This window comes from Streptomyces sp. NPDC020875 (genome assembly GCF_040641415.1).
In the GTDB taxonomy this organism is placed as follows: Bacteria; Actinomycetota; Actinomycetes; order Streptomycetales; family Streptomycetaceae; genus Streptomyces.
In genome coordinates this window covers 1-57,671 of sequence record NZ_JBFADP010000006.1, presented here as the reverse complement: position 1 = coordinate 57,671, position 57,671 = coordinate 1, and the positions used below count along the sequence as shown (strand labels likewise).

The window sequence follows — 57,671 nt, the reverse complement described above, 5'->3', positions numbered from 1 at the left end:
GGAGTCCGGGGACCGTACGCCCCCGCCCTGGCTGCTGACCGCCCGTACCAAGGAAGCGCTGCCCGCCCAGGCCGCCGCCCTCGTCGCCCACCTCGAAGCCCACCCCGGGCTCCCGGCCGACGCCGTCGGACACGCCCTCGCGCTCCGCGCCCCCCGGTTCGCGCACCGCGCCGCCGTCACCGGCGCCGACCGGGCCGAACTCCTCGACGCCCTCACCGCCGTCGCCGAAGGCCGGACGACCCCCAGGGCCGCCCTCGGCACCGTCCGGCCCGGCCGCGGCGACACCGCGTTCCTCTTCCCCGGACAGGGCGTCCAGCGCCCCGGCATGGGCCGCGACCTGTACGCCGCCCACCCGGTCTTCGCCCATGCCCTCGACGAGGTCTGCGCCCTCTTCGACGACCACCTCGACCGGCCCCTCAAGGAGGTCATGTTCGCGGCCGAGGGCACCGTACTCGCCCAGCTCCTCGACCAGACCACCTTCACCCAGGCCGCCGTCTTCACCTTCGGCGTCTCCCTCTTCCGGCTGCTGGAGTCCTGGGGCCAGCGCCCCGAGTTCGTCATCGGCCACTCCGTCGGCGAGATCGCCGCCGCGTACGCCGCCGGGGTCTTCTCCCTCGCCGACGCCGTCACCCTGGTCGCCAACCGGGGCCAGCTGATGCACGAACTCCCCGACGGCGCGATGATCGCCGTCGACGCCCACGAGGAGGACGTCCTGCCGCTCCTCACCGACGGCGTCGGGATCGCCGCGATCAACGGGCCCCGGCTCGTGGTGCTCTCCGGCGAGGAGGACGAGGTCGGCGCCGTCGCCGCCGCCTGCAAGAAGCAGGGCAGGGGCGCCATGCGGCTGGCCGTACGGCACGCCTCCCACTCGCCCCTGATGGACGAGATGACCGACGACCTCCTCGACATCGCCGAGGAGCTCTCCTACGAGGCGCCCCGCTACCGGTTCGTCTCCACCGTCACCGGCCGCGAGGCCGACGCCGACGAGCTGGCCGACCCGGAGTACTGGGTCGCCAACTGCCGCCGGACCGTACGATTCCTCGACGCGGTACGCGCCGCCGAGGCCGCGGGCGTCGACCGGTTCGTCGAACTCGGCCCCGACAGCACCCTCGCCGGGATGGTCCAGCTCTGCGTCGTCCGGCCCGCCGACGAGATCTCCGTCGTCCCCGTCCAGCGGTACGGCCACCCCGAGGTCCGGGCCGCCTACCTCGCCGCCGGACAGATGGTCGCCGACGGCTACGACCTCGACCCCGTACGCCTCTTCCCCGGCGCGACCGCCGGGACCGGCGCCGGGCGCCCCGTACCCCTGCCGCCGTACGCCTTCCACCGCAAGCGGTACTGGCCCGACGTCGACATGGGCGCCCTCCGCGACAGCGGCGCCGGCGGACTCAGCAGCGGCGGCGTCCACCCGCTGCTCGGCGACCCCGTCGCCGTCGCCGAATCCGACCTCGTCGTCCGCGGCGGCAAGATCTCCCTCACCACCCACCCCTGGCTCGCCGACCACGCCCTCGGCGACACGGCCCTGCTGCCCGGCGCCGCGTTCGTCGAGATCGCCCTCCAGCTCGGCGCCGCCACCGGCTGCGACCGGATCGCCGACCTCACCATCGGCGCCCCGCTCGTCCTCGCCCGCCGGGGCCGGACCGAACTCCAGGCCGTCGCCGGGACACCCGGCGACGACGGCGGCCGGTCCGTCACCGTCTACAGCCGCCCCGACGGCGCCGACACCTGGACCCGGCACGCCACCGGACGCCTGCTGCCCGGCGCCGCGCCCGAACCCGACGGCCTCACCGCCTGGCCGCCCCCCGGAGCCGAGACCATCGACATCGACGGCCTCTACGAAGGCTTCGAGGAGGCCGGGATCGTCTACGGCCCCGCCTTCCGCGCCCTGCGCGCCGCCTGGCGGCTCGGCACCGAGGTCTACGCCGAGGTCCGCCTCGACCGGCTCACCGCCCAGCAGGCCGACCTGTTCGGCCTCCACCCGGCCGCCCTCGACGCCGCCCTGCACGCCGTCGGACTCGCCGAAAGCATCGAGGTCGCGGGCGGACTGCCGTTCTCCTGGACCGGGGTCGACCTCTACGCCACCGGCGCCGGCACCCTGCGGGTCCGGGTCACCCCCACCGCGGGCGACACCGTCGCCCTGCTGATCGCCGACCCCTCCGGCGCGCCCGTCGCGGCCGTCGAGTCCCTGGTGATCCGCGCCGCCGACTACGAGGGCGCCGCGAGCGCCGGGCACGGCGCCCGGGGCCGCCACGACTCCCTCTACGGCTTCGCCTGGACCCAGGTCCCCGTCGGCACCCCCGACCTGGCCACCCGCTGGGCCGTCGTCGGCCAGGACCCGGCGGTCGCGGCGACCGCCCTGCGCTCCACCGGGCTCGCCGTCGACACCTACGCCGATCTCGCGGCGCTCGTCGCGAGCGGGGACCGGCCCGGGGCCGTACTGCTCGACCGTACGAATCCGGCCGGTGCCGACGACGCCGATGACCCGGCCGCCGCCGTACACCGCGCCACCGCGTCCGCCCTCGCCGACCTCCGCGACTGGCTGGGCGCCGGAGCCGGCCGTACGGCCCCGCTCGTCCTGCTCACCCGGGGCGCCGCCGCCCTCGACGGCGAGGACGTCACCGACCTCCCCGGCGCCGCCGCCCGGGGACTGCTGCGGTCCGCCCAGTCCGAGAACCCCGACCGGGTCGTCCTGGTCGACGTGGACGACCACCCCGCGTCGCTCCGGCTGCTGCCCGCCGTCCTCGCGGGCGGCGAACCGCAGACCGTACTCCGCGAAGGCGAGGCGTACGGCGGACGGCTCGTCAAGGCCCCCGCCGCGGCGGTCGGCGACAGCGGTCCCGCGGCGGTCTTCGGCCCCGAAGGCACCACCCTGGTCACCGGCGCCACCGGCGCCATCGGCCGACTCCTGACCCGGCACCTCGTCACCCACCACGGCGTACGACGGCTCCTGCTGCTCTCCCGCGGCGGCGAGGCCCCCGGCCTGGCCGAGGAGCTGACCGGGCTCGGCGCCACCGAAGTCGCCCTGCTCGCCTGCGACACCGCCGACCGCGACGCGCTCGCCGCCGCCCTGGCGACCGTGCCCGACGACCACCCGCTGACGGCGGTCGTCCACCTCGCGGCCGTCGTCGACGACGCCACCGTCGCCACCCTCACCGAGGAACGACTCAACGCCGTCCTGGCCCCCAAGGCCGACGCGGCCTGGCATCTGCACGAACTCACCCGCGAACTGGACCTCGGCGCGTTCGTCACCTTCTCCTCCGTCGCCGGAATCATGGGCAACCCAGGCCAGGGCAACTACGCCGCCGCCAACGCCTTCCTCGACGGCCTCGCCGCCCACCGGCGCGCCCACGGGCTCCCCGGCCAGTCCCTGGCCTGGGGCCTGTGGTCCGCCGCCGGAGCCGCCACCGCGAAGGTCACCGACACCGACCGGGCCCGGATGGCCCGCGAGGGCATGGCACCCCTCTCCGACGACGAGGGCACCGCCCTCTTCGACGCGGCCACCGCCAGGCCCGAGGCCCTGCTCGTCCCCATGCGGATCACCGGCGGCAAGCAGGCCGGAGCCGACGCGTACGTCCCGCACGTCTTCCGCGCCCTGGTCGCCCCGGCCCGCCGGGCCGCTTCCCGGGTCGCGTCGACGGCGGGCGACGCGGCCGGACTGCGCGGGCGGCTCGCCGGACTCGCCCCCGAACCGCTCGAGAAGGCGCTGGTCGCCCTGGTCCTGGAGCACGCGGGGGCACTCCTCGGCTACAGCGACGACGAGACCATCGACACCCACCGCACCTTCCTCGAATCCGGGTTCGACTCGCTGACCGCCGTCGAGCTGCGGAACCGGCTCAACAGCGTCACCGGCCTCAATCTGGCCGCCACCGCCGTCTTCGAGTACGGCAGCCCGGCGGGGCTGGCGGGCCATCTCGCGACGGTCCTCCAGGAAGCGGCGCCCGACACCGACGCCACCGGCCCCGCGGAGACCGGCCCGGCGGGCCCGGACGAGAACGCGGACTCCGTCCCGGCCCTCTTCCGCGAGGCGGTACGCGCCGGACGGGTCCAGGACGGCCTCGGACTGCTCCACTGGGTCGCCAACCTCCGGCCCGGATTCACCTCCGCCGAGGACGCCGGACGGATCCCGGAGGCCGTCCGCCTCACCGACGACACCGAACGCCCCGGGGTGATCGCGCTCTGCACGCCCGCCGCGATGGGCGGCCCCTACCAGTTCGCCCGGCTCGGCGCGTCCTTCCGGGGCGTACGGGGCCTCGCGGCCCTGCCCGTACCCGGCTTCGGCGCCGACGAGGGCCTGCCCGAGACGGCGGACGCGGTCGTCGACGTACTCGCCGAGTCCGTCCGCCGCGCCACCACCCCGGACCGCCCGCCGGTTTTGCTCGGCTACTCCTCGTCCGGCGTCCTCGCCTACGCGGTCGCCGACCGGCTGGAGCGCGCCGGGACCCCGGTCCGCGCGGTCGTCCTGCTCGACACCTACCCCGTCACCGACACCGGCGACACCGCCGCCGACGACGAGGCGAACCGGGCCGACTTCGCGGCGGACGTCGCGATCGGCGCCCTCACCCGGGAGGAGTGGTACGGCCAGGCCGGTACGAACACCACGCTCACCGCGATGGCCCGCTACATGAGCCTGCTGCCCGACTTCCCCGCACCCGAGATCACCACCCCGACCCTGCTGGTCCGCGCGGCCGACCGGTTCGTCCCGGCCGCCGACGAGACCACCGCCCCGGCCCGCGACGCCGGTGACGACACCCGGTGGGAGACCACCTGGCGCCGCGCCGACGCCGAGAAGACCGTCCCCGGCGACCACTTCAGCATGGTCGAGGGCGACGCGGCGACGACCGCGTCGGCGGTGGAGGAGTGGCTGGACTCGCTCGACTGACCGGACGGGCGGCCGGGTTCACCACCCCCGGCCGCCCATCCGGCGCCGCCGGGTGCCGTAACGGTCACCCACCCGGGGTATCCCCGGAACAGCAAACGCTTTCTACGCACGTCGCGCGTAACTCCCGCTCAGTCCCCGCCCCTTGATCAGACGGCGGTACGGACACCCCAGGCTCCCGCACCCGGCGACCGCCGGGCCCGGGCAACACCTGCTCCCCGAAAGGACTCTCCCCATGCGTCGCACCCTCTCGGCGACCCTCGCCACCGCGGCATCGGCCGCACTGACGGCCACGATCCTCGCGACCCCCGCCAGTGCCGCCCCCGCGGACAAGCCGCGGGTCCTCTCCAGCTGGACCCAGACCAGCGCCAGCAGCTACAACGCCTGGGCGGCGGCCAACCGCAACCAGGGCGCCTGGGCCGCGTACGGCTTCAACTGGACCACGGACTACTGCTCCAGCTCACCCGACAACCCCTTCGGCTTCCCCTTCGCGTCCTCCTGCGCCCGCCACGACTTCGGCTACCGCAACTACAAGGCCGCCGGCTCCTTCAGCGCCAACAAGGCCCGCCTCGACAGCGCGTTCTACGAGGACCTGAAGCGCGCCTGCAACGGCTACACGGGCGCGACGAAGACGGCCTGCAACAGCACGGCCTGGACCTACTACCAGGCGGTCCGCGCCCTCGGCTGACGGCCCCGCCCCCCTCGACTGGCGCGCCCCGGAACCTCCGCGTGTGTTCCGGGGCGCGCTGTCGTGTCTCCGGCGCGCGGGATCGCGGGGTGTCCGGCGCCTCCGCCCGGCGCCTCGGCCCGCTCGGGGCGGGTGATCCGTTCATGACGCTGGGCCGACCGGCCGCATAATCCCAGGTGAGCGGGTGCCGCGAGGGGATCCCGCAAAGCGGGGCATCCGGCTCATCGGAGGCGGAAGTGCCTGCGGAGGGGCCGGTTCGGATGCCGGTCTCCGCCGACTGAGGGGGAACGCGTGATCGAGACTGTTTTCCGGAGTGAGGACGTGCCCGCGGAGGACCGGTTCGAATCCTGGCGCGAGCTGGTGCAGCGGGCACACGCGCCGGTGGAACTGGACAGCGAGCACCGGGACGACTTCCGGGCGACCCTGCGGCTGCTGGAGTTCGGCGGATTGACCGTCTGGCCGTCCCGGTACCAGCCGGCCCGCTTCGTACGGACCGCCAGGCTCGTCAGACAGTCGGACCCCGAACGGATCAACATCTCGATACCCATCCACGGGTCACTGAACGTCACCCAAGGCGACCACCAGGCGTCGTGCGCCCCCTACAACATCTGCTTCATCGACAGCTCACGGCCCATGGACGTGAGAGTCGACGGTACGCAGGAGGGCATCGCGTTCGACGTCCCGAGGGATCTCATCCCGCTGCCGACGGACAAGCTCCGCCGCGTGCGCGGACACTCCGCCCAGGAAGGGTTCGGCGCGCTGCTGACGGCATTCCTCACCCGGCTCACCGCCGACACGCACTCCTTCCGGCCGTCGGACGGCCCGAGGCTGGCCACCGTCGCCATCGACCTGGTGGCCGCGCTGTTCGCGAGCGCGCTGGACGCAGAAGGCTCACTGCCCCCGGAGTCCAGGACGCACGCCCTGACGCTGCGGATCCAGGCGTTCATCCGCGCCCACCTCCACGACCCGGCTCTGACGCCGACGGCGGTGGCCTCGGCACACCACATCTCGCTCAGATTCCTTCACCGGCTGTTCCGCGACCAGGACGCCACGGTCGCCGCGACGATCCGGCGCCTCCGGCTGGAGGCCGCCTGCCGCGACCTCGCGGACCCGGCACTCGTCGGCACACCCATCGGCGACATCGCACTCCGGTGGGGGTTCGGCTCCCCTGCCGCGTTCACCCGCAGCTTCCACCACGCGTACGGCCTGGCACCTCGCGAGTACCGCCACCACGCGATCGCCGCCGCGGCAACCGGGGAAGGCGCCGCGCCGCTGCTCTCAGGCCCCAGGCCGGTCCGAGGCCCGGACCCGCAATAGTCGGTGTGGTGCCGTCATGCCCGTGGGCCGCGGCGATCGCGTGAAAAGGCGTTGGCGGAGCCACGGGCCCACTGCTACGTTCCCGGAGGCCGTGCAGCAGAGCGAGGAGGTGGTACCCGTGAACGTATCGACATGGGTACTCCTCTCCGGGGTCGCGGTCGGGCGATAGATCGTCCGGGAGTGCCGTTCCGTGACACTCCCGAAAGGCACGATCATGCGGTTCACCTCTGAACGGCTTCTCGACGGCGCTTTCCTGGAGCGTGAGTTCGTTCTCGGCGAGATCCCCGGCATCCTGTGGACGCCCGGATCCGCGTCCGCGCCCGTCTTCGCGCCGCTGCCGCTGCCGCTCATTCTGCTCAGCCCGCCTCCTCTCGGACTGCGCCAGATGTACCCCCGCCTGGTGGCCCGCGCCCGACAGGCCGCGGCGGACGGCTTCGCCACGGCGACCATCGAACTTCCCGGAAGCGGACAGCGACCTCGTCTGCCCGGCACCGAACAGGCCGTCACCGACCTACGCCGCGCACTGGCGGCCGGAGAGGCGGTCGGCGACGAGATCATCGACGCCCTCGTCCTCCCCTTGGTCGACAGGGCCGTTCCGGAATGGCAGGAGGCCCTTGACGCCCTTCTGTGCCTGCCCGAGACCGGCGGCCCGGTCGGCTACTCGGGTGGGGTGATCTCGATCGGCGTCCGGCTCGCGGTGGTCGAGCCGCGTATCGCGGCGGCTGTTCTCTTCGCCGGGAGTTACGTCCCCCGCGCCATGTTCGAGGAGGCCCGCCGGGTCACCATTCCGCTCCACGTTTTGTTGCAGTGGGACGACGAGGGAAACGACCGCCAGGCGGCCCTGAACCTGTTCGACGCCTTCGGCTCGAAGGAGAAGACGCTGCACGCCAATACGGGCGGCCACACCGGCGTCCCGCAGTTCGCGGGGGAGGCGGCGGCGCGGTTCTTCACCCGACACCTGAGGTGACGCCGGGCTGTCGGAGACACTGTGCGGGTCCCGGGGCGCGCCGTCGGTCCGGCCTCGTAGGATCGCGGAGTGGGTGATGGCCGCTGTCTCAACTGTCGTGAGATTGGGCGGATTTCATGGATTCTGAGGCTTTCGCCGGAGTCGGCGGAAGTAATGTAAAACGGTGCCGATGCCAGGAGAAGTAGCAGGTCAGGAAGTCTGCTCCCCGCGCACGCGGGGATGGTCCCTGCCCGCCATCGGGGTCGAGGACAAGCAGCCCCTGCTCCCCGCGCACGCGGGGATGGTCCCGACTTGGCGGTCTCCGGCTCGCAGATCCGTTCCTGCTCCCCGCGCACGCGGGGATGGTCCTCGGCGACCTCATGCCGTCGCCCGATAACAAGGCTGCTCCCCGCGCACGCGGGGATGGTCCCACCCGACCCGCTACGCGACCGGATCGCCGAAGCTGCTCCCCGCGCACGCGGGGATGGTCCCCGCCGGATGATCACGGGCCTTCTGGCTCTGCTCTGCTCCCCGCGCACGCGGGGATGAATCCGCCCCCTCCGGAGCGGTCCCTAGGCAGCCATCTCCAGCATCTTGGCGCTGTTGGGTTGATCGATTCGCAACCACGCCCGAGTTAGTCGGTGGTCGTCGGTGAAGTCCTCGGCGTGGAGCCGATTGGTGAGGTCGTTTGCCCAGTTCAGGGCCCAGGCTTGCCGCTGTCTGTTCGGGGGAGTTCGGGGAATGAGCCTTCCCATACGTCTCTGATCGGGCGGCTGACCAATGTGCGCAGCACGGGCCACTGCTCGACGAGCAGGTCCCGATTCAGGTAGTCGATCAGGTCCTGGCTCTGGCCCTCGGCCAGGACAGTCCGGTACAGGCCCATCCGGGATCGCGGCTGATCCAGCCCGTAGGAGCGGCGGCCCGACCAGGCCACGTGCAGCGGAAGATCGATCGTTCCGTGCGCGCAACCGGCCAGATCTTCGAGCCGCGCCGGGAGTCGTCTGGCGTACCGCGTACACAGCAACTCATACGCAGTTGATAACGGAGGGGGCTGCACGGTCATCCCCTTAGTGTTGCCCGGCTGACCACAGGGTTGCTACGGGACGCCCTAGGTTTCGTTGTTCCGGGGATGCTGGCGCCAACCGGTCGTACGGCGCCTTCCGTCGCGTGTGATGAAGAACGCCCCGGCCCGTGACGGGGAGCACGGGCCGGGGCGGGTTCATCGGGTGCCCGGGGTGGTGTCAGGCGGGTGGTTTCGGTGGGGCGCACTGTGGGTGGATCCACATCGGGGGGCGGCAGCCCGAGGCGCTGTCGTCCCACCAGATGCGGTTCTCGTCGGTGGCCTCGACCGGGTCGCCGCAGCGTTGGCAGAGCTGGGGGCCGGGAGCGGGGGAGGGGCTAGTCACGGTCGGGCCCGCCGTCCTGGGGCGCTGCGGTGTGCGGTCCCAGCAGTGCCGTACGGATTCGGGCGATGGTCGCCTCGACCGTTCGGGTCATCGGTACCTCCACGATCGGGCCCGGTGGTGTCTCCGGACAGGCCGGGCCACCGCAGCGGCAACGGCGCCAGGCCGCTTCCGGTGCGGCGGGCGGGGCCGGGTCCGGGGCCGTCGCGGGGTGGTGTGGCGGGGCGCTGCCCCTGGGGTTTCGGTCGTCTGTACGCTTCGGCATGGCGATGCCCTTCGAATGGGTTGGTCGTCCGTGCCCCCGGGCCGCTCCACCGGCTGCGGGGGCTTTTCGCGTGATGTTCCCTACCGCGGTCTACCGCGGTTAACCGCACTGTACTGCGGTCGCGCGGTAGACCGCGGCTATCTAGGTTCGATGGAATGAAGCACGACCTCGACCGCACCCGCCCCGTCTGGCGGCAGATCGCCCAGCTCGTCATGGAGCGGATCGATGACGGGACGTACCCGGTCGGAAGTCGCGTACCGTCCGTCGTCGAACTGTCCACGGAGTTCGGGGTGGCCGCGTCGACGGCGCAGAAGGTGCTGGCGCATCTGAAGGCCGAGCGCGTCGTCCGGGCCGAGATCGGTATCGGGACGTTCGTGGTCGATCCGCCCGAGCCGGGTGCGGATCAGTCGTAGGAGCCCGGCGGCGGATCGGGGGAGTCGAGAACCGACGTGTCCGGTGGCGGGTCTTCGGTCAGTTCGCCCTGGACGATGACCGTCAGGAAGGCGAGCCCGGCCAGGACCGCGCCGCTGAGGACAGCCGCCGCGCCGACCCCTTCGCCCCCGCTCACCGGTCGCCCCGGCCCGCGATGACGTACGACGCCAGTGTCTCGGTCAGCCGGGAGAGCCGGACCAGGGTGGCCACGCCGTCGTCCCCGCGTAACGCCACGATCCGGCGCGCGTACCGGACGGTGTCCCGGACCACCTCCCCGGGCCGGCCCGGCAGATCGCGGCCGTACTCCTCCGACGGCGCCGCCAGCGCCGTGATGTGTTCCCGCATCCGGCTGCGCAGCAGGTCGAAGGCGGGGTCCTCCGGGTCGCCGTCCCACGCGAGCCGCAGGCCCCGTTCCACATCCCGCGCGATGCCCACCAGGTCGAGCCGGTAGGCGTTCGGGCAGGATTCGAGGTGCTTGCGGACCGGGGCGTACACCTCGCGCAGATAGCCGCTCAGCCGTTCGACCGGAGCCCAGACGACTCCGTCGATCTCGGCCGGGGCGGCCACCCGGGGCGTGGGGTCCGTACCACCGGCGACCGCGCACGCGATGTACGCGATCCGGCGCCCGGACACGGGGTGGGTCCGCTGCCCGACGCACTCGCCCGCCGTGACGCAGACCCCGGTCTCCTCGCGTGTCTCCCGTACGGCCGCGCGGGCGGCGGTCTCACCGGTCTCGATCCACCCGCCGGGGAGCGCCCAACCGGGCGGCCGGGCCCGACGGCGCACCAGCAGGACGGCACCGTCGCGGGCGACGACCGCGGCGGCGACGGTCGGCGCGGCTTCCGTGGGGTGGGTCAACCGGACCACCTCCGTGGGTTCCGCTTCGTTTGGTTCGTCATGCGCCATACCTTCGCCCTCGCCGGGAATGCTGAGGAGGGGATTCGCGTGCCCAGCCGTGCCCCGACTGTTACCGGCTGTGCCCTTGTGTCCGCCGGAGGCGCGATCGGCCTTCACATACGCCGCGCGGTGGGCATGCTGAGGAAGTGAGCATCGAAGAGCATCCGTTGGCCTATCTGCTGCACCGTCAGGGCTGGTCGGCCACGAAGTATTTGGCCCGGTTGGGGGCGGTGCATCAGCGGCTCGGTTACGGGCCGATCGCCCGAGACCGCAAGAGGGTGACGCGGTGGACGCGGGGTGGAGTCGTACCGGAGATGACGGCGCAGCGGGCGATGGCGGTGCTGCACGGTGTTCCGGAGGAGGAGATCACGGCCCGGCCGTGGCCCGAATGGCTGAAGCTGGCATGCGTCCACGACCGGGCGGCTCTCGACGCCGAATGGGTCGCCACCACCACGATCGACCTACTGGACCGCCTCGCCGCGGGAGGACCGATGGATCGCAGGGGATTTCTCGTCGTCACGGGCATAGCCCCGGTGCTGGCCGGAGCCGCCGGTGCCGAACCCGCCATCGCGGTGGCGAACGGCCGCCGGATCGGGGCGAGTACACCCGCCCTGTTCGAACAGTCCCTCGCGCTCCTGCGGCGCCAGGACGACCAACTCGGCTCGGGCCAGGTCCACGCCTCGGCCAGGGCGCAGCTCCGGCTGATCACCACAACGCTCAAGACGACCGCCTACCCGGCGGACATCGGCCGCCGGTTGTACGGCGCCGCGGCCGAGGCCGCCCGGATCTGCGGATGGACCGCCTACGACTCGGGACAGCAGGCCCTCGCCGAAGAGTTCTACCTGGCCGCGCTCCGGGCGGCGGCGACCGCCGACGATCATGTGGTGGCCGCCAACACCCAGGCGTTCTGGGCCATCGCGCGCTATTCCGGCAGCGACCCGCGCGGCGCGATCGCACTCGTCACCGACGCGCTGAGCCGCACCCGGAACCTCGGCTCGCCCCGGATGGAGGCGATGCTGTACGCCCGCCTGGCGCGCGCCCACGCCCGCGCGGGCGAGGAACGAGCCTCCGAGCGGGCCCTCGACGCCGCGTTCGGCGCGTACGACGCTGCCCGGGACCGGAAGCCCGAGGACGACCAGGACTGTGTCTACTGGGTCAACCTCGGCGAGCTGTACAGCTGGGCGGCCAGCAACGCGACCGACCTCCGCAACCCGGGCGAGGCGCTGACCCGGTACGAGGCGATCCCCGGGGCGCACCGGGCGGAGGCGTACGACGGCCAGGCATATCCCCGGGCGGTCGCCCTGCGGCTGACGCGCACCGCCGGGGCGTACATCGCGACCGGCGACCTCGACGGGGCCGTAGACACGGCCGGTCGTGCCGTCGAGTACATGGGCGGTGTCTCGTCCGCTCGCGGTACGTCCGGTCTGACCGACCTCCGGGCCAAGCTAGCCGACCACGGTTCAGCGCCGCTGGTAAGGGACTTCCTCGCCCAGACGGCGTGACCCGGCGCCGGGCGGATGCGGGTGTTACCGGCTGTGCCCTTGTGGCCGCCGATTGGCCCGTCCGGCTTCACATGCGCCGTGCGGCGGGCATGCTGAGGAAGTGAGCATCGACGAGCACCCGTTGGCCTACCTGTTACACCGTCAGGGCTGGTCGGCCACGGACTATCTGACTCGCTTAGGGGCGGTGCATCAGCGCCTCGGGTACGGGCCGATCGCCCGGGACCGCAAGCGGGTCACACGCTGGACCCGGGGTGGTGTCGTACCGGAGATGTCCGCGCAGCGGGCGATGGCGGTGCTGCACGGTGTTCCGGAGGAGGAGATCACGGCCCGGCCCTGGCCCGAATGGCTGCGCCTCGCGTGTATGGGAGATCGACAACTGCTGAACGCCGGGTGGAACCCGGCCGCCACGATCGAACTGCTCGACTACGTCGCCACTGCTGGAGGATCCATGGATCGCAGGGGATTTCTCGTCGTCACCGGGGTAACCCCGGTACTCGCCGGGGTCGCTACCGCCGAACCGGCGGTAGCCCAGTCGCACGGGCGCCGCATCGGTACGGCCACACCGGCATTGTTCGAACAGTCCCTGTCGACCCTGCGGCGACAGGACGACCAACTCGGCTCCGGCCAGGTCCACGCGTCGGCTCGCGCCCAGCTTCAGCTCATCGTCACGATGCTGAAGACCACCACGTTCGATGAACCGATCGGCCGACGCCTCTACAGCAACGCGGCAGAGGCGGGGCGGATCTGCGCCTGGACCGCGTACGACTCCGGACGTCACGGCCTGGCCGAGGAGTACTACGTGGCCGCCCTGCGCGCCGCGGCCTCCTCGGGGGACCCGGTGGTCACCGCGAACACCATGGCCTTCTGGGCGATCTTGCGCTACAACACCGGCGACCCCCGAGGCGCCGCGGACCTCGTGACCACCGCCCTCGGTCACGCCGACCGGCTCGGATCGCCGACCATGAAGGCCATGCTGTACGCGCGGCTCGCACGGGCCCATGCCCGCGCGGGGGAGCAGCGCGCTTCCGAACGCGCCCTCAGCGCGGCGTTCGACGCGTACGACAGTGCCCGCGACCGGGCTCCGGGCGACGAGCCCGAATGCCTGTACTGGGTCAACCTCGGCGAAATGTATATGCACGCCGGCTCCTGCGCGCTCAACCTCGGTCGGCCTGCCGACGCCCTCACGCACTACGCGGCGGCGACAGAGGAATGGACATCCACCCACCACGCCGAGGAGGTTCCGCGCGATACGGCCATTTACCTTGTCCGGGAGGGCCAGGCCAGGGTCAGCCTGGGGGATCTGGACGGCGCCGTGGACGCCGGGCAGCGGGCCGTCGAGTACATGGGCGGTGTCTCGTCCGCTCGTGGTACGTCCAGTCTGACCGAGCTCCGAACCCAGCTCGCCGACCACCGGGGCGTACCGCTCGTACGGGACTTCCTCGCACAGACGGCGTGACGCCTCCGCCATCCGCTTGGAGGACCCCGTGAAACGCAGGCACTTCCTCGCCGCCGGGTCGGTGGGAGCGGTGGTCGCCGCCGGTGGGCCCGCTGTTGCCGGAGGGCGGTGGGTCGATCCGCAGCATGTCGCCTACTTCACCCGGCAACTCGCCGGGCACACAGCCGCCGATATGTTTCTCGACCCCCGGGATCTGATCAGGACCGTCGCCGAGCAGTACCGGCTCGTCACCGGGCTCGCCCGGGGGGCCGACAGCCCGGTCCGGGACGACCTCACGCGGGTCGGTGCCGCCTACGCCGTGCTCGCCGGGTGGCTGCACCAGGACGTGGGGGAGTGGGGTGAGGCGCGGGCCTGGCACTCCGCCGCGCTGGCCGAAGCGCAGACCGTCGCCGATCCCGATCTTCAGACCTACGTCCTGGCCAATCTGTCGTATCTGCATGTGGAGGCCGGGGACGGCCGGGCCGCCGTCGGGCTCTGTGAGCGGGGGCTCGCTCTGCCGGGTGCTCCGGCTGTCGCGCGGATGCAGTTGATCTACCAGCAGGCGCACGGCTATTCGGTGGTCGGCAATCGGGCCGCCGTGGACAGGCTGCTCGATGCCGCCGAGGCGACCGCCCGGAGCGGACCCGAGCAGCCGCCCGCGCCGTGGAGCCGGACCGCCGCGAGCACGAACCCCCTGTTCTTCGATATCCAGCGGGCCACTTGTTACGGGCGGCTCGGGCTGCACGCCCGGGCCCGGCCGTTGTGGGAGCGGGTTGTCGCGGGGGTGCCCGGTGGTGCGCGGCGGCGGGTCGGGGTGTATCTGGCCCGGCAGGCCATCGGGTACGCCGTCCTGGGCGAGCCGGATCATGCCGTCGAGCTGGCGGCGGAGTCCGCGCGGATCGCCACCGAGACGGGGTCGGTACGGCACCGGCGGGAGCTGGAGGTGTTGCGGCGGACCATGGAGCCGTGGGCCACCGGATCCCGGGCCGAGGAACTTGTCCATGCGTTGTCGCCGATCTCGGGGCGGTAGTAGTCGAGTTGTTCCGCGCGTGGGCGGACTCGTGGGATCGTGGTGTGGTGAGCGATCAGATTTGCGATTTGGGGTTCTTCGGGGTTTTTGCCGGAGTCGGCGGAAGTGATGCGAAACGGCGCCGACGCCGGGAAAAGTAGCAGGTCAGGAAGTGTGCTCCCCGCGCACGCGGGGATGGTCCCTCATCCGGCGCGACCAGCTCGACGAGCACGGCGTGCTCCCCGCGCACGCGGGGATGGTCCCTCGCCCACGTCGGGGCGTTGTCCGTACGATCAGTGCTCCCCGCGCACGCGGGGATGGTCCCGGCACGGTCGCCGCCACCCAGAGGATGACGTCGTGCTCCCCGCGCACGCGGGGATGGTCCCTCCGACTGTCGAAAGGTCAAGCCCCGATGCCGGTGCTCCCCGCGCACGCGGGGATGGTCCCTCGCCTAGGAGGAGACGTGCCGCAGTACACGCGTGCTCCCCGCGCACGCGGGGATGGTCCCTGGCGGCGACAATCACCGGCGTCGTGGTTCCGGTGCTCCCCGCGCACGCGGGGATGGTCCCGTTCCGTCCTCGTCTTCGACGCGGTAGCGGATGTGCTCCCCGCGCACGCGGGGATGGTCCCGTTCCGTGGAGACCTGAACCGGATGAACTACGGTGCTCCCCGCGCACGCGGGGATGGTCCCAACCGCGGCGGGATCGGGAAATCCGATGTCGCGTGCTCCCCGCGCACGCGGGGATGGTCCCCGTCTGCGCGGGCCAGATCGATGTCTCCGGCGGTGCTCCCCGCGCACGCGGGGATGGTCCCCACGACAAGAGGTTGTCGGAGGTCAGCCGGTGGTGCTCCCCGCGCACGCGGGGATGGTCCCGTTCCGTCCTCGTCTTCGACGCGGTAGCGGATGTGCTCCCCGCGCACGCGGGGATGGATGGTCCCCCGTACCGCTTCACCACCGCAGCGGGGAAGACGTGCTCCCCGCGCACGCGGGGATGGTCCCAACTCGCCACCGGCAGCCCCGCCGACCAGGCCGTGCTCCCCGCGCACGCGGGGATGGTCCCAGGTAGTACGGCGACCGGGTCTGCTTGGGCCAGTGCTCCCCGCGCACGCGGGGATGGTCCCCTGAATGCAGACGCGCCCGGTCCGGTTCGTCCGTGCTCCCCGCGCACGCGGGGATGGTCCCACCGGAACGGTCCGTACGGTTCCGGGATTCCTGTGCTCCCCGCGCACGCGGGGATGGTCCCGACTGGAGGCGGGCCAGTTCCCGGATGCCCAGGTGCTCCCCGCGCACGCGGGGATGGTCCCAACGAGAGCCAGAAGATGGAGGTGGGAAAGACGTGCTCCCCGCGCGCGCGGGGATGGTCCCATCTGGTCCCACGTCCAGTCCCGGCCGTACGGGTGCTCCCCGCGCACGCGGGGATGGTCCCCAGCTCCACCAGGCGCTCACCGAGCTGCACGAGTGCTCCCCGCGCACGCGGGTTGTCGCGGGGGTGCCCGGTGGTGCGCGGCGGCGGGTCGGGGTGTATCTGGCGCGGCAGGCCATCGGGTACGCCGCCCTGGGCGAGCCGGATCATGCCGTCGAGCCGGCGGCGGAGTCCGCGCGGATCGCCGCCGAGACGGGGTCGGTCCGGCACCGGCGGGAGCTGGCGGTGTTGCGGCGGGCCATGGGGCCATGGGCGTCCGGGGGCCGGGGTGAGCGGCTGGTGGACGCGTTGTCGGTGGTGCCGGGGTAGGGCCCGGCACCGGGGGCCGGGCGCGGGCCCCTTCGCCCGGCCGGTGTCTCAGTCCTGCCGCGCCGGGTCCGGCTCAGGGGCGGGCAGTGGTGCGGGGGCGCGGCGGCGGAGGAGGAAGCCGCCGAGGAGGACCGCCGCCAGGGTGAGGTAGACGATGATCGTGAACGGTGTGGAGACCAGGGTCGTGATGTCGCCGCCCGCGATGTCGAGCGCTCGGCGGAGTTGGACCTCGGCGAGGGGGCCGAGGATCGCGCCGACGATCATGGGGGAGACCGGGAAGCCGAACCGGCGCATCAGATATCCGGCGAAGCCGAAGAAGAGCAGGACTCCCACGTCGAACGCGCTGCCGTTGACGGCGTACGTGCCGAGCAGGGCGAACATCATGATTCCGGCGAAGAGATAGGGCTTGGGGATCTTGAGGATCTTCACCCAGAGGCCGATGAGCGGCAGGTTGAGGCCGAGCAGGATGACGTTGGCGACGAGCAGGCTGGCGATCAGGCCCCAGACGAGGGCCGACTGGTCGTCCAGGAGTCGCGGGCCGGGCTGGATGCCGTACTGCTGGAAGGCGACGAGGATGACGGCGGCCGTGGCGGAGGTGGGGATGCCGAGGGTCAGCAGGGGGACCAGGGTGCCCGCGGCGTTGGCGTTGTTCGCGGCTTCCGGGCCCGCGACGCCCTCGATGGCACCCCGGCCGAACTCCTTGGGTTTCTTGGAGAGTTTCCGTTCCAGGGTGTACGAGAGGAAGGTGGGGATCTCGGAGCCGCCCGCGGGGATCACTCCCAGGGGGAAGCCGATGCCGGTGCCGCGCAGCCAGGGCCGCCAGGTGCGGCGCCAGTCGTCGCGGGTCATCCAGCGGCTGCCCTTGCCGACGCTCATCACGTCGAAGCGGCTGGATCTCTGGTGGGCCGCCACGTACAGCACCTCGCCCATGGCGAAGAGGGCGACGATGAGGACGACGGTGTCGATGCCGTCGAGCAGGGAGACCTGTCCGAAGGTCAGGCGCTGCTGGCCGCTCTGGAAGTCGATGCCGACGATGCCGACCACGAGGCCGAGGGTCATCGACACGAGTCCGCGCAGCGGGGAGCCGCCGACCAGGGCGCTGACGGTGAGGAAGGCGACGACCATCAGGGCGAAGTAGTCGGGGGCGCCGAGCTTGACCGCGACCTGGACCATCCACGGGGCGAAGAAGGCCAGCAGGAGCGTGGCGATGGTGCCCGCGACGAACGAGCCGATGGCGGCGGTGGCGAGCGCGGCGGCGCCACGGCCCTGGCGGGCCATCTTGTTGCCGTCGATGGCGGTGATCACGGAGCCGGACTCGCCGGGGGTCTTCAGCAGGATGGACGTGGTGGAGCCGCCGTACATGGCGCCGTAGTAGATACCGGCGAACATGATGAAGGCCCCGGCCGGTTCCAGGCCGTAGGTCATCGGCAGGAGCAGGGCGATGGTGAGGGCCGGGCCGATGCCCGGGAGGACGCCGACGAGGGTTCCGACGACCGTGCCGATCAGGGCGAAGAGCAGATTCTCGGGGGTGAGGGCGAGCGACAGCCCGTGCAGCAGTCCGTCCCAGCCGCCCATCAGAGGACCCCTGCCAGGACGCCGGGGGCGAGCGCGATGCCCAGGGCCCGGGTGAAGACGAGATAGACCGCGAGGGACAGGCCGATCGCGATGGCCGCCGACACCAGGTGGTTACGGGCCCCGACGGCCCAGGCGGTGAGCCAGAACGCGATGGCGGAGACGACGACGTAGCCGAGGCTGTCGACGCCCGCTATGAAGATCAGGGCGGCGGCGGTGCAGACGGCGAGCGGTACCCACCGGGTGGTGCGGACGTCGATATCGCCCTCGGCGGCGTCGGGCTCGCCGCGGCGGCCCCGGGCGATCTGGACGCCGAGCGCCACGGAGAGCACGAGGAGCAGGGTGCCGACCACCGTGGGCAGGAATCCGGCGCCGACGCCCGACGCGGAGGTCGGGGCCGCCTGTCCGAGGCCGTCGAGCAGGGTGACCACCCCGATGACGAGGAGTCCGGCGGTCACCGCCCATTCGCCGACGGCGAGGCCGCCCCGGGCTTCGCCGGGCGGGGCGGTGGGTGGCTCGGGCGGGGTCGGTGGGGTGCTCATGGAGGTGCCTTTCTCACGCCGGGGTCCGGGTGCCCGCGTCGGCGGACACCCGGGAAGGAACTCGGATCACTTCTTGGACAGACCCAGCTCGTCGAGGACGTCCCGGACCCGGACGTTCTCCTCCTTGAGCCAGGTCGCGAACTCGTCACCGGCGATGAAGCTGTCGTTCCAGGAGTTCTTGGCCAGGGCGTCCTTCCAGCCCTGCGAGGCGTGCAGTCGGGTGAGGGTGTCGACGTACTGCTTCTGCAGCCCGGCGTCCAGGCCGCCCGGCGCCATCATCGACCGCCAGTTCTGGAAGGCGAGGCTCTTGTCGAGATCGGCGGCGGTCTGCGTGAAGGGGACCCCTTCGACGGGGGCGGTGGAGGAGACGAGGAGGCCCTTCATGGTGCCCTCCTTGATCTGGGCGGCGAACTCGTTGAGTCCCGAGACGCCCGCCTGGACCTTGCCGCCGAGGATCGCCGTGGTCGCCTCGCCGCCGCCGCTGTAGGGGACGTAGTTCACATCGGCGGGCTTGACGCCGAAGTGCTTGGCGAGGAGTCCGATGAAGATGTGGTCGGCGCTGCCGGCGGAGCCTCCGGCGATCGCCACCGACTTGGGGTCCTTCTTGATCTGGTCGAAGAGCTTCTCGACCGAGTCGTACGGCGAGTTCTTGGGCACGACGATGACCTCGTACTCGCCCATCAGCCGGGCGAGGGGGGTGAGGTCGTCGAGGCCGACGCCGGTGCCGTTGCTGATGACGCCGCTCATCATGGCCAGCCCGGAGGCGATCCAGAGGTTCTTCTTGCCCTTCTGGGGCGCCACCTGGGCGAGGGCGACGGTTCCGGACGCCCCGGGGACATTCTTGACCTCCGGTCCCTTCGAGAGTCCGGCGGAGCGCAGCGAGTCCTGGACCGCCCGGGACGCCTGGTCCCAGCCGCTGCCCGGCGCCGCGGGGGCGATGATCTCGAGCCGGTCGAGCGACCGGGTCTGTCCGCCGGAACCCTTCGTACCGCCCGGGGACTCGTCATTGGCGCCGCACGCGCTGAGGGCGAGAACGGCGGCCGCCACCGCGGCGGCGATACGGGTGATCTTCATGGAGACGTCCCTGTCTCTCCGAGGAGTGCTTGAGGGCTCGGAATGTATACACGGGTGGGGTGCTCCACAAGGGTCTGTCCCGATATTTTGCTCGGCTCGTGACCTGTGGCGAGGTCTGTGTATACACTCCGGGCCATGCCGATCTCTTCCCCCACCGCCGCCGAACGCGCCTACGCGCAGATGCGGTCAGAGATTCTCGACGGTCTGCTGGTCCCCGGAGCCGCCCTGCTGGAGGTCGAGCAGTCGGAGCGCCTCGGCGTCTCCCGGACCCCGGTACGGGAGGCCCTGCGCCGGCTGGTCGCCGAGGGCCTGGCCGAGCCGTCGGGACGCCGCGGCCTCGTGGTCACCCAGGTCGACGACCGCGATGTGCGGAGCCTGTTCGAACTGCGGGCCTGTCTGGAGGCCCAGGCGGCCCAACTCGCCGCCGAACGCGGCGATCCTGAGGTCTTCGCCGAGTTCGCGGACGCCTTCACCCGCTGGTACGAACTCTTCGGCGGGCCCGCGGTCTCCGGCGAGCGGGTGAGCGAGTACTTCGCCCTCATCCGGAGCTTCGACGAGGCCACCGGCGCGGCCACCGAGAACTCGTTCCTCGTCGACACGATGGAGAACCTGCGGACCCATATCGCCCGGGTACGCCGGATGGCCGGGCACTCCCAGGGCCGGCTCGCGGCCTCCGCGTCCGAACACGCCCTGATCGCCCGGGCTATCGCCCGCCGCGACGCCGCCCTCGCCCTGCACGCCACCCATGTCCATCTGCACAACAGCCATGAGCACTTCCGCCGCTCCTGGCGCCCCGCCGGGCAGAGCGAGCCCCGGGGACGGCGGAACACCGGAGCAACGGAGAAGCCTCGATGAAGAACCATCCGGTCCGATCCCACCGCAGTGCGGAGCACCTCCCCCGCGAGGAGCAACTGGCCTGGAAACTGGCGGAGGTCGCCGCCGACCCGGTCGAAGTCGGCGACGCCGCCGTCGAGATGATCGTCAACCGATTCATCGACAACGCCGCCGTCGCCGCCGCCTCCATCGGCCGCCCGGCCCCGACCTCGGCCCGGGCCCAGGCGCTGTCCCACCCGCCGAGCCGCGGGGGCGCGGGCGCGACGGTGTTCGGCGCCGCGCCGGACGTCCGGACCGGCCCCGAGTGGGCGGCCTGGGCCAACGGGGTCGCCGTCCGTGAACTCGACTACCACGACACCTTCCTGGCCGCCGACTACTCGCACCCCGGCGACAACATCCCGCCGCTGCTCGCCGTCGCCCAGCACACGGCCCGCGACGGACACGCGCTGGTCCGCGCCGTCGCGACCGGCTACGAGGTGCAGATAGACCTCGTCCGGTCCATCAGCCTGCACCGGCACAAGATCGACCACATCGCGCACCTCGGCCCGTCGGCCGCCGCGGGCCTCGGGACCCTGCTCGGCCTGCCCACCGGCGTGATCTACCAGGCGATCGGGCAGGCGCTGCACACCACGACGACGACCCGGCAGTCCCGCAAGGGCGAGATCTCCTCCTGGAAGGCGTACGCACCCGCCTTCGCGGGGAAGCTCGCGGTCGAGGCCGTGGACCGGGCGATCCGCGGCGAGACCAGCCCGGCCCCCGTCTACGAGGGCGAGGACGGAGTGATCGCCCGGCTGCTGGACGGCCCCGAGGGGCGCTACGAGGTACCGCTGCCCGGCCCCGGCGAGCCCAAGGAGGCCATTCTGCTCAGCTATACGAAGGAGCACTCGGCCGAATACCAGGCCCAGGCATGGATCGACCTGGCGCGGAAACTGCTCCGCGAGCACCCCGAGGCGGCCGACCCCGACCGGGTCCGGAGCATCGTGGTGCACACCTCGCACCACACCCACCACGTCATCGGCTCCGGCGCCGACGACCCGCAGAAGTACGATCCCCGCGCCTCACGCGAGACCCTCGACCACTCGCTGCCCTATATCCTCGCCGTCGCCCTCCAGGACGGCCGCTGGCACCATGTCGACTCCTACGCCGCCGAACGGGCCGCCCGCCCCGACACCGTCGCCCTGTGGCGGAAGATCACCACGGTCGAGGACCCGGTGTGGACCGAGCGCTACCACGCGGACGGCGACCGGCAGTCCTACGGCGGCCGGATCGTCGTCACCCTGGCGGACGGCCGGACCGTCGAGGACGAGATCGCCGTCGCCGACGCGCACCCCGCCGGAGCCCGCCCCTTCGCCCGTGACGACTACATCGGGAAGTTCCGTACCCTCGCCGTTCCCGTCCTGGGCGAGGCCGAGGCGGACCGCTTCCTCGGCCTGGCGCTGCGCCTGCCCGAACTGGGCCCGGACGAGGTACGGGACCTCACCTTCGTCGCCCGGCCGGGACAGCTCCCCGCGGGCCGCCCCGGAATCTTCTGAGGAGCCGGAGATGCTGTACACCACACGCACCGACGCGGAGAAGCGCCGGTCCTTCAGGAAACGGCTCGCCTCGGGCGAACTGCTCAGACTGCCCGGCGCCTTCAACCCGCTCTCGGCGCGGCTGATCGAACGCCGCGGCTTCGACGGCGTCTATGTCTCGGGCGCGGTGCTCAGCGCCGACCTCGGGCTGCCGGACATCGGTCTGACGACGCTCACCGAGGTCGCCGGGCGGACCCGGCAGATCACCCGCGTCACCGACCTCCCCACCCTCGCCGACGCCGACACCGGCTTCGGGGAGCCGATGAACGTGGCCCGGACCGTCCAGGAACTGGAGGACTCCGGCCTCGCGGGGCTGCATATCGAGGACCAGGTCAACCCCAAGCGCTGCGGCCACCTCGACGGCAAACAGGTCGTCGACGCCGGGACGGCCGCCCAGCGGATCCGCGCGGCCGTCGACGCCCGCCGCGACCCCGACTTCCTCGTCGTCGCCCGGACCGACATCCGCGCGGTCGAGGGTCTCGACGCGACCGTCGAACGCGCCCGGCGGATGGTCGACGCGGGGGCCGACGCCGTCTTCCCGGAGGCGCTGCGCACCCTGGACGAGTTCGAGCGGGTCCGCGCCGCGATCGACGTACCGCTGCTGGCGAATATGACCGAGTTCGGCAAGAGCGACCTGTTCAGCGTCGACCAGCTCAGGGACGTCGGGGTCAATATCGTCATCTGGCCGGTCTCCCTGCTGCGGATGGCGATGGGCGCCGCCGGGCGGGGCCTGGACACCCTGCTGGAACAGGGGTCGCTGACGGACCGGCTCGACGAGATGCAGCACCGCCGGGACCTGTACGACCTCGTGGACTACGAGGGGTACGACCGCTTCGACTCCTCGGTCTTCGACTTCCGGCTGGAGGCGGACTGAACACCGTGCCCCACGCCCCCTGTTCTGGGGGCCCGCCCCCCGAATAGGGGTGAACGCGCCCGCCCTCCGGCGTGTTGGCTGGTGACCAACGACGCAGAACCGAGGAGAGGCAGATGCGCGTACTCGTCACCGCCGCGACCGCCCCGTATCTGTACCATCTCGCGCCCCTCGCCTGGGCCCTGCGCACCGCCGGGCACGAGGTGCGGGCCGCCGTGCCCGACGAGGTGGTGGAGGCCGCGCGGGGCAGCGGCCTGGCCGCCGTCGGCACCGGGGACGGCCAGGACATCGGGGGGCTCGTCCGGGCCGCCCGGGAATGGCCCGCCGAACTCGTCGTATGGGATCAGCACAGCGTCGGCGGCGGGATCGCCGCCCGCGTGGCGGGCGCCGCGCACGTACGGGTGCTGTCGGGGGCGCATCAGGCGCCCGACGCGGCGGGTACGGCGCGGCTGGCCGATCTCGCCGGGGCGCACGGGGTCGCCTGCACCGACGATCTGGTGTTCGGCGAGCTGACCGTGGATCCGCTGGTGGACGGCGTCGGCGGCGACCGGGGCGCGCGGCGGGTCGCCGTACGGCCCGTGCCGTACGACGGGCCCGCCGCCGTGCCCGCGTTCCTCCAGAAGAAGGCCCGGCGGCCCCGGGTCCTGGTGACCGGGCGGGCGCTGGCCGACGTCGGTGAGCTGGACGCCGAGGTGGTGGCCGTGGTGGATTCCGCCCGGCTGCCCGCCGGGACCCGGATGCCGCGCCATGTGCGGCTGCTGGAGCCGATGCCCGTACACGGCCTGCTGTCGTTCTGCTCCGCCGTCGTCCACGACGGCGATCCGCTGATCCAGGCCGCCGCCGCCGTACGGGGCGTACCGCAGCAGACCACCGGGGAGCGGGCCGACCGGCTGCTCGACGATCCGGCGGTACGCGCCGAGGCGGAGCGGGTCCGGGCGGAGCTGGCCGAGCGGCCGAGCCCCGGCGGGCTCGTGCCCCGACTGGAAGGGCTGGTCCGATGACCCGGCACCAAGTCGACCCCAGGGCGCTGTCCGAGGGGGACCTCGCCCGGCATCTGCTGACCGTACGCGGGGTGCAGTGGATGAACGGCGACCGGGGCGCCCCGCTCGCCCTGCTGCTGCGCGACCACGCCGTCGACCGGAGCGCCGTACACGCCGGGCTGCGGACCGGGGCGCCGCTGCGGCAGACCGATCTCGACGTCTGGGTGACCGGTGCGCACGCCACCGCCGCCGCGGTACTCGCCGAACCGGGGCTCACGGTCCGGGACGCCCGCGCCGCGCGCCGACGGCGGCGGGTCTACACCCTGGGCGCCGGGGCCACCGTCAAACACGTCATCGCCGTCGACGACACCGTGTTCGGGCTGGAGGCCGAGGAGATCGCCCGGGTCGCGGCCCTGGTCCGGCCGCTGGTCGCCGGGGCCGACCCGGCGGCCGTCGGGGCCGGATACCGGCGGCTCGCGGCCGTCCCCGACGGGCCGTTCGACCTGATCACCGACTTCGCCCGGCCCGGTACGGCCGCCGCGCTCGCCGCCCTGTTCGGGCTGCCCGAGGACGTACGGACCCGGTACGCGGCCCTGGTCGGCGACACCGTACCCGTACTGGACGCCCTGCTCTGCCCGCCGACCCTGGCCGCCACCCGCGCCCTGACCACGGCGTACGACGGCATCGCCGAGGACGTCGACCGGCTCGTCAAGGACGGCGACACCCCCTTCGGGGCGGGCGCGTCCGCCGGGGACGCCCGGGCCGGATATCTGCTGCCCCTGGTCGCCGGTGCCCAGCTCGCCGTACGCCTGGTCCACGGCACCGTGACCGCCCTGCTCGCCGAACCCGGCGCCTGGGCCGCCGTACACGAGGATCCGGCGCTCGTCCCGGCCGCCGTGGACGAGACCCTGCGCCACGATCCGCCGCTGCGGATCGTCAGCCGGATCGCCTCGGCCGACACCGAGGTCGCCGGACTGCCGGTCGCCGCGGGCGACCAGATCGCCGTACTGCTGGACGCGGCCGGCCGCGACCCGGCCGTCTTCACCGAACCCGACCGCTTCCGGCCGGGCCGCACCGACCGGGCCGAACCACCGGCGCTCGCCGACCCCGCGTTCCGGCTGCTGACGCCCCTGCTGCGGCTGCTCGCCTACGAGGCGGTCACCGCCCTCGCCGCCCGCACCCCCCGGCTCGCCCCCGCCGGGCCCGCCGTCCGGCCGCCGCGGACCCCGGTCACGGGTGCCGTCGTCCGCTGCCCCGTGACCACCGGCTAGGCCGTCTCTTTCGGATCTTGCTGGGGTTCGCGTGCCCTGGCACCGCGCCTCGCCGCGTTGTCGTCAATCACCAATGCTCCGCAGTGGCTCATTCCTCCGCCTTGCGATCCACGGCACCAGACCCCGCTCACTCACCCAGCCTGATCCGAAAGAAACGACCTGGCCCCCGGGGCCGTCGGGCCGTCGAGAACAGAAGGATCGAAAATGCGCGTACTCTTCACCGTCTTCGCCTCCAAGGCCCATCTGTTCAACCTGGTCACCCTCGGCTGGGCGCTGCGCGCCCAGGGGCACGAGGTGTGCGTCGCCAGCCACCCCGATCTGACGGAGACCATCACCAGGACCGGGCTGACCGCCGTCACCGTCGGCGACCGGCTGGACATGGGCGGCACCGCCCAGGCCAAGGGGTCCTCCAACCAGGAGGTCCTCAGCCGGGGGCTCAGCTCCCCCTACGAGGAGCAGCGCGCGGGCGGCTGGGACCACGCCCTGGCCGAGTTCACCCTCGCCTGCGGGGTCCGCTACGAATACCTCGCCGACCAGAAGTTCACCGACGACCTGGTGTCCTTCTGCGACGGCTGGCGGCCCGACCTGGTGATCTGGGACGCCCTCACGTTCGCCGGGGCGATCGCCGCCCGCTCCTGCGGGGCCGCGCACGCCCGGATGCTGTTCGGACTCGATCTGATCAACCGGCTCCACGACGACTACCGCACGCTGCGGGCCGAACTGCCGCCCGAGGCGCGGGAGGACCCGCTGGGGGAGTGGTTCACCGGGCGCCTCGACCGGATCGGGCAGACGTACCACCCCGGACTCGAACGGGAACTCGTCACCGGGCAGTGGACCATCGACCCGATGCCGCCGTGGATGCGGCTGCCGAACGAACCGGCCACGGTGCCCGTGCGGTACGTGCCCTACAACGGGCCGACCGGGGTACCGGACTGGCTCTCCCGGCCGCCGGAGCGGCCCCGGATCTGTCTCACCCTCGGTCTGTCGATGCGGGAGGACGTCGGGGACTCCACGGTCTCCGTCACCGATCTGCTCGGCGGCTTCGAAGGGCTCGACATGGAGGTCGTCGCCACACTGACGGCCGATCAGGTCGGCTCCGCCGCCGTACCGGACAATGTCACCCTGGTGGACTTCGTACCGCTCAACGATCTGCTGCCGAGCTGTGCGGGCATCGTCCACCAGGCCGGGCTGGGGACCCACAGCAACGCGCTGGTCCACGGGGTGCCGGACATCATCGTGCCCGACCCGTTCTGGGACGAGCTGGAGCGGGGGCTGATGGCCGAGAAACGCGGCTCCGCGATCGTCGTACCGCCGGGCGAACTGACGCCGGAGCGGCTGCGTGAGGCGGTGGTACGGATCGTGGAGGAGCCGTCGTACCGGGCCGCGGCGCTCGACATCAAGCGGGAGCTGATGGACGTGCCGTCGCCGCGCGACGTCGTACCCGTACTGGAGGAGATGACCGCCCGCCACCGGTGACGGGCGTGAGGAAACGGGCGGTGCCCCCCGGTCAGGGGGGCACCGCCCGTTCGTATGCGCGGGGGCTACGACGCGCGGCGGACCGCCGCCGTCACCGCGTCGCCCGCCGCCACCAGACGCGCGGTGAGGGCGCACACCCGGTCGACCTCGTCGAGCGTCACCCCCGTACCCGTCGGCAGCATCAGGACCCGCGCGCCCAGTGCCTCCGTGCGGGGCAGCGGCAGCGGCGCGTGACGGCCGGGGTCGCGGACATACGGCTCCGTACGGTGGCAGCCCGGGTCGAAGTGGGTCCGGACCAGCACATTCTCCGCCGTGAGGGCCGCCGCGAGGACGTCCCGGGAGATCCCGGCCGCCGCCTCGTCGACCTCGGCGACGATGTACTGGTGGTTGACGTCGTTCTCCGGGCCCGGCCTCCGCAGGCTGAGGCCGGGGATGCCCGCGAGCCCGGCCGCGTACCGCTCGTACCGCTCCCGGTTGACCTCGATCAGATAGTCCAGGTTCTCCAGCGATGTGATCCCCATCGCCGCCGCGACCTCGGTCATCTTGGCGTTGGTACCGATCGAGGAGACGATCTCGCCCTCGCCCCGGCCGTAGTTGTGCATCGACCGGACCCGCTCGGCGAGCGCGTCGTCGTCGGTGACGACCGCGCCGCCCTCGAAGGAGTTGATGAACTTCGTCGCGTGGAAGCTGAACACCTCGGCATGGCCGAAGCCGCCGACGGCCCGGCCGCCGCGGGCGCTGCCGATGGCGTGCGCGCTGTCGTAGAAGAGCCGCAGACCGAACTCCTCCGCCAGGTCGTCCAGCTCCTTCGTGGGTGCCGGATGGCCCCACAGATGGACGCCCATGATGCCGATGGTGCGGTCGGTGATCAGCCGCCGGGCGTGCTCGGGGTCGATATTGCCGGTCTCCTCGTCGATATCGCAGAAGACCGGGGTGACGCCCTCCCAGAGCAGGGTGTGGGCGGTGGCGATGAAGGTGAACGACGGCAGGATCACCTCGCCCTTCAGCCCGGCGGCCCGGATCAGCACCTGGAGCGCGACGGACGCGTTGCACATGGCGATACAGTGCTTGACGCCCGCGGCGGCGGCCACGTCCCGCTCGAACCGCTTCACCAGCGGGCCGAACGCGGTCAGCCAGCGGCGGTCGATGGCCTGCTGGATCAGCTCCATCGCCCGGGGGCCGTCGGGGATGTTGGGCCGGCCGACGTGCAGCGGCTCGGCGAAGGCGGGCGGGCCGCCGAGGACGGCGGGTTCAGCGGGCACGGTGGGCCCCCCGGTCGGTGACGAAGCTCCGGATGGACTCGATCATGTAATCCGTCATCTCGGTGGTGATCCCGGGGTAGACCCCGATCCAGAACGTACGGTCGGTGACGGCGTCGCTGTTGGTCAGCTCGCCGGAGACCCGGAAGTCCCGCCCCAGATAGGCCGGATGGCGGGTCAGGTTCCCGGCGAACAGCAGCCGGGTGCCGATCCGCCGTGCCTCCAGGAAGTCCACCAGCTCCGCCCGGGTGAAGGGGGCGTCCTCGGCGACGGTGAGGACGAAGCCGAACCAGCTCGGGTCACTGCCGGGGGTCGGCTCCGGCAGCAGCAGCCCCGGTACCCCGTCCAGGCCCTCCCGCAGCCGGGCCCAGTTGGCGCGCCGCGCCGTACCGAAGTCGTCCAGCTTGGCGAGCTGCGTCAGGGCGAGGGCGGCCTGGACGTCGGTCGCCTTCAGGTTGTAGCCGACGTGGGAGAAGATGTACTTGTGGTCGTAGCCGAACGGCAGCGTCCCCAGCTGGTACGAGAACCGCTTGTGGCAGGTGTCGTTCTCGCCCGGCTCGCACCAGCAGTCCCGGCCCCAGTCGCGCAGCGACTCCACGATCCGGGCCAGCGCCAGATTGTCCGTCAGGACACAGCCGCCCTCGCCCGCGGTGATGTGGTGCGCCGGGTAGAAGCTGACCGTGCTGAGGTCGCCGAAGGTGCCGGTGAGCCGTCCGCCGTAGGTGGTGCCCACCGCGTCGCAGTTGTCCTCGACGAAGAAGAGTCCGCGCTCCTCGGCCAGCTCCGCCATCTCCCGCGCCGGGAACGGATTGCCCAGCGCGTGGGCGATCATCACGGCCCGGGTCTTCGGCCCGATCGCCGCCTCGACCCGCTCCACGGTGGTGTTGTACGTGCCCAGCTCGATATCGACGAAGACCGGGGTCAGCTGGTTCTGCACGATCGGGTTGACCGTCGTCGGGAAGCCCGCGGCGACCGTCACCACCTCGTCGCCCGGCTTCAGCCGGTCGTCGCCCAGGGTCGGCGAGCAGAGCGCCCCCAGGGCCAGCAGATTCGCCGACGAACCGGAGTTCGTCAGATGCGCCTTGCGCAGCCCCAGCTTGCGGGCGAAGAGCCGCTCGAACTTCCGGGAGGACACCCCGGCCGCGATCCGCATACTCAGCGCCGCCTCGACCAGGGCCGCCCGGTCGTCCTCGTCGAGGACCGCGCCCGACGGCAGGATCGGGGTGATCCCGGGCCGGAACGCGGTGTCCGGCGCGACCTCCCGGTCGTACTTCCGCACCATCTCCAGGATCGCGCGCTTCATCTCGGTCGCCGTCTCCGGCATGATCACTCCCGTCGTCGGTTCGCGGCCCGCACGGCGTCCATCAGCGCCGCGCCGCGTACCGCGGTCTCCAGATGCTCGGCGAGCGGCTCGCCGTCGCGGACCGCCGTGGCGAAGCGGTCGATGGTGGTCAGGAACTGGTGACCGGGCGCGAGCGTCAGCTCCTCCACCCGGTCCTGCCGCTCGATCCGGATCACCGGCTGCCAGCTCGGCGGCGGGGTGAACGCCCGGGCCAGCACCAGCCGGCCCCGGCTGCCCCACAGCTCGTACCCGGCGCGATAGCCGTGGTCGAAGCCGAAGGTGAGATGGGCGGTGACACCGTTCGCGTCGCGCAGCAGTACGTCACCCCTGATGTCGACGCCGCCCCGCTCCGGGTCCTCGTGGAGATGGGCGCCGACGACCTCCAGCGGGCCGGTCAGCAGCATCAGCGCCGCGTGCAGTGGATAGAAACCGGCGTCCAGGAGGGCGCCGCCGCCGAGGTCGGGCCGGTAGCGGACGTCGTCGGCGGGCAGCGGCGGGAACGCCATCGCCGCCGTCAGCACCCGCGGCTCGCCGATCGCGCCCTCCGCCACCAGCCGCCGCACCTCGGCGTGCTGGGCGTGGTGGACGAACATCCGGTTCTCCATCAGCACCCGCCCGGTCCGGCGGGCCAGCGCCACCAGCGTCTCCGCCTCGGCGGCCGAGACCGCGAGCGGCTTCTCCGCGAGGACGTGCTTGCCCGCCTCCAGGGCGCGGGCGCACCAGTGGGCGTGCAGCCCGGTCGGCAGCGGTACGTAGACCGCCTCCACGTCCGGGCGGGCCAGCAGTTCGTCGTAGCCGGTGATCGCGTCCCCGCCGAACCGGGCCGCGAACCTGGCCGCCTTCGCCGCGTCCCGGCTGGCGACCGCGACGACCTCCGCCCGGGCCGACTCGGCGAAGGCGGGCAGGGTACGGCGCCAGGCGACGGAGGCACAGCCGAGGACACCGATCCGGACCGGCGGTACGGCGGCGGGCGCGGGCCCGACGGGCGCGGGGGCGGGAGTGGGAGCTGCGGCGGGCGCCGGGGCGGTCGGGAGGGTCGGCGCCCCGGCTCGGGTCATGGTTCCGGTTCCCGTTCCGCTTCCGGTCAGGGGGGCGGCGGGCGCGGTCGTCGCCGCCGGGGTGGCGGGCGGTGCGGACGCCGTGGTCCGCCGCGCCGTACGGGCGCTCAACTCAGCCCCAGGGTCAGCCGCATCGCGCTCACCAGCGTCCGCGCCTGCACATTCACATAGTTGCGGTGCGCCAGCAGCCCCGTCAGCTGGGAGAGCGTGAGCCACCGGTAGTCCTCGGGCAGCTCGCCCGGCACACCCGGGTCGTTCTCGTCGATCTCCAGGACGGCGTACCGGTTCTCCGCGTTGAGGAACCGGCCGCCCTCCTCGGAGAGCACGGTGTCGTACAGGAAGCGGTGGGCCGGGGCGCGCGCCACGACGTCCGCGAACGGCGGCGCGCCCGTCGGATAGCTCGACGGCTGGTACTGCACCGTCGGACCGATCTCCACCACGTCCACGAACCCCGGTTCGGCCCGGGCGTGCGCCAGGACCTGCACCTCGCCCGCCACCCGGCGGAGCAGAAACGCCACCACCCCGATCCCGCACGGCTGGAACAGCGGCTGCGTCCAGCGGTGCACCTCCCGGGTCGCCGCCTCCACCGATACCGCGACCACCTTGAAGTGGTGGCCCGCCTCGTGCCGGATCTCGTCCGGGCCCCGCTCCCAGCGGTCGACCTCCGCCAGCGGAATGCTCTCCGTGGCCACACTGTGCGAGGCGCAGATCTCGGTGAACCAGCTGTGCAGCTCGGTATCCGTACCCGGTCCGGCGGCGCGCAGGGCGGGGACCGTCGGCTCGAACCCGGGCGCCAGGGGCAGCGGCAGACACGACAGCACCGTCCGCGCGTCCATGTTCACCAGGTTGTCGATCCGCAGCAGCGCGCCGATCTGCTCCGCCGTCAGCCAGTGGAAGTTCGCCCCGACCGGGACGTCCTCCTCCACCTCGACCACCATGTTCCGGTTCCGCTTCCGCAGGAACCAGGAGCCGTGCTCGGACTGGAGGACGTCGACCAGCACCCGGCCGGGCCGGGGCTGTACGAAGTAGTCGAGATACGCCACATGGCCGCCGCGATGCGCCCGGGTGTAGTTGCTCCGGGTCGCCTGCACCGTCGGCGACAGCTGGAGGACATTGACGTTCCCCGGCTCCATCTTGCACTGGAGCAGATAGTGCGGCACCCCGTGGAACCGCTTCACCAGGATGCCGAGGATCCCGATCTCCGGCTGGTTGATGATCGGCTGCGACCAGGACGACACCGGGCCGCGTTCGGAGCGCACCCGCAGCCCCTCGACGGTGAAGAACCGCCCCGAGTCGTGGCGGATGTCCCCGGACGCCGGATCGACGCTCCAGTGGGTGAACTCGTCGAACGGGATCCGGCTCACGGTGAACCGGTGCGCCTCGTTCCGCTCCCGCCACCAGGAGTGGAAGCCGTCGAGGCCCACCTCGGGACCGGACAGCGTCTCGGACGTCTTTGACATCACATCACCTCGTGCGGTCCGCGCGGAGCCGGACCCGGCCGGGCCCGGCCGTCGGCTCCGTACCGGCGGCCGGCCGCCGTCGAGGGCGGCCGTCACCCGGTACGGGCGTCGGGGCTGGTGGATTGGGTGCGTGCCGACCCGCCCGGGCGGGTGGCTGTGGATGAGGAATCGGGCGACGACGCCTGCGCGGCCTCGTGGCGGTGATCGTCGCCGAGGCTAGGCGCGCGGTGCGGCCCGGCCAACCCCTAACCGGCCGGGCCGGGGCCGCCGCCCCCGCCGCCCCGACCCGGCTCCGCCGTCGCCGGGACGGCCCCCGGCTACCCCTAGCGCACCGCCCCTAGGGGCGGTTTCGGCCGCCCGGCGGGATAGCGTCGGAAACCCCCCGCCTCCGCTCCGCGACCGGGTCACCCACCGGCCGGCGGAACCGCTCGCCGTACCCTGGAAAGGGGCCACCATGAGAGTTCTGCTCGTCACCCCGTCCGCACCGGACCGGCTGCACGCCCTCATGCCGCTCGCCTGGGCCCTGCGTACCGCCGGGCACGAGACCCAGATCGCGGGCCGCCCCGGCTTCATGGAGACCGTCACCATGACCGGATTCGTCGCGGTACCCGTCGGCTCCGACGGCCCGGCGGCCGGACCCGGTGCCGGTGCGGATGCCTCGGGCGCCGCGTCCGGCGTCGGGTCCGGCGGAAGCGCCGCCGCCGCGCGCGCCGGGCGTACGGAGCCGTACGCCACCGAGGGGACCCGGAACCCCACCGACGGGACCGGCGACGGCTACGACGGCACGGCCGCCGGACCGTACGCCGACCGGCCCGGGACGGCGGACGGCCCGGGGGGCGGATCGGCGTACGACCCGGGGAGCGGCGGACGGTACGGCCCCGGTGGCACCGCCGGGTACCCGGCCCGGAACGGTGCCGTACTCGACGACCACGCCGATGTCGAAGGACTGCTGGCCCACGCCGCCCTGTGGCGGCCCGACCTGCTGCTGTGGGAGGGCGACGCGCCCGCCGGGGCCGAGGCGGCGGCCAAGGCGGGCCTGGTCAACGTCTGCGCCGCCGGGCCGTTCGACCCCGCCACGACCTCCGGCGCCGCGGCCGTACTCGACACCCTGCCGCCGTCGCTGCGCCGCCCCGAGCACACCGACCGGATCCCCGTCCGGCCCGTGTTCTACGGCGGCCCCGCACAACTGCCGTCCTGGCTGGGCCGGAAGGTCCGCCGCCCCCGGATCCTGGTCACCGGCGACCTCTCCGACGCCACGGTCGTCGCGGTACTGGAGGCCGCGGCGGGCGTCGACGCCGAACTCGTCTGCGATCTGGGCCCCGACGCCCAGAACCGGCTCCCGGCCGGGCTCCGGCTGCCCGCGCACACCCGGATCCTCGACACCGTTCCCGTCGCCGCCACCCTGCCGACCTGCGCGGCCGTGATCCACGACGGCGGCGCGGCGCTGACCGCGGCGGCGGTGGCGTACGGGCTGCCGCAGTACGTCACCGGAGCGGCGGGCGGCACCCGGGTGTCGTCGGTCGCCGAACGCGCCGCCGGGACCGGCGCGGCCCTCCCGCCCGGCACCCCCGACGCCCTGCGCGCCCTCCTCGCGGACGGGGGCCCGCGCGACCGGGCCCGCGCCCTGGCGGCCGAGACCGCCGCGATGCCGTCACCGCGCGAGGTGGTCCCGGTCCTGGAACGACTGGTCGCGGCGGCGGCCTGAGGACGTCGGAGCCCCGGGAGGCGCTGCGGGCCCGGCTCGGGGCCGTCCTCCGGCTCGGGCCGGGGCCGTAAGGAGCGGGCCGTGGCCCGGAGACCCCTGTGTTTCCGGGCGAGGGAAACGGGGGTGTGTCGGGCCGGGGAGCCGGACAGTATGGCGCCGTGGCCGATCTGCTGTGGGACGACGTGAGCTGTTTCTTCGACCCGGACTCGATGGGTTGGCTGCCGGACGTGCGTGTCCCGAACGCCTCCGTAGCGGACTGGCAGGCGCTCCTCGATCTCCTCTCGGAGAAGGGCTGGAAGTACCGGTACTCCGAGGGCGAGACGGTGCTTCCGCTGCCCGGGCGGCGGAAGCGCTGTCCCGCCCGGCGGATGCCGACTGCCCTGAGCTGCGGGTCCGGCCGACTGCCGATGTGCTGGCGATCTTCCGGTTCCTCGCGGACGACGAGATCGACTTCGATGTCGACCTGCGGGAGTCGCAGGGCCAGGAACGACTCGATGTGTTCTGCGGCTTCCTCCGGGAGATCGGGCTCCGGCTGGGCAAGCCGGTGCTGATGAGCGCGGAGGGCGACTACGGGCATCCGGTGCTCGGCTTCGACGCCGAGGCCGGTCGGGTCGTACTCGTCGCGGACCCCCGGGTCGGGTGAGTACGGCCGACGGCCGCGATTCGTAGCACGTTCCGTCGCGGAGCACCGCGAGAAAGGAGCGTCGGCCCGGGCCCGGCAGGCGGCGTACGGAGCGGGGTTCCGGCCGGGCGCGGTGGGCCCCTTCGTGCCGCCGGAGCGCGTCCGGGCGGGTACCCCACACCCGGGCCGTGGCCGCCCCGGGGCGCAGATTAGGGGTGGGTGACGTGCGGCGACGTCGGTAGCGTCCCAGGCGGCGCGTCGGTCGGGCGGAGGAACGCCGGGTCCGCGATCTCGCGACGGATCCGTTCCGCGTGCCGGGTTGCGATGCGGGTCTGACATCTGGGAAACGGGGCGCCGCGATGGCGAATGAGGAGAAGCTCCGCGCATATCTCAAGCGCGCGACCACCGAGTTGCAGCAGACGCGGCAGCGGTTGCGGGACGTCGAGGCGCGCGGGCACGAGCCGATCGCCGTGGTCGGGATGAGCTGCCGCTATCCCGGCGGCGCCGACACCCCCGACGCCCTGTGGCGGCTGGTCGCCGAGGAGCGGGACGCCATCGGCGGCTTCCCCGCCGACCGGGGCTGGGACACCGCGCGGCTCTACGACCCCGAGCCCGACAAGCCGGGGAAGACATATGTCCGCGAAGGCGGATTCCTCTACGACGCGGCCGAGTTCGACGCCGCGTTCTTCGGGATCTCCCCGCTGGAGGCCGCCCGGATGGACCCGCAGCAGCGGCTGCTGCTCCAGGCGTCCTGGGAGGCCGTCGAGCGGGCCGGGACCGCGCCCGAGACCCTGAAGGGCAGCGCCACCGGGGTCTTCGCGGGCGTCATGTACCACGACTATGTCGGCAACGCGCCCGGCGGCAGTCTGATCTCCGGTCAGGTCGCCTACAACCTGGGCCTGGAGGGTCCGGCGGTCTCCGTCGACACGGCCTGTTCGTCGTCGCTGGTCGCCCTGCACCTGGCGGTACGGTCGCTGCGCTCCGGCGAGTGCTCCCTCGCGCTCGCCGGGGGTGTCGCCGTGATGGGCACCCCGGAGATCTTCCTCGACTTCAGCCGGCGGCGCGGGCTCGCGCCCGACGGCCGCTGCAAGTCGTTCTCCGATGACGCCGACGGGACCGCCTGGGCCGAGGGTGTGGGCGTCCTCGTCCTGGAACGGCTCTCCGACGCGCGCCGCAACGGCCGCCGGATCCTCGCCGTCGTCCGGGGCACGGCCGTCAACCAGGACGGGGCCAGCAACGGGATGATGGCGCCCAACGGGCCGTCCCAGGTGAAGGTCGTCCAGCAGGCGCTCGCGGACGCCGGGCTGACCACCGCCGATGTGGACGCCGTCGAGGCGCACGGCACCGGCACGCCGCTGGGCGACCCGATCGAGGCACAGTCCCTGCTCGCCACCTACGGCGCGGGCAGGCCCGCCGAACGGCCCCTGCTGCTGGGCTCCATCAAGTCGAACATCGGCCATCCGCAGGCCGCCGCCGGGGTCGCCGGGATCATCAAGATGGTGCTCGCCATGCGGCACGGCACCCTGCCGAAGACCCTGCATCTCGCCGAGCCGTCCCGGCACGTCGACTGGTCGTCCGGCGCCGTCGAGCTGCTGACGTCCACCGTGCCGTGGCCCGAGACCGGCCGGGTCCGGCGCAGCGCCGTCTCCTCCTTCGGCTTCAGCGGCACCAACGCGCATATCGTGCTGGAGGCCGCCCCCGAGCCCGCCGAGCACGACGCCGAAGCCGCCGATCCCGACGCCGACACGGACGCCGATATCGAGGGTTTCGAAGCCGTCGCCGCGGGCGCCCTCGAATCCGGTGCGCCCGCCCCCGGTGACCCGGCCCCGCCGGGCGCCTTCGAACCGGACGATGCCGCGGCCGGTGCCCCCGGGCCGCGGATCGTCCCCGTGGTGGTGTCGGCCCGGACCGACAGCGCGCTACGAGCCGCCGCCGGGCGGCTCGCGGCCCGGGCCGACACCGCTTCCGGTGACGCCACCGCCACCGCCACCACGGCCGACACCGACATCACGGCCGCCGATATCGGGCTCTCCCTCGCCACCGGCCGCTCCACCTTCGAGCACCGGGCCGTCGTCCTCGGCACCGACCGGGCCGAACTCGCCGCCGGGCTGCGCGCCCTGGCCGCCGGGGAGACCGCGCCCGCCGTGATCACCGGTACGGGCGGCGGCACCGGCCCCCGGGGCCGTATCGTTTTCGTGTTTCCCGGCCAGGGCTCCCAGTGGCCCGGCATGGCCACCGAACTCCTCGCCGAATCACCGGTCTTCGCCCGCAGGCTCGCCGAGTGCGAGGCAGCCCTGGCGCCCTTCACCGACTGGACCGTACGGGACGTGCTGTACGGCGCCGAAGGCGCGCCGCCCGCCGAACGCGTCGACGTCGTCCAGCCGCTGCTCTGGGCCGTGATGGTCTCCCTCGCCGCCCTCTGGCGGGCCCACGGCGTCGAACCCGACGCCGTCATCGGCCACTCCCAGGGCGAGATCGCCGCCGCCTGCGTCGCCGGATCGCTCTCCCTCGCCGACGGCGCCCGGGTCGTCGCCCTGCGCAGCCGCGCCATCCGGGAGACCCTGGCGGGGAGCGGCGGCGGGATGCTCGCCGTCGGGCTGGCCGCCGAACGCGCCGACGAGTATCTGGAGCCGTACCGCGACCGGGTCTCCGTCGCCGCCGACAACGGCGCCGGATCCGCCGTACTCGCCGGGGACGGCGAGGCGCTGGACGCGCTCGCGGCCCGGTTCGCCGCCGACGGCGTACGGGTCAAGCGGGTCCCCGTCGACTACGCGTCCCACTCCGCCCATGTCGAGGCCCTGCGCGACCGGCTCCACCACGACCTGGCGCCCGTCGCGCCCGTCGCGGGCACCATCCCCATGATGTCCACGGTCACCGGCGACTGGGTCGACGGCACCGAACTCGACGCCGGGTACTGGTTCCGCAACCTCCGCGGCCGGGTCCGTTTCGCGCCCGTCGTCGCGGCGCTGGCCGAGAAGGGCCACACCACCTTCGTCGAGGCCAGCCCGCATCCGGTCCTCACCATGAGCGTCCAGGAGACCGCGGGCGCGCTCGGCACCGAAGCCGTCGTCGGCGGCACCCTCCGCCGGGACGAAGGCGGTACGCGGCGGTTCGCGCACTCCCTGGCCGAGCTGTACACGGCCGGGGCCGCCGCCCCCGACTGGACCCCCTTCTTCCCCGGCGCGCGCACCGTCGACCTCCCCACCTACCCGTTCGAGCGGACCCGCTACTGGGAGATCGGCGAGAACGCCTCGACCCCGGCCGCCGGGCCCGCCGGGGCCGAACCGGCGCCCGCCGCCGACGACTCCGCCCTCTGGCAGGACGTCGCCGCGGGCGACACGGACGCCGTGGCCCGGACCCTCGGACTGCCCGCCGACCGGCTCACCGCGGTCGTCCCCGCCCTCGCCGCCTGGCGGCGGGGCGCCGAACGCCGGGCCGTCCTGGACTCCTGGCGGTACCGGATCGACTGGGCGCCCCTCACCACCGGGCGGCCCCCGGCCCTCACCGGCACCTGGCTCGTGATCCCGCCGCCCCCGGCGGCCGTACCGCCGGATTCGGACACCGCCGATCCGGCCGCCGTACGGGCCGCCGCCCTCGCCAACGGGCTCGCGGGCCGGGGCGCCACCGTCGTCACCCTCGACACGGCGGGCACCGACGGCGGTCCGCCCGACCGGGCGACGCTCGCCGACCGGCTGCGGGCCGCCGCCGGGGACACCCCGCCCGCCGGAGTGCTCTCCCTGCTCGCCCTCGACCCGGGCGGCGAGGACACCCCCGGCCTGCCGCGCGCCACCGAACGCACCCTCACCCTCGTCCAGGCCCTGGCCGACGCCGCCGTCGACGCCCCGCTGTGGTGCGTCACCTCCGGTGCCGTCGCCGTCGACCCGTACGAGGACGCCGACCCGGCCGCCGCCACCCTGTGGGGCCTCGGCACCGTCCTCGGGCTCGACCTCCCCGCCGCCTCCTGGGGCGGACTGGTCGACCTCGCCCCCGACAGCGCCACCGGGCTCGGGGCCGGGTCCGATGACGGGCTGTACGGCGTCATCGGCGGCACCACCGGCCGGGGCGAGAACGCCGTCGCCCTCCGGCACGGCGGCGCCTTCGCCCGCCGGATGGTCCGCGCGCCCCTCGGCGGCACCGAACCCGAGCGGCCCCGGCGCCCCCACGGCACCGTCCTCGTCACCGGCGGCACCGGAGCCGTCGGCGCCCGGATCGCCCGATGGCTCGCCGACACCGGCGCCGAACACCTCGTCCTCGCCAGCCGCCGGGGCGCCGAAGCGCCCGGTGCCGCCGAACTCGCCGCCGAACTCACCGCCGCCGGGGCCCGGGTGACCGTCACCGCCTGCGACCTCGCCGACCCCGAAGCCGTCGGCCGGCTCGTCACCGGACTCCGTACCGCCACCGACCGACCCCCGCTGACCGCCGTCTACCACGCGGCGGGCGTCCTGCCCGACGAACCCCCGCTCGCCGAGACCGGCCCCGAACCCTTCGCCGCCGCCCTGCGTGGCAAGGCGCGCGGCGCCGCCCTCCTCGAAACGGCGCTCGAAGGACACCCCCTGGAGGCGTTCGTCCTGTTCGCCTCCGGCGCCGCCGTCTGGGGCACGTCCGGACGGCCCGCCTACGCCGCCGCCAACGCCTGGCTCGACGCCTTCGCCCAGCGCCGCCGCGCCCGCGGCCTGCCCGCCACCTCCGTCGCCTGGGGCTCCTGGGGCGCCGGAATGGCGGGCGCCGACAGCGGCGCCCACCTCAGCCGGATGGGCCTGCCCGAGATGGACCCCGGCCTGGCCGTCGACGCCCTCGGCACGGCACTCGACCACGGCGAGAGCCATCTCGTCGTCGCCGACATCGACTGGGACCGCTTCACCCCCGTCTACACCCTCGGCCGGGACCGGCCCCTGCTGCGCGATCTGCCCGACGCCCACCGCGCCGACCGCGCCGACGACACCGCCACCGTCCCCGGTACGGAGACCACCGCCGACGGCACCCCCGCCCTGGTCGCCGAACTCGCCGCCAGGCCCGAACCCGAACAGCGGCGGCGCCTGCTCGACCTCGTCACCGGTCATGTCGCCGTCGTCCTCGGCCACGAGAGCGCGGCGGCCGTCGAACCGGGCCGCGCGTTCAAGGAGACCGGCTTCGACTCGGTCTCCGCCGTCGACCTGCGCAACCGGCTCGCCACCGCCTGCGGCGTACCGCTCCCGGCGACCGTCGTCTTCGACCACGCCACCCCGGCGGCGCTCGGCGCGCATCTGTGGAGCCTGCTCTACGAGAACGGGACGCCCGGCGGCCCATCGGGCGGCGGCGCGGACGGCGACGTACCCGTGAGCGCCGTACTCGACCGGCTGGAGGCGCGGATCGACGCGCTCTCCCGGGAGGAGATCGAGGGCGCCCGGCTCGGGGCCCGGCTGGCGGCGCTCGCCAACCGGGTCACGGCGGCCCTGGGCGCCGAACCGGAGGCGGGCGGCGGACCGGCCGGGGCCGGGGTCGCCGACCGGATCGGCACGGCCACCGCCGACGACCTCTTCGACCTGATCGACAACGAACTCGGGGCGAGCTGACCGCACCGCCGGAACGGACATGAGGGCAGATGGCTAACGAAGACAAGCTCGTCGACTATCTCAAGCGGGTCACCGTCAACCTCCACCAGACGCGGGAGCGGCTGCGGGAGCTGGAGAACGCGGACCAGGAACCGATCGCCGTGGTGGCGATGGGCTGCCGCTTCCCCGGCGGGGTCGGATCCCCCGACGACCTGTGGCGGCTGGTCACCGAGGAGCGGGACGCCATCGGCCCCCTCCCCGCCGACCGGGGCTGGGACCCCGAGACGATCTTCAGCACGGGCGGCGGGGCGGACGGCTCCACGGACGGCGGCTCCGGTTCGGGACCGGAGGCCGGGGACGCGTACGCGCGCGGCGGATTCCTCTCCGGCGCGGGCGACTTCGACGCCGCCTTCTTCGGCATCTCGCCCCGCGAGGCCCTCGCCCTCGACCCCCAGCAGCGGCTCGCCCTCGAACTCGCCTGGGAGACCGTCGAACGCGCGGGCATCGCCCCGCACACCCTGCACGGCTCCCGCGTCGGCGTCTTCGTCGGCAGCGGCAGCCAGGACTACTACGACGGCGTCGCGCCCGACCGGATGGCCGAGGTCGCCGACGACTACCTCAGTACCGGTACCGCGGGCTCCGTGATCTCCGGCCGGATCGCCTACAGCCTCGGACTCCAGGGCCCGGCGCTCACCGTCGACACGGCCTGCTCGTCGTCGCTGGTCGCCCTGCACCTGGCCGTCCAGGCGCTGCGGCAGCGGGAGTGCGGACTCGCCCTCGCGGGCGGGGTGATGGTGATGTCGACACCGTCGCCGTTCCAGGCGTTCAGCCGCCAGGGCGGCCTCGCCCCCGACGGCCGCTGCAAGGCGTTCTCCGACGACGCCGACGGCACCGGCTGGTCCGAGGGCGCGGGCCTGGTCCTGCTGGAACGCCTCTCCGACGCCCGCCGCAACGGACACGAGATCCTGGCCGTCGTACGCGGCAGCGCCGTCAACTCCGACGGCGCGTCCAACGGGCTCACCGCGCCCAACGGACTCTCCCAGCAGCGCGTCATCCGGCAGGCCCTCACCGCCGCGCGGCTCTCCCCGAACGACGTCGACGCCGTCGAGGCCCACGGCACCGGTACGACCCTCGGCGACCCCATCGAGGCCCAGGCGCTGCTCGCCGTCTACGGCGCCGACCGCGCCGAGGACCGGCCGCTCTGGCTCGGCTCGGTGAAGTCCAACCTGGGCCACGCCCAGGCGGCGGCCGGGATCAGCGGCGTCATCAAAACGGTCCTGGCCCTGCGGCACGGGCTGCTCCCCAGGACCCTGCACATCAGCCGCCCCACGACGGCCGTCGACTGGACCCGGGGCGCGGTCCGCCTCCTGGAGACCGCCCGCCCCTGGCCCGCCGCCGACGACCGCCCGCGCCGCGCGGGCGTCTCGTCGTTCGGCGTCAGCGGCACCAACGCGCACATCATCCTGGAGGAGGCGCCGGACGCCTCCGGCGCGGCCGAGGGCCCGGAGACGGCCGCCACTTCCGGGGCCGGTGCGTCCGGCGGGCGTACGGGCGCGGACGCGACGAACCGGGTCTCCGCAGGGGCCGACGCGGACGAACCCGGGCGGTCCGGTGACGGGTCGGTGTCCGTCCACGGGAAGTCCACCGGCTCCACGGGCGGTTCCGATGGCGCGGGCCTCGCCGGGGCCGGTGCCTCCGGTGGCCGTACCGCCGTGGCCGCCGGTTCCGCCGGGAGCGACGAACTCGCCGGGACCGGTGCGTCGGCGGGCCTCGCCGGGGCCGGTGCCTCCGGTGGCCGTACCGCCGTCGGCTCCGCCGATACCGCTTCGGCTCGTACGGGCGCGGACGCGACGGCCCGGGTCTCCGGGCGGCCGGACGGCGGGCCGGTGCCCGGAGGCGCCGGGCCGGGCGGTGCGGAGGGCGTGTCCGCCCCCGCCGACGGTGCGGGCGCGGCTCCCGGTGCCGCCACGAGCGCCGCAGGGCCGTCGGGCGGCGGGCCGGTGCCCGTTGACGGCACGTCCGCCCCTTCCACGGGCCGTTCGGCCGCGACGACCGCCGGTGCGGACGGCGGGCGCGTCCCCGCCGACGGCGCCGTCAGCGCGCCGTGGCTCCCCGGCGTCCCCGTGCCCGTCGTCGTGTCGGGCGCCGAGCCCGCCGCCCTGCGCGCCCAGGGCCGCCGGATCGCCGGGCTGCTCGACGGGGAGGGCACCGGGCCGCTCGATCTCGGGTACTCCCTCGCCACCACCCGGTCCCCGCTGCGGCACCGGGCCGTGGTCCTCGCCGCCGACCCGGCGGGCGTACGGGCCGGGCTCACGGCCGTCGCCGACGGTGCCGAGTCCCCGGCGGCGACCACCGGGACCGCCCAGTCGGGGCCCGTCGCCTTCCTCTTCTCCGGGCAGGGCGCCCAGCGCGCCGCCATGGGCCGTGAGCTGTACGCCGCGTTCCCCGGCTTCGCCCGCGAACTCGACGCCGTGTGCGCCGTACTCGACCCGCTGCTCCCCGAGCCGCTGAAGCCCCTGCTGTTCGACGGGCCCGACGGGGCGCTCGACCGGACCGCCGTCACCCAGCCCGCCCTCTTCGCCCACGAAGTCGCCCTCCACCGGCTGCTGGTGTCCTGGGGCGTCGTCCCCGATCTGCTGATCGGCCACTCCGTGGGCGGGATCGCCGCCGCGCACGTCGCGGGGGTGTTCGGGCTCGAAGACGCCTGCGCCCTGGTCGCCGCCCGGGGGCGGCTGATGCAGGCCCTGCCGTCCGGCGGCGCGATGGCCGCCGTCGAGGCCACCGAGGACGAGGTACTGCCGCTGCTGACGGACGGCGTCGTCGTCGCCGTCCACAACGGCCCCCGGTCCCTGGTGGTCTCCGGACCGGAGGCCGGGGTCGAGGCAGTCACCGGGCGCCTGCGCGAGCAGGGCCGCAAGGTCCGCCCGCTCCGGGTCTCGCACGCCTTCCACTCACCGCTGATGGACGACATGCTCGACGGGTTCGCGGCCGTCGCCCGCTCCCTGACCTACGCCCCGCCGAAGCTGCCCGTCGTCTCCGACACCACCGGCCGGATCGCCGGGGCCGACGAACTGTGCGACCCCGAGTACTGGGTCCGGCACGTCCGCGAGGCCGTCCGCTTCCACGACGGCGTCGCCGCCCTCCGGGCCGCCGGGGTCCGCCGCTGGGTGGAGATCGGGCCGTCCGCCGTTCTCGCGTCGCAGATCCCCGCGAGCCTCGGGGACGATGCCGCAGCCGCTCTCGTCGTGCCCGCCCAGCGGGCCGACCGGCCGCAGGCCGAGACCCTGCTGACGGCCGTCGCCCGGCTCTACGCGGACGGCGTCGACGTCGACTTCGGCGCCGTGCTCGGCGGCCGGGGCGCCCGCAAGGTGCCTCTCCCCGTCTATCCGTTCCAGCACCGCCGCTACTGGCTCGACGGGCGCGGCGCCCGCGACCAGGTCGCCGCCGCCGGACTCAGCACCCCCCGCCACCCCCTCCTCGGCGCGGCCATCACCCTCGCCGACACCGACGGCGCCCTGCTGACCGGACGCCTGTCGACCGCCGCACAGCCGTGGCTCGCCGAACACACCGTCGGCGGTACGGTCCTGCTGCCCGGCACCGCCTTCGTCGAGCTGGCACTCCAGGCCGGTGACGTCCTCGGCTGCGGCCGGATCGAGGAACTCGTCCTCGCCGGGCCCCTGGCGCTGCCCGCCACCGGCGGCGTACGGCTCCAGATCGCCGTCGGCGCCGCCGACGAACACGCCCGCCGTACGGTGACCGTGCACTCCAGGACCGAGGACGCCGCCGCCGACGAGCCGTGGACCCCGCACGCCTCCGGGATCCTCGCCCCCTCCGACGGGCACCCCGGTACGGCCCTGACCGCCTGGCCGCCGCCCGGCGCCCGGCCCGCCGACGTCGACGGGCTCTACGACGACTTCGCCGACACCGGGCTGACGTACGGCCCCCTGTTCCGCTCCCTGACCGCCGCGTGGCGCGACGGCGAAAACGACGACGTCTACGGCGAGGTACGGCTGCCCGCCGAAGCGGCGGCCGACGCCGAACGGTTCGCCCTCCACCCCGCCGCGCTCGACGCGGCGACCCACGCCCTGCGCGCGGCGGGCGGCGGGGACGCCGAGGCCGGGGGAGCGGGCCTGGTCCCGTTCTCCTGGGCGGGCGTCGAACTCCACGCCCGGGGCGCCGCCGCCCTGCGGGTACGGTTCCGGCCCACCGGGCCCCGTACCTTCACCGTCGCCTTCGCCGACGCGACCGGCGCGCCCGTCGCCACGGTCGGGACCAACGCGTTCCGGCCCCTGGACCGGGCCGCCGGGCCGGGAGCCGTAGCCGCCCGTCCGCTGTACCGGGTCGCCTGGCAGCCCCTGTCGGCCCAGGCTTCCCCGGGTTCTCCGGGTTCCCCGGCGACGGGCCTTCCGCCGGTGACGCTGGTGGAGTTCGCCCCGGCGACCCCCGGGGCCGCCGCCCCGGCCGCAGCCGACGGGCCCGGTGCCGGTCGCGCCGGTGACGAGGACCGGACCGGAACGGTCCCCGGCCGCCGCGCCACGACACCGGCCGGGACCCCCGGCACCCCCCGAGCCGGGGGCGACGGCACCGGTAATTCCCCGTCGGCCGAAGCCTCCCGGGACCGTGCCGGTGCCGGGTCCACGGCCCCGGCCGCATCCGACGGCCGTACCGGCGGCACCGATCCCGGGCCCGGCGTCCGCGCGGACGGCCCGGTGACCGCCGACGGAGGGGAGCGGGCCGACGCCACCCGGGTCCTCCTCGTCCGTACCGCCCCCGGGTCCGACGCCGAAGCCGTCGAAGCCGCGACCCGGGCCGCCTTGGACGCCCTTCAGCACGTCCTCGACAACGGGGACGATCTGCTCGCCTTCGTCACCCGGGGAGCCGTCGCCATCGGTGACGGCGGGCCCGGTGACCTCGCCGGGGCCGCCGTCCAGGGGCTCGTACGGGCCGCGCAGGCCGAGCACCCAGGGCGGCTGCTGCTCGTGGACGGCGACGACCCCGACGGGGTGACGGCCGAGGCGATCGCCGCCGCCGTCGCCGCCGGGGAGCCGCAGATCGCCGTACGGGACGGGGTCGTCCACGTACCCCGGCTCCGGCGGGCCGCGCCCGCCGACGGGACCGGCCCGTCCTTCGGCACCGGGACCGTCCTGGTCACCGGGGCGGGCGGCGCGCTGGGACGGCGGGTCGCCCGGCATCTCGTGGCCGAACACGGCGTGACGAGCCTGCTGCTGCTCGGCCGCCGGGGCGCCGAGAGCCCCGGGGCCGCCGAGCTGACCGCCGAACTCGACGCACTCGGCGCCCGGGCGGTCTGGGCCGCCGCCGATCTCGCCGACCCGGCACAGCTCGCGGACGCCATCGGCCGGATACCCGGCGAAGCGCCGCTCAGCGGCGTCGTACACGCCGCCGGGATCGTCGCCGACGCCGTCGTCACATCCCTGACGCACGATCAGCTCACGGCCGTGCTGCGGCCCAAGGTGCTCGGCACCCTCCGGCTCGACGAGGCCGTCCGCGCCCACGGCCCGGTGCCGTTCGTCCTGTTCTCCTCGGTCTCCGGGGTGATCGGCGGGCCCGGCCAGGCCAACTACGCCGCCGCCAACGCCTTCCTCGACGCCTTCGCCGAACGGCGCGCCGCCGAGGGACGGCCCACCGTCTCCGTCGCCTGGGGCCTGTGGGGCGAGGCGGGCGGTATGGGCGGCGCGCTCGACGCCGCCGACCTGACCCGGCACGCGCGCGGCGGGCTCACCCCGCTGACCGACGCCGAAGGGTTCGCCCTGTTCGACGCGGCGCTGGACCGGGCCGCGCCGACCGTGGTCGCCGCCCGGATCGTCCCGGCCGCCCTGCGCGCCGGGGGCGGCGACGTCCCGGCCGTACTGCGCGGACTCACCGGCACCACCGTCCGCCGGGCCGCGACCGCGGGGGCACCCGGCACCGCCGGTGGCTCGTACGCCGACACCCTGGCCGCACTGCCCGCCGCCGACCGGCGGCCCGCCGTCCTCGACCTGGTCCGCCGGAGGATCGCGGCCGTCCTCGCCCACGAGTCGGCCGCCGCGATCGACCCCGAGCTGGAGTTCCAGCGCCTCGGCTTCGACTCGCTCACCGCCATCGAACTCCGCAACACCCTCGGCGAGGCCACCGGACTCCGGCTCCCCGCCACCCTCCTCTTCGACCACCCCACCCCCGCCGTCCTGGTGGACGAGCTGATGGAACGGCTGACCGGCGCCGACCCCGCCGCCGGGGCCCCGGCCGCCGCGACCAACGGCACCGCCCGGCACGACGACCCGATCGCCGTCGTCGGCATCGCCTGCCGCCTCCCCGGCGGCGCTTCCTCGCCCGAGGAACTGTGGCGGCTGCTCGCCGAAGGCGGCGACGCCGTCGGCGACTTCCCCGCCGACCGGGGCTGGGACGTCGAGGGCCTCCACGACCCCGATCGCCGACGCCCCGACACCAGCTACGTCCGCCGGGGCGGCTTCCTCTACGACGCGGGCGACTTCGACCCCGTACTCTTCGGCGTCGCACCCAACGACGCCGCCCTCATCGACCCCCAGCAGCGGCTGCTCCTCGAAGCCGCCTGGGAGGCCCTGGAGCGGGCCGGGATCGACCCCCGGTCCCTGCGCGGCAGCGATACCGGCGTCTACGCGGGCGTCCAGTACCACGACTACATCGGCGCGGCCAGCTCCGGCTCCATCGTCACCGGCCGGGTCGCCTACAGCCTCGGCCTGTCCGGGCCCGCCGTCAGCGTCGACACCGCCTGCTCCTCGTCCCTGGTCGCCCTGCACCTGGCCGCCCGCGCCCTGCGCGACGGCGACTGCGGCCTCGCCCTCGCGGGCGGAGTGACCGTGATGGCGACACCGGAGACCTTCGTCGAGTTCAGCCGCCAGGGCGGCCTCGCCCCCGACGGCCGGGTCAAGGCGTACTCCGCCGACGCCGACGGCACCACCTGGTCCGAGGGCGCCGGACTCGTCGTACTCGAACGACTCTCCGACGCCCGCCGCAACGGCCACCCCGTCCTCGCCCTGATCCGCGGCAGCGCCGTCAACCAGGACGGCGTCTCCAACGGACTCACCGCCCCCAACGGCCCCTCCCAGCAGCGGGTCATCCGGCAGGCGCTGGCCGACGCCGGACTGGCACCCGGCGACGTGGACGCCGTCGAGGGCCACGGCACCGGCACCCGGCTCGGCGACCCCATCGAGACCCAGGCCCTGATGGCCGCTTACGGCCGGGGCCGCCCCGACGACCGGCCGCTGCTGCTGGGCTCGGTCAAGTCCAACCTGGGCCACACCCAGGCCGCCGCCGGAGTCGCCGGGCTGATCAAGATGATCCTCGCCCTGCGCCACGGCGAACTCCCCAGGACCCTGCACGTCTCCGACCCGTCCGACGCCGTCGACTGGACCGACGGCGGAGTCCGGCTGCTGACCGAGGCCGCGCCCTGGCCGCGCGGGGAACGCCCGCGCCGGGCGGGCGTCTCGTCGTTCGGCGTCAGCGGCACCAACGCCCATGTCATCGTCGAGGAACCGCCCGCCGAAGACGCCCGGACCGAACCGGACGACGCCGGTACGGACGGTGCCGCGACCGGCCCCGTACCGTGGCTGCTCTCCGGCCGGACCCGGGCCGCCCTCGCCGCGCACGCCGAGCGGATGCTCTCCTACCTCAACGACGACCCCGACCGCGACCTGGCCGCCACCGGCCGCTCCCTCGCCGTCTCCCGGGCCGCCCTGGAGCACCGCGCGGTCGTGATCGGCGCCCGGGCGCCCCAGCTCCTGCGCGGACTGATGGCCGTCGCCGACGGCGAGGACGCGCCGGGCGTCGTCCGGGGCGAGGCCCGCGCCCAGGGCCGTACCGCCTTCCTCTTCTCCGGACAGGGCTCCCAGCGGACCGGAATGGGCCGCGAACTGTACGACGAATACCCGGAGTTCGCCGCCGCCCTGGACGCGGTGTGCGCCGGGCTCGACCCCCGGCTGCCCCGGCCCCTGAAGGACGTCATGTGGGCCGAGCCGGAGTCCGACGACGCGGCCCTGCTCGACCGGACCGTCTTCACCCAGAGCGCCCTGTTCGCCGTCGGGGTGGCGCTGCTGCGGCTGCTGGAGTCCCGGGGCGTCCGGCCCGACGCCGTCGCCGGACACTCCATCGGCGAACTCGCCGCCGCCCACGCCGCCGGAGTACTCACCCTCGACGACGCCTGCGCGCTGGTCGCCGCCCGCGGCACCCTGATGCAGGCCCTGCCCGAAGGCGGGGCGATGCTCGCGATCGCCGCCACCGAGGACGTTGTACGCGACGCGCTCCCCGACGGCGCCGCGATCGCCGCCGTCAACGCGGAGAGCTCCGTCGTCGTCTCCGGCGACCGCGACACCCTGACCGGACTCGCCGACCGCTTCGACCGCACCCGGTGGCTGACGGTCTCCCACGCCTTCCACTCCGCCCGAATGGACCCCATGCTGGGCGACCTCACCGAGGCCGCGTCGCGGATCACCCTCGCCGAACCCGGCCTGCCGCTGATCTCCACCCTCACCGGCGCCCCCGCCGGGGACGAACTCCGCACCCCCGGCTACTGGGCCCGCCAGGTCCGGGAACCCGTCCGCTTCCTCGACGCGGTCCGCGCCCTGGAGGACCTGGGCGTCACCCGCTTCGTGGAACTCGGCCCCGGCAACACCCTCACCGCCCTCGTCCGGGAGATCACCGCCGAACGGACCCCCGACGCCGTCACCACCCCGACCCTGGCCGGGAAGACCCCCGAACGGGACGCCTTCCTCGCCGCGCTCGGCGCCCTGCACACCGGCGGCGCCGCCGTCGACTGGCGGGCCCACTTCGGCGACCTGCCCCACACCGACCTGCCCACCTACCCCTTCCAGCGACAGCGCTACTGGCTGGCGTCCACCGCGGGCGGCGCCGGACCCGATGAGCATCCGCTGCTCGGCTCCGGAACCGAACTCGCCGACGCCCGCGGCCTGCTGTTCAGCGGCCGGGTGTCCCTCGGCACCCACCCCTGGCTGGCCGACCACGTCGTCAACCGGGCCACGCTCTACCCCGGCGCGGCGCTGGTCGAGTCCGCGATCCGGGCCGGGGACGCCGTCGGCTGCCCCCACCTGGCCGAACTCGTCATCGAAGCGCCGCTGGCCCTGCCGGAACGGGCGGGCGTACGGCTCCAGTTCGCGGTCGGCGCCCCCGGCGACGACGGCACCCGGACCTTCACCGTCCACGGCCGGACCGAAGGCGCCCCCGAAGGGACGCCGTGGACCCGGCACGCCACCGGCGTCCTCGCCCCCGCCGCGCCCGTACCGCCGACCGACCTCACGGCCTGGCCGCCGCCGGGCGCCGAACCCGTACCCGTCGACGGGCTCTACACCGACCTCGCCGGACAGGGCGTCGCCTACGGGCCCGCGTTCCAGGGCCTGAAGGCCGTCTGGCGGGCGGGCGACGAGGCGTACGCCGAGGTCGAACTGCCGCCCGCGGCCCGCTCCGGCGCCGAACGCTTCGGCGTCCACCCGGCCCTCCTCGACGCCGTACTGCACGCCATCGGCTTCAGCGCCGCCGGATCCGACGCCCCCGTCCTCCCCTTCACCTGGGAGAACGTCGAACTCCACGCCGTGGGCACCACGGCCGTACGGGTCCGGGTCAGGCCCGCCGGAACCGGGACCGCCGCCCTCGACATCGCCGACGGCGGCGGACGGCCCGTCCTCACCGTCGGCGCCCTGCGGCTGCGGCCCGCCGCCGGGACGAGCGCGCCCGCCGCGCCCGCCACGGCGCCCACCGACACCCTCTTCGGCGTCGAATGGCAGCGCAGGCCGCTCCCGGCGGCCACCGCGCCCGCTGACTGGACCGTCCTCGGGCCCGACCGCTGGGGGCTCGCCGCCGCCGTCGGCGCGCCCGTGACGACCGGACTCGACGGCTCCGGCACGCTCGTCCTGCCGTGCGGAACCGACCCCGCGGGACACGCCCCGGAGGGCTCCCCCTCCGGGGCGCCGACCGCCGGGGCCGTACACACGGAGACCACCCGGGTCCTCGGCGTGCTGCGGGAGTGGCTGACCGAGGAGCGGTACGCCGACCGGCGGCTGGTCGTCGTCACCCGGGGCGCCGTCGCCGACGGCCCCACCGGAACCGGTATCGACCCGGTGGGCGCGGCGGTCCGCGGACTGGTCCGCTCCGCGCAGGCCGAACACCCCGACCGGATCGTCCTGGTGGACCTCGCCCCGGACGGACCGCCGCCCGGCGCCGCCCGGCTCGCCGCCGCCGCGGGCTGCGGCGAGGCCGAGGTCGCCCTGCGCGGCGACAGCCTGCGGCTGCCCCGGCTGGCCAGGACCGCGCCCACGGCGACCGCCCCCGGCTGGGACCCCGACGGCACCGTCCTGCTCACCGGCGCGGGCGGCGCCATCGGCGGCGAGGTCGCCCGGCACCTCGTCACCCGCCACGGCGTACGGCGGCTGCTGCTCGTCGGCCGGCGCGGCGGGGACACCCCCGGCGCGGCCGAGCTGACCGACCGGCTGACCTCGGCGGGCGCCGAAGTGGCCTGGGCCGCCTGCGACGTCGCCGACCGGGACGCGCTGGCCGCCGTACTCGCGGCCGTACCGGCGGACCGGCCGCTGCGGGCCGTGGTGCACGCGGCGGGCGTCCTCGACGACGGCGTCGTCACCGCCCTGACCCCGGACCGGCTCGCGGCCGTACTGCGGCCCAAGGTGGACGCTGCCCTCCATCTCGATGCCCTCACCGCCGGACTGGAACTGACCCACTTCGTCCTGTTCTCCTCGGCCGCCGGACTGCTCGGCGCCCCCGGGCAGGGCAGTTACGCGGCGGCCAACGCCTTCCTCGACGCCCTCGCCGAGCGGCGCCGGGCCTCCGGCCGCTCCGCGACGTCCCTGGCCTGGGGCCTGTGGCGGACCGGCGGCGACGGGATGGCCGACGGCATGGGGGCGGCCGACGCCACCCGGATCGCCAAGACCGGGATCGGCGCCCTGACGGCGGCGGAGGGGCTGGCGCTGCTCGACGCCGCCGGAACCCACGACCGGGCCCTGCTGGTCCCGATCAAACTGGACACCGGGGCCCTGGCCCAACTCCCGCCCCAGGAGGTCCCCGGGCTCTTCGCCGGACTCGTCGGCGGCGGCGCCCGGCGCACCGCCGACGACGCCCCGGCGGGCGGCGGCGGGGGGAGCGGGCTGCGGGAGCGGCTGGCGGCCATGGCGCCGCACCAGCGCAAGCCCGCCCTGCTCGATCTCGTACGGACCCACGCGGCCGGGATCCTGGGCCTCGCCGACGCGGGGGAGATCGACCCCGACCGGCCGTTCAACGAGACCGGCTTCGACTCGCTCACGGCCGTCGGGCTGCGGAACAAGCTCACCCTCGTCACCGGGCTCAGGCTCCCGGCGGGCATGATCTTCGACTATCCCGACCCCCGGTCCCTCGCGGCCCATCTCGCCACCGAACTCGCCCCCGCCGAAACCCCGGCGGACCCGGCTCAGGCGACAGCGGCGGCGGGCGCCGACGAGGACGAGGCCGTACTGTCCCGGATCCGGGACGCGCTGGCGACCGTCCAGGTGTCCCGGCTGCGCGAGACCGGCCTCCTGGACGGACTGCTCGCCCTGGCCGCTTCCGGCCGAGCGGCCCCGGCCACCCCGGGAGACGGCGACGGCGAGCCCGAGGGCGGCGCGATCGACGCCATGGACAGCGAGGCCCTGATCAGCCTGGCGCTGGGCGGGGGTACCGACCCCTCCTGATCCGGCGGTACGCGGCGGGGTGTCTCCACCGGGTCCGGTGGGGGCACCCCGTGTTGCCTTTACGGGCCCGGAACCGGCGGGTTCAGGGGGTGCGCGGGACCGGGACAGGGGTTCCCGAACCGAGGTCCGGGGGTCGTCTGCCCTACGGGGCGCCGGGCCGGGCGACACGACGGCCCCGGGCGACCCGGCGAGCCGGGGCGGGGCTGCCGTACGCGACAACCGTGGACCGCGCCGGGCCGGACCGGGCCGGTTCCGACCGGGCCGGATACGGCGAAGGCCGGGCCGCCGAGACGTTTCGTCATCTCGTCGGCCCGGCCGTTCGTCGGCCGATCAGACCGCCGTGGTCCCGGTCCTGCGGGTGCGGACATGGCTCTCGACTCCGTCCAGCAGCCGCTGGAGACCGAACTCCAGGCTGGGGACGATGTCGTTGTACGGCTCCTCCGACGGCTCGAACACCCCCGCGGACACCACCCGGGACAGGGCGGGGAAGCGGGTGCCGTCCGCGAGGTCCTTCAGGGCGTGGGAGTACCCCTCGGCCATCTGTTCCACGGACACCCCGGTCCGGTCCGGCGACGCCGCCAGCTCGCTCGACGTCCGGGCCAGGTCGCGGACGGCGCCGGTGACGAAGAGTACGAGATGCACCATCTCGTCGTCGCCGAGGCCGATGTCCGACACCTCCTGGAGCAGCGCGTCGAACCAGGCAAGCTGGTTGGGGCCGAGCGGCGGGGCGCTGGTGGTGATGTCCAGCAGCCACGGATGGCTGGAGTACACCCCCAGCATCGCCCGCACCCACCGGTAGACACCCCCGCGCCAGTCCCGCCCGTCCCCCGCCGGTTCCCCGGTGGTTCCGGCGGCGCCGTCGGCGGAATCGCCCCGGCCCGGCGGTGGGCCCAGAGCCCGGTCGTACACGATGTCGACCAGCTGCTCCTTGCCCGGGACATAGCGGTAGAGCGACATCGCCGTATAACCCAGCCGGCCCGCGACATGCTGCATGGAGAGCCCGTCGAGGCCCTTCTCGTCGGCGATCTCGATGGCCGTCGAGGCGATCTTCTCCACCGAAAGGCCCCGCTTCGGCCCACGGGCCGAGCGGCCGGGTTCACTGCCCCACAACACTTCCAGGGTCTTGACCTGGCTTTCTTTGTTTCTTCGGCTAACAGTCATCGCTCTCCGTGATCGGCTTGACAGTGTTCAGGAAACCCTGTATCACTTATACCTGAGTTTAGGGCGTATACGGTTTCGGGTATGAGGTTCTCGTGGGAGATGTGTCTGGATGACCGGTAGCTACGCGATCGAAGTGAAAGGACTGCGTAAGTCGTTCGGCGACGTGGCGGTTCTGGAGTCGGTCGATCTGCAAGTGGAGCGCGGCACGATGCTGGCCCTGCTGGGGCCCAACGGCGCCGGGAAGACCACGACGGTGCGGATCATCACCACACTCCTCAAAGCGGACGGCGGCTCGGCCCTTGTCGAGGGGCACGACGTGCTCCGCGACCCGAAGGCGGTCCGCCGGGTCATCGGGCTCACCGGTCAGGCCACCGCGGTGGACGGCCTGCTCACCGGCGAGGAGAACCTCGTCATGATGGCCCAGCTGTTCGGCCTCGGTTCGGGCGGCGCCCGGCGCCGGGCGGCCGAGCTGCTGGCCCAGTTCAATCTGGAGAAGGCCGCCAAGCGGCCCGCGAAGACCTACTCGGGCGGTATGCGGCGCCGGCTCGACCTGGCGGTCAGCCTGATCAACAAGCCGCCGGTGCTCTTCCTCGACGAGCCGACCACCGGCCTCGACCCCACCAGCCGGATGGCGATGTGGGACACCATCCGCCAGCTGATGGCGGACGGCACCACGGTCCTGCTGACCACCCAGTATCTGGAGGAGGCGGACCAGCTCGCCCACCGGGTCGCGGTGATCAACGGCGGCCGGGTCGTCGCCGACGGCACCGCGGCCGAACTCAAGGGCCGGATCGGCTCCGAGCGGGTCGAGCTGACCTTCGCCCCCGGTGACCTCTCCATGGCGCACGCCCTCTTCGACGGCGAGCGGATGGACGAGAACACCATCAGCGTCCCGGTCAACGGAGCCGAGGACATCCGCCGACTGCTCAACCGAGCGGCGGAAACCAATACCGAGGTCGTCCGGATGGCGCTCCATCAGCCCACCCTCGACGACGTCTTCCGCAGCCTGACCAGCGACACCAAGACCGGCGGGGTCGCCGCGAGCACCCGAGGAGGGGCAGCATGAGCCAGATCGCAGCCGTCCGGGACCGCTCCGGTCTCGGGCCGGTGATCGCCGACTGCCTGGTGATGATCCGCCGCAGCCTGCGGCATCTGACCCGGAACATGGACGAGGTCATCCAGGCCATCGCCCTGCCGATCATGCTGCTGCTGCTGTTCCGCTATCTCTTCGGCGGCGCGATCAACACCGGCGGCCCCAGCTATGTGAACTATCTGATCTCCGGTGTCATCGTGCTCACCGTGGCGTTCAGCGCCTCGGCGACCGCGGTCGGGGTCGCCAACGATCTCCAGAACGGCCTGGTCGAACGGTTCCGCACGATGCCGATGTTCGGCGCGGCGATCCTCGTCGGCCATGTCGTCTCCGCCGTGCTGCGCAACATCCTCTCCGTCGCGCTGGTGATCGGCGTCGGCTATCTGGTCGACTTCCGGCCGAAGGCGACGGCCGGGGAGTGGCTCACCGCCTTCGCGATCCTGCTGGTCTTCATGCTCGCCGTCTCCTGGCTGGCCACCCTGCTCGGGGTGATCGCCGGCGGCGTCGAGGCCGCCAGCGGTTACGCGATGATCCTGGTCTTCCTGCCGTACGCCAGCAGCGCCCTGGTCCCGTCGGACAACATGCCCACGATTCTGAAGGCCGTGGTCGACCACCAGCCCTTCACCTCCGTGGTCAACGCGGTCCGCGCCCTGCTGATCGATGTTCCGGTCGGGAACGACGTCTGGATCGCCTTCGCCTGGTGGGGGCCGATCCTGGTCCTCACCGCCGCCTTCACCATCAACCGCTTCGCCCGGCACACCAGCCGCTGATCCCCCAGGACACCGGTCCGGACGGTCTTCCCCCGGCCGCCCGGACCGGTTCGCTCGCTTCCGGTGTCGCACCGATCGTTACCCCCGGCGGTCGGTGCGTCACCGCGGATCACCCGGTGATAGGACCCGGAGGCGATGAGGAAAGGACGGGCCCCTCCCGATCGGGAGGGGCCCGTCCCGTTTCCCCGTACGGGCCGCGGCCCGACGGCGGGTCCGCGCGGCGGCGTCCGGCGGGCCGTCAGCGGGCCACCGGGTCCGGCACCGCCGACCAGCGGGCGATATGGCCCGCGACGGCCGCGGTCACCTCCGCCGGCCGGTCGTTGAGGTAGAAGTGCCCGCCGGGGAAGACCCGCAGATCGAAGCCGCCGCTGGTGTGCCCCGCCCAGGCGCGCGCCTCCTCGACGGTGGCCCGGGAGTCCGCGTCGCCGACCATGACCGCGATCGGATAGGGGATCCGTACCCCCGGCGCGCAGCGGTACCGCGCGACCGCCGTGTAGTCGCCGCGGATCGCGGGCATCACCATCCGCACCAGTTCGTCGTCGCCGAGGAACTCGGTATCGGTGCCCTCCAGTTCCCGCAGCTCCCGCAGGATCCCCTCGTCGTCGCGGAGATGGACGGTCTCCACCCGGTCGGTGGAGGGCGCGCAGCGGCCCGAGGCGATCACCCCCAGGACCGGGACACCGGTCTCCGCCAGCAGCCGTGCCGTCTCGAACGCCACACTGGCGCCCATGCTGTGCCCGAACAGGGTCAGCGGCTTGTCGGTCCACCCGGCCAGCTCCCCGGCGAGCTGCCGGGCCAGCTCGGGGATCGACTCCAGACACGGCTCCGACCGCCGGTCCTGGCGGCCTGGGTACTGCGCCGCCAGCACCTCCACCCCCGGTGACAGGGTCTTCGACACCGGGAAGTAGTACGTCGCCGACCCGCCGGCGTGCGGCAGGCACACCAGCCGGGTGGGCGCGTCGGGGGCGGGATGGAAGCTTCGGAGCCAGCGGCTCGAAGGCATCGCAGATGACATATTCCGCAGCCTCATTCGCGTGCGCACATCACGGACACAATCCTGGTGATCCACGGTCCGACCCCGAGCGGGTCCGCCGCAACCCCTAAGGGCCGCCGGGCCGGGCCCGCCGCGGGGCCCACTCCCGCCGCCCCGCCGCAGGTTAGGGGTGGTTCGGCCGATTTCCGCTCGGTAGCGTGCGGCCGGTATCGAGCTGGGAAAGCTCGGGGCGAGCCGTTCACGGAAACAACCGACGCATCCCCGTCACGGTCCTCAATTCGGCGATCCGATAAACGGACCGCCGCCGTTATCGAATTCAAGGCACGGGAAACACCGGGGAGTTCACCGGTGGCTCCCGGACGCCGGGACGAACGGACCGGGAAGAAGTGCGTCGCGTTCCGTGGTCGACGGCGAACCCGTAATCGGTCGACCGGAGCGATGGGTGACGTCGGTGGGGAACGAAGAAAAGCTTCTCAACTACCTCAAGCGGGCGACCTCCGATCTCCGTGAGGCGCGGCGCAGGCTGAGCGAGATCGAGGAGGAGCGGCACGCGCCGATCGCGATCGTCGGCATGGCCTGCCGCTTCCCCGGCGGGGTCACGTCCCCCGAAGGGCTGTGGGAGCTGGTCTCCTCCGGTGCCGACGGCATCTCCGGCTTCCCCGCCGACCGGGGCTGGGACACCGACGCCCTCTACCACCCCGAGCCGGGCCGGGCTGGGTCCTCGTACGTCCGCGACGGCGGCTTCCTGCACGACGCGGCCGACTTCGACCCCGAGTTCTTCGGGATCTCCCCGCGCGAGGCCCTGGGGATGGATCCGCAGCAGCGGCTGCTGCTGGAGGTCTCCTGGGAGGCGTTCGAACGCGCGGGCATCGACCCGCGCGCCGTCCGGGGCACCGCCACCGGGGTCTTCGCCGGGGTGATGTACCACGACTACGGCTCCTGGGTCCGCGACGTCCCCGAGGAGCTGGCCGGCTATCTCGGCAACGGCACCGCGGGCAGCATCCTCTCCGGCCGGATCGCCTACACCCTGGGCCTGGAGGGCCCGGCGATGACCGTCGACACCGCCTGCTCGTCGTCGCTGGTGGCGATGCACTCGGCGGCGGCGGCCCTGCGCGCGGGGGAGTGCTCCCTCGCCCTGGCGGGCGGGGTGACGGTGATGTCGACCCCGGACACCTTCGTGGAGTTCAGCCTCCAGCGGGGCCTGGCCGCCGACGGCCGGGTCAAGGCGTTCGCCGCCGCCGCCGACGGCACCGCCTGGGGCGAGGGCGCCGGAATGCTGCTCCTCGAACGGCTCTCCGACGCCCGCGCCAACGGCCACCGGGTCCTCGGCGTACTGCGCGGCTCCGCCGTCAACCAGGACGGTGCCTCCAGCGGACTCACCGCCCCCAGCGGCCCCTCGCAGCAGCGGGTCATCCGGGCCGCCCTGGCGGACGCCGGACTGACGACCGCGGACGTCGACGCCGTCGAGGCGCACGGTACGGGGACCCGGCTCGGCGACCCGATCGAGGCCGGGGCGCTGCTCGCCACCTACGGTCAGGACCGGCCGGAGGACCGGCCGCTGCGGCTGGGCTCCGTGAAGTCGAACATCGGCCACACCCAGGCCGCCGCCGGGGTCGCCGGGGTCATCAAGATGGTGATGGCGATCCGGCACGGCGTACTGCCGAGGACCCTGAACGTCGACGAGCCGTCGCCGCACGTCGACTGGGCGGCGGGCGCCGTCGAACTCCTCACCGGCGATCTGCCGTGGGAGACCGCCGACGGGCGGCCCCGCCGGGCTGCCGTGTCGTCGTTCGGACTGAGCGGCACCAACGCCCATGTGATCGTGGAACAGCCGACGGCGGCCGACGCCGCCGGACACGCCGTACCCGGAGCCCCGGCGCCCGACGCCGATGCCCCCGCGAACGGCTCCGGACCGGCCGCCGCTCCCCGCGACACCGCCCTGATCTGGCCCGTCTCCGGCGCCACCGAGGCCGCGGTTCGGGACCAGGCGGCCCGGCTGCTCGCCCTGGCCGCCGACGACGCGCCGGACGACCCCGCCGATGTGGCCCGCGCCCTCGCGCACGGCCGGGCCGCCCTGGAACACCGGGCCGTGGCCGTCGGCCGCGACCGGGCCGGACTCCGGGCCGCCCTCACCGAGATCGCCTCCGGCGCCGCCGCCGTCGGCCGGGCCGCCACCACCCCCGGCAGGACGGCCCTGGTCTTCCCCGGGCAGGGCGCCCAGTGGGCCGGGATGGCCGCCGGGCTCGCCCGGGAGTCCGAGGTGTTCGCGGCCCGGCTGGGGGAGTG

General features: G+C 73.9%; 33 protein-coding genes, 1 pseudogene and 2 CRISPR repeat arrays (1 of these 36 running past the window's edge). Of the genes and pseudogenes, 22 read left to right on the top strand and 12 right to left on the bottom strand.

The window, feature by feature from the left end:
- The 4 genes from AB0G74_RS05200 to AB0G74_RS05185 form a co-directional block, all read left to right on the top strand.
- Positions 1–4,879, top strand: the final stretch of a protein-coding gene (locus tag AB0G74_RS05200; RefSeq protein ID WP_361140922.1) for a type I polyketide synthase. 6,569 nt of this gene lie to the left of the window's left edge; 4,879 of the gene's 11,448 nt are visible here — the last part of the coding sequence; the start codon falls outside the window, past its left edge; the stop codon is at positions 4,877–4,879.
- 232 nt (positions 4,880–5,111) lie between these two features.
- A complete protein-coding gene (locus AB0G74_RS05195) occupies positions 5,112–5,564 on the top strand; it encodes a phospholipase (protein WP_361140920.1) in 453 nt (150 codons plus the stop codon).
- 291 nt (positions 5,565–5,855) lie between these two features.
- Positions 5,856–6,881 (top strand): helix-turn-helix domain-containing protein, encoded by a 1,026-nt coding sequence (locus AB0G74_RS05190; RefSeq protein ID WP_361140918.1) that lies wholly within the window; start codon positions 5,856–5,858, stop codon positions 6,879–6,881.
- Between the two features lie 214 nt (positions 6,882–7,095).
- Positions 7,096–7,848: an alpha/beta hydrolase gene (locus AB0G74_RS05185; protein WP_361140916.1), complete on the top strand. Its 753-nt coding sequence runs from the start codon at positions 7,096–7,098 to the stop codon at positions 7,846–7,848.
- A gap of 198 nt (positions 7,849–8,046) precedes the next feature.
- Positions 8,047–8,380: direct repeats of the CRISPR family, unit length 28 nt; unit sequence CTGCTCCCCGCGCACGCGGGGATGGTCC.
- 144 nt (positions 8,381–8,524) lie between these two features.
- Here the strand turns inward: AB0G74_RS05185 and AB0G74_RS05180 are convergent.
- Positions 8,525–8,890 (bottom strand): hypothetical protein, encoded by a 366-nt coding sequence (locus AB0G74_RS05180; RefSeq protein WP_361140914.1) that lies wholly within the window; start codon positions 8,888–8,890, stop codon positions 8,525–8,527.
- A 760-nt stretch (positions 8,891–9,650) separates the two neighbouring features.
- On the opposite strand from AB0G74_RS05180, the gene AB0G74_RS05175 reads away from it, so the two are divergent.
- A complete protein-coding gene (locus AB0G74_RS05175; RefSeq protein ID WP_361140913.1) occupies positions 9,651–9,908 on the top strand; it encodes a winged helix-turn-helix domain-containing protein in 258 nt (85 codons plus the stop codon).
- On the opposite strand, the gene AB0G74_RS05170 is transcribed toward AB0G74_RS05175, so the two are convergent.
- Positions 9,899–10,063 carry a hypothetical protein gene (locus AB0G74_RS05170; RefSeq protein WP_361140911.1) on the bottom strand — a complete coding sequence of 55 codons (165 nt, stop codon included), beginning with the start codon at positions 10,061–10,063 and terminating at the stop codon, positions 9,899–9,901. The two genes, AB0G74_RS05175 and AB0G74_RS05170, sit on opposite strands and share 10 nt — an antisense overlap.
- Positions 10,060–10,785, bottom strand: a complete 726-nt coding sequence (locus AB0G74_RS05165; RefSeq protein ID WP_361140909.1) for an NUDIX hydrolase — start codon at positions 10,783–10,785, stop codon at positions 10,060–10,062. The genes AB0G74_RS05170 and AB0G74_RS05165 overlap by 4 nt, the downstream gene beginning before the upstream one ends.
- A gap of 185 nt (positions 10,786–10,970) precedes the next feature.
- Here AB0G74_RS05165 and AB0G74_RS05160 point away from each other — a divergent pair, with 185 nt between their 5' ends.
- From AB0G74_RS05160 to AB0G74_RS05145, 4 genes are all read left to right on the top strand, one after another.
- Positions 10,971–12,326 (top strand): transcriptional regulator, encoded by a 1,356-nt coding sequence (locus tag AB0G74_RS05160; RefSeq protein ID WP_361140908.1) that lies wholly within the window; start codon positions 10,971–10,973, stop codon positions 12,324–12,326.
- Positions 12,327–12,426: 100 nt separating this feature from the next.
- A complete protein-coding gene (locus AB0G74_RS05155) occupies positions 12,427–13,782 on the top strand; it encodes a transcriptional regulator (RefSeq protein ID WP_361140906.1) in 1,356 nt (451 codons plus the stop codon).
- Between the two features lie 28 nt (positions 13,783–13,810).
- A complete protein-coding gene (locus AB0G74_RS05150; RefSeq protein WP_361140904.1) occupies positions 13,811–14,791 on the top strand; it encodes a Twin-arginine translocation pathway signal in 981 nt (326 codons plus the stop codon).
- 153 nt (positions 14,792–14,944) lie between these two features.
- Positions 14,945–16,258: a CRISPR direct-repeat array (repeat unit 29 nt; unit sequence GTGCTCCCCGCGCACGCGGGGATGGTCCC).
- Positions 16,259–16,260: 2 nt separating this feature from the next.
- Positions 16,261–16,503 carry a hypothetical protein gene (locus AB0G74_RS05145; RefSeq protein ID WP_361140902.1) on the top strand — a complete coding sequence of 81 codons (243 nt, stop codon included), beginning with the start codon at positions 16,261–16,263 and terminating at the stop codon, positions 16,501–16,503.
- Positions 16,504–16,551: 48 nt separating this feature from the next.
- Here AB0G74_RS05145 and AB0G74_RS05140 read toward each other — a convergent pair whose 3' ends face one another.
- The 3 genes from AB0G74_RS05140 to AB0G74_RS05130 form a co-directional block, all read right to left on the bottom strand.
- Positions 16,552–18,078 (bottom strand): tripartite tricarboxylate transporter permease, encoded by a 1,527-nt coding sequence (locus tag AB0G74_RS05140; RefSeq protein WP_361140900.1) that lies wholly within the window; start codon positions 18,076–18,078, stop codon positions 16,552–16,554.
- Entirely contained in the window at positions 18,078–18,617 is a 540-nt protein-coding gene (locus AB0G74_RS05135; protein ID WP_361140898.1) for a tripartite tricarboxylate transporter TctB family protein, read from the bottom strand. Before AB0G74_RS05135 ends, AB0G74_RS05140 begins: the two co-directional genes overlap by 1 nt.
- Positions 18,618–18,683: 66 nt before the next feature.
- Positions 18,684–19,691: a tripartite tricarboxylate transporter substrate-binding protein gene (locus AB0G74_RS05130; RefSeq protein WP_361140896.1), complete on the bottom strand. Its 1,008-nt coding sequence runs from the start codon at positions 19,689–19,691 to the stop codon at positions 18,684–18,686.
- A gap of 135 nt (positions 19,692–19,826) precedes the next feature.
- Between AB0G74_RS05130 and AB0G74_RS05125 the strand changes: the two genes are divergently transcribed.
- The 6 genes from AB0G74_RS05125 (at position 19,827) to AB0G74_RS05100 (ending at position 26,694) form a co-directional block, all read left to right on the top strand.
- Complete coding sequence (locus tag AB0G74_RS05125; RefSeq protein WP_361140895.1) at positions 19,827–20,546, top strand: GntR family transcriptional regulator; 720 nt, start codon at positions 19,827–19,829, stop codon at positions 20,544–20,546.
- Positions 20,543–22,057: an MmgE/PrpD family protein gene (locus AB0G74_RS05120; protein ID WP_361140893.1), complete on the top strand. Its 1,515-nt coding sequence runs from the start codon at positions 20,543–20,545 to the stop codon at positions 22,055–22,057. The genes AB0G74_RS05125 and AB0G74_RS05120 overlap by 4 nt, the downstream gene beginning before the upstream one ends.
- Before the next feature lie 10 nt (positions 22,058–22,067).
- On the top strand, positions 22,068–22,970 hold the full coding sequence (gene prpB, locus AB0G74_RS05115) for a methylisocitrate lyase (protein WP_361140891.1): 903 nt from the start codon (positions 22,068–22,070) through the stop codon (positions 22,968–22,970).
- A 113-nt stretch (positions 22,971–23,083) separates the two neighbouring features.
- Positions 23,084–23,968 carry a nucleotide disphospho-sugar-binding domain-containing protein gene (locus AB0G74_RS05110; protein WP_361140889.1) on the top strand — a complete coding sequence of 295 codons (885 nt, stop codon included), beginning with the start codon at positions 23,084–23,086 and terminating at the stop codon, positions 23,966–23,968.
- Positions 23,965–25,218 (top strand): P450-derived glycosyltransferase activator, encoded by a 1,254-nt coding sequence (locus AB0G74_RS05105; RefSeq protein WP_361140887.1) that lies wholly within the window; start codon positions 23,965–23,967, stop codon positions 25,216–25,218. The genes AB0G74_RS05110 and AB0G74_RS05105 overlap by 4 nt, the downstream gene beginning before the upstream one ends.
- Before the next feature lie 204 nt (positions 25,219–25,422).
- Positions 25,423–26,694, top strand: a complete 1,272-nt coding sequence (locus AB0G74_RS05100; RefSeq protein ID WP_361140885.1) for an activator-dependent family glycosyltransferase — start codon at positions 25,423–25,425, stop codon at positions 26,692–26,694.
- Between the two features lie 65 nt (positions 26,695–26,759).
- Here the strand turns inward: AB0G74_RS05100 and AB0G74_RS05095 are convergent, their stop codons facing one another.
- From AB0G74_RS05095 to AB0G74_RS05080, 4 genes are all read right to left on the bottom strand, one after another.
- Positions 26,760–27,956, bottom strand: coding sequence for a DegT/DnrJ/EryC1/StrS family aminotransferase (locus AB0G74_RS05095; protein ID WP_361140884.1), 1,197 nt, complete (start codon positions 27,954–27,956; stop codon positions 26,760–26,762).
- Complete coding sequence (rfbH, locus tag AB0G74_RS05090; protein ID WP_361140883.1) at positions 27,946–29,277, bottom strand: lipopolysaccharide biosynthesis protein RfbH; 1,332 nt, start codon at positions 29,275–29,277, stop codon at positions 27,946–27,948. Before rfbH ends, AB0G74_RS05095 begins: the two co-directional genes overlap by 11 nt.
- A 2-nt stretch (positions 29,278–29,279) precedes the next feature.
- Positions 29,280–30,353: a Gfo/Idh/MocA family oxidoreductase gene (locus AB0G74_RS05085; RefSeq protein ID WP_361140882.1), complete on the bottom strand. Its 1,074-nt coding sequence runs from the start codon at positions 30,351–30,353 to the stop codon at positions 29,280–29,282.
- Between the two features lie 107 nt (positions 30,354–30,460).
- Complete coding sequence (locus AB0G74_RS05080) at positions 30,461–31,813, bottom strand: NDP-hexose 2,3-dehydratase family protein (RefSeq protein WP_361140881.1); 1,353 nt, start codon at positions 31,811–31,813, stop codon at positions 30,461–30,463.
- Positions 31,814–32,267: 454 nt separating this feature from the next.
- Between AB0G74_RS05080 and AB0G74_RS05075 the strand changes: the two genes are divergently transcribed.
- From AB0G74_RS05075 to AB0G74_RS05060, 4 genes and pseudogenes are all read left to right on the top strand, one after another.
- The gene (locus AB0G74_RS05075; RefSeq protein WP_361140879.1) at positions 32,268–33,518 is read left to right on the top strand and encodes a nucleotide disphospho-sugar-binding domain-containing protein; all 1,251 of its coding nucleotides are present in this window, start codon (positions 32,268–32,270) and stop codon (positions 33,516–33,518) included.
- 158 nt (positions 33,519–33,676) lie between these two features.
- Positions 33,677–34,161 (top strand): annotated as a pseudogene (locus tag AB0G74_RS05070) (hypothetical protein).
- 338 nt (positions 34,162–34,499) lie between these two features.
- Positions 34,500–39,692 carry a type I polyketide synthase gene (locus AB0G74_RS05065; protein WP_361140877.1) on the top strand — a complete coding sequence of 1,731 codons (5,193 nt, stop codon included), beginning with the start codon at positions 34,500–34,502 and terminating at the stop codon, positions 39,690–39,692.
- A 29-nt stretch (positions 39,693–39,721) separates the two neighbouring features.
- Positions 39,722–51,370, top strand: coding sequence for a type I polyketide synthase (locus AB0G74_RS05060; protein WP_361140876.1), 11,649 nt, complete (start codon positions 39,722–39,724; stop codon positions 51,368–51,370).
- Between the two features lie 330 nt (positions 51,371–51,700).
- On the opposite strand, the gene AB0G74_RS05055 is transcribed toward AB0G74_RS05060, so the two are convergent.
- Complete coding sequence (locus AB0G74_RS05055; RefSeq protein WP_361140874.1) at positions 51,701–52,426, bottom strand: TetR/AcrR family transcriptional regulator; 726 nt, start codon at positions 52,424–52,426, stop codon at positions 51,701–51,703.
- Positions 52,427–52,640: 214 nt separating this feature from the next.
- Here AB0G74_RS05055 and AB0G74_RS05050 point away from each other — a divergent pair, with 214 nt between their 5' ends.
- Complete coding sequence (locus tag AB0G74_RS05050) at positions 52,641–53,597, top strand: ATP-binding cassette domain-containing protein (RefSeq protein WP_361140872.1); 957 nt, start codon at positions 52,641–52,643, stop codon at positions 53,595–53,597.
- The gene (locus AB0G74_RS05045) at positions 53,594–54,391 is read left to right on the top strand and encodes an ABC transporter permease (RefSeq protein ID WP_361140870.1); all 798 of its coding nucleotides are present in this window, start codon (positions 53,594–53,596) and stop codon (positions 54,389–54,391) included. The genes AB0G74_RS05050 and AB0G74_RS05045 overlap by 4 nt, the downstream gene beginning before the upstream one ends.
- A 238-nt stretch (positions 54,392–54,629) precedes the next feature.
- On the opposite strand, the gene AB0G74_RS05040 is transcribed toward AB0G74_RS05045, so the two are convergent.
- Positions 54,630–55,406: an alpha/beta fold hydrolase gene (locus AB0G74_RS05040; protein WP_361140868.1), complete on the bottom strand. Its 777-nt coding sequence runs from the start codon at positions 55,404–55,406 to the stop codon at positions 54,630–54,632.
- Positions 55,407–55,836: 430 nt separating this feature from the next.
- Here AB0G74_RS05040 and AB0G74_RS05035 point away from each other — a divergent pair.
- The coding region (locus AB0G74_RS05035; protein WP_361140866.1) for a beta-ketoacyl synthase N-terminal-like domain-containing protein at positions 55,837–57,671 on the top strand (1,835 nt) is incomplete at its 3' end.

Bases quoted from the DNA above. Each gene is read 5' to 3' on its own strand.
- AB0G74_RS05065 (WP_361140877.1), top strand. From the start codon at position 34,500: ATGGCGAATGAGGAGAAGCTCCGCGCATATCTCAAGCGCGCGACCACC.
- AB0G74_RS05110 (WP_361140889.1), top strand. From the start codon at position 23,084: ATGCGCGTACTCGTCACCGCCGCGACCGCCCCGTATCTGTACCATCTC.
- AB0G74_RS05045 (WP_361140870.1), top strand. From the start codon at position 53,594: ATGAGCCAGATCGCAGCCGTCCGGGACCGCTCCGGTCTCGGGCCGGTG.
- AB0G74_RS05125 (WP_361140895.1), top strand. From the start codon at position 19,827: ATGCCGATCTCTTCCCCCACCGCCGCCGAACGCGCCTACGCGCAGATG.
- AB0G74_RS05060 (WP_361140876.1), top strand. From the start codon at position 39,722: ATGGCTAACGAAGACAAGCTCGTCGACTATCTCAAGCGGGTCACCGTC.
- AB0G74_RS05085 (WP_361140882.1), bottom strand. From the start codon at position 30,353: ATGACCCGAGCCGGGGCGCCGACCCTCCCGACCGCCCCGGCGCCCGCC.
- AB0G74_RS05175 (WP_361140913.1), top strand. From the start codon at position 9,651: ATGAAGCACGACCTCGACCGCACCCGCCCCGTCTGGCGGCAGATCGCC.
- AB0G74_RS05080 (WP_361140881.1), bottom strand. From the start codon at position 31,813: ATGTCAAAGACGTCCGAGACGCTGTCCGGTCCCGAGGTGGGCCTCGAC.
- AB0G74_RS05100 (WP_361140885.1), top strand. From the start codon at position 25,423: ATGCGCGTACTCTTCACCGTCTTCGCCTCCAAGGCCCATCTGTTCAAC.
- prpB (WP_361140891.1), top strand. From the start codon at position 22,068: ATGCTGTACACCACACGCACCGACGCGGAGAAGCGCCGGTCCTTCAGG.
- AB0G74_RS05135 (WP_361140898.1), bottom strand. From the start codon at position 18,617: ATGAGCACCCCACCGACCCCGCCCGAGCCACCCACCGCCCCGCCCGGC.
- rfbH (WP_361140883.1), bottom strand. From the start codon at position 29,277: ATGCCGGAGACGGCGACCGAGATGAAGCGCGCGATCCTGGAGATGGTG.
- AB0G74_RS05040 (WP_361140868.1), bottom strand. From the start codon at position 55,406: ATGTCATCTGCGATGCCTTCGAGCCGCTGGCTCCGAAGCTTCCATCCC.
- AB0G74_RS05130 (WP_361140896.1), bottom strand. From the start codon at position 19,691: ATGAAGATCACCCGTATCGCCGCCGCGGTGGCGGCCGCCGTTCTCGCC.
- AB0G74_RS05075 (WP_361140879.1), top strand. From the start codon at position 32,268: ATGAGAGTTCTGCTCGTCACCCCGTCCGCACCGGACCGGCTGCACGCC.
- AB0G74_RS05185 (WP_361140916.1), top strand. From the start codon at position 7,096: ATGCGGTTCACCTCTGAACGGCTTCTCGACGGCGCTTTCCTGGAGCGT.
- AB0G74_RS05105 (WP_361140887.1), top strand. From the start codon at position 23,965: ATGACCCGGCACCAAGTCGACCCCAGGGCGCTGTCCGAGGGGGACCTC.
- AB0G74_RS05140 (WP_361140900.1), bottom strand. From the start codon at position 18,078: ATGGGCGGCTGGGACGGACTGCTGCACGGGCTGTCGCTCGCCCTCACC.
- AB0G74_RS05195 (WP_361140920.1), top strand. From the start codon at position 5,112: ATGCGTCGCACCCTCTCGGCGACCCTCGCCACCGCGGCATCGGCCGCA.
- AB0G74_RS05050 (WP_361140872.1), top strand. From the start codon at position 52,641: ATGACCGGTAGCTACGCGATCGAAGTGAAAGGACTGCGTAAGTCGTTC.
- AB0G74_RS05180 (WP_361140914.1), bottom strand. From the start codon at position 8,890: ATGACCGTGCAGCCCCCTCCGTTATCAACTGCGTATGAGTTGCTGTGT.
- AB0G74_RS05120 (WP_361140893.1), top strand. From the start codon at position 20,543: ATGAAGAACCATCCGGTCCGATCCCACCGCAGTGCGGAGCACCTCCCC.